Origin of the sequence: Allorhizocola rhizosphaerae (genome assembly GCF_003426775.1) — a bacterium.
Taxonomy (GTDB): domain Bacteria; phylum Actinomycetota; class Actinomycetes; order Mycobacteriales; family Micromonosporaceae; genus Allorhizocola; species Allorhizocola rhizosphaerae.
In genome coordinates, this window is sequence record NZ_QJUG01000015.1 from 1 (window position 1) to 55,439 (window position 55,439).

General features: G+C 66.9%; 62 protein-coding genes and 1 tRNA gene (1 of these 63 running past the window's edge). 30 read left to right on the forward strand and 33 right to left on the reverse strand.

The annotated features are described in order from the left end of the window. Positions 1-395: 395 nt before the first annotated feature. Complete coding sequence (locus DM816_RS04685) at positions 396-1,241, forward strand: helix-turn-helix domain-containing protein (protein ID WP_117208813.1); 846 nt, start codon at positions 396-398, stop codon at positions 1,239-1,241. A gap of 796 nt (positions 1,242-2,037) precedes the next feature. Here DM816_RS04685 and DM816_RS04690 read toward each other — a convergent pair. Continuing rightward, the gene (locus tag DM816_RS04690) at positions 2,038-2,697 is read right to left on the reverse strand and encodes a DUF305 domain-containing protein (RefSeq protein ID WP_162907115.1); all 660 of its coding nucleotides are present in this window, start codon (positions 2,695-2,697) and stop codon (positions 2,038-2,040) included. Between the two features lie 96 nt (positions 2,698-2,793). On the opposite strand from DM816_RS04690, the gene DM816_RS04695 reads away from it, so the two are divergent. The 3 genes from DM816_RS04695 (at position 2,794) to DM816_RS04705 (ending at position 5,627) form a co-directional block, all read left to right on the forward strand. Next, a complete protein-coding gene (locus tag DM816_RS04695; protein WP_117208815.1) occupies positions 2,794-4,308 on the forward strand; it encodes an LVIVD repeat-containing protein in 1,515 nt (504 codons plus the stop codon). Between the two features lie 107 nt (positions 4,309-4,415). Further along, the gene (locus DM816_RS04700) at positions 4,416-4,895 is read left to right on the forward strand and encodes a MarR family winged helix-turn-helix transcriptional regulator (RefSeq protein ID WP_117208816.1); all 480 of its coding nucleotides are present in this window, start codon (positions 4,416-4,418) and stop codon (positions 4,893-4,895) included. Between the two features lie 105 nt (positions 4,896-5,000). Then, complete coding sequence (locus DM816_RS04705; RefSeq protein ID WP_117208817.1) at positions 5,001-5,627, forward strand: GTP cyclohydrolase II; 627 nt, start codon at positions 5,001-5,003, stop codon at positions 5,625-5,627. Here the strand turns inward: DM816_RS04705 and DM816_RS04710 are convergent. Beyond that, positions 5,614-6,384: an SAM-dependent methyltransferase gene (locus tag DM816_RS04710; protein WP_117208818.1), complete on the reverse strand. Its 771-nt coding sequence runs from the start codon at positions 6,382-6,384 to the stop codon at positions 5,614-5,616. The two genes, DM816_RS04705 and DM816_RS04710, sit on opposite strands and share 14 nt — an antisense overlap. 485 nt (positions 6,385-6,869) lie before the next feature. After that, entirely contained in the window at positions 6,870-7,766 is an 897-nt protein-coding gene (locus tag DM816_RS04715; protein ID WP_211588548.1) for a Gfo/Idh/MocA family protein, read from the reverse strand. 15 nt (positions 7,767-7,781) lie between these two features. Here DM816_RS04715 and DM816_RS04720 point away from each other — a divergent pair, with 15 nt between their 5' ends. Together DM816_RS04720 and DM816_RS04725 are read left to right on the forward strand one after the other, a co-directional pair. Continuing rightward, on the forward strand, positions 7,782-8,309 hold the full coding sequence (locus DM816_RS04720; protein WP_117208820.1) for a GNAT family N-acetyltransferase: 528 nt from the start codon (positions 7,782-7,784) through the stop codon (positions 8,307-8,309). 247 nt (positions 8,310-8,556) lie between these two features. Next, positions 8,557-9,225, forward strand: coding sequence for a neutral zinc metallopeptidase (locus DM816_RS04725; RefSeq protein WP_117208821.1), 669 nt, complete (start codon positions 8,557-8,559; stop codon positions 9,223-9,225). On the opposite strand, the gene DM816_RS04730 is transcribed toward DM816_RS04725, so the two are convergent. Then, a complete protein-coding gene (locus DM816_RS04730; RefSeq protein ID WP_117208822.1) occupies positions 9,185-10,072 on the reverse strand; it encodes a helix-turn-helix transcriptional regulator in 888 nt (295 codons plus the stop codon). The genes DM816_RS04725 and DM816_RS04730 overlap by 41 nt on opposite strands. A 76-nt stretch (positions 10,073-10,148) precedes the next feature. On the opposite strand from DM816_RS04730, the gene DM816_RS04735 reads away from it, so the two are divergent. Then, positions 10,149-10,985 (forward strand): SDR family oxidoreductase, encoded by an 837-nt coding sequence (locus tag DM816_RS04735; RefSeq protein WP_117208823.1) that lies wholly within the window; start codon positions 10,149-10,151, stop codon positions 10,983-10,985. A 10-nt stretch (positions 10,986-10,995) separates the two neighbouring features. Continuing rightward, complete coding sequence (locus tag DM816_RS04740) at positions 10,996-11,751, forward strand: class I SAM-dependent DNA methyltransferase (protein WP_162907116.1); 756 nt, start codon at positions 10,996-10,998, stop codon at positions 11,749-11,751. A 6-nt stretch (positions 11,752-11,757) separates the two neighbouring features. Here DM816_RS04740 and DM816_RS04745 read toward each other — a convergent pair whose 3' ends face one another. The 6 genes from DM816_RS04745 to DM816_RS04765 form a co-directional block, all read right to left on the reverse strand. Further along, positions 11,758-12,450: a DUF5825 family protein gene (locus tag DM816_RS04745; RefSeq protein ID WP_117208825.1), complete on the reverse strand. Its 693-nt coding sequence runs from the start codon at positions 12,448-12,450 to the stop codon at positions 11,758-11,760. Then, positions 12,437-14,266 (reverse strand): RiPP maturation radical SAM C-methyltransferase, encoded by a 1,830-nt coding sequence (locus tag DM816_RS04750; RefSeq protein WP_117208826.1) that lies wholly within the window; start codon positions 14,264-14,266, stop codon positions 12,437-12,439. The genes DM816_RS04745 and DM816_RS04750 overlap by 14 nt, the downstream gene beginning before the upstream one ends. Positions 14,267-14,307: 41 nt before the next feature. Continuing rightward, positions 14,308-14,436, reverse strand: coding sequence for a hypothetical protein (locus DM816_RS45135; RefSeq protein WP_281274294.1), 129 nt, complete (start codon positions 14,434-14,436; stop codon positions 14,308-14,310). A gap of 340 nt (positions 14,437-14,776) precedes the next feature. Beyond that, positions 14,777-15,589 (reverse strand): VOC family protein, encoded by an 813-nt coding sequence (locus DM816_RS04755; RefSeq protein ID WP_117208827.1) that lies wholly within the window; start codon positions 15,587-15,589, stop codon positions 14,777-14,779. Further along, positions 15,586-15,918 (reverse strand): ArsR/SmtB family transcription factor, encoded by a 333-nt coding sequence (locus DM816_RS04760; protein WP_117208828.1) that lies wholly within the window; start codon positions 15,916-15,918, stop codon positions 15,586-15,588. Before DM816_RS04760 ends, DM816_RS04755 begins: the two co-directional genes overlap by 4 nt. Before the next feature lie 94 nt (positions 15,919-16,012). Then, the gene (locus tag DM816_RS04765) at positions 16,013-16,831 is read right to left on the reverse strand and encodes an NAD(P)H-binding protein (RefSeq protein ID WP_117208829.1); all 819 of its coding nucleotides are present in this window, start codon (positions 16,829-16,831) and stop codon (positions 16,013-16,015) included. A gap of 57 nt (positions 16,832-16,888) precedes the next feature. Here DM816_RS04765 and DM816_RS04770 point away from each other — a divergent pair, with 57 nt between their 5' ends. After that, entirely contained in the window at positions 16,889-17,371 is a 483-nt protein-coding gene (locus DM816_RS04770) for a MarR family winged helix-turn-helix transcriptional regulator (protein ID WP_246001559.1), read from the forward strand. Between the two features lie 43 nt (positions 17,372-17,414). Further along, complete coding sequence (locus DM816_RS04775; RefSeq protein WP_117208831.1) at positions 17,415-17,795, forward strand: hypothetical protein; 381 nt, start codon at positions 17,415-17,417, stop codon at positions 17,793-17,795. A gap of 198 nt (positions 17,796-17,993) precedes the next feature. Here the strand turns inward: DM816_RS04775 and DM816_RS04780 are convergent, their stop codons facing one another. The 6 genes from DM816_RS04780 to DM816_RS04800 form a co-directional block, all read right to left on the reverse strand. Further along, the gene (locus DM816_RS04780; protein ID WP_117208832.1) at positions 17,994-18,863 is read right to left on the reverse strand and encodes a universal stress protein; all 870 of its coding nucleotides are present in this window, start codon (positions 18,861-18,863) and stop codon (positions 17,994-17,996) included. A 33-nt stretch (positions 18,864-18,896) separates the two neighbouring features. Then, complete coding sequence (locus DM816_RS04785; RefSeq protein WP_117208833.1) at positions 18,897-20,342, reverse strand: alpha/beta fold hydrolase; 1,446 nt, start codon at positions 20,340-20,342, stop codon at positions 18,897-18,899. Between the two features lie 9 nt (positions 20,343-20,351). Beyond that, positions 20,352-22,286 (reverse strand): FAD-dependent oxidoreductase, encoded by a 1,935-nt coding sequence (locus DM816_RS04790; protein ID WP_117208834.1) that lies wholly within the window; start codon positions 22,284-22,286, stop codon positions 20,352-20,354. Between the two features lie 244 nt (positions 22,287-22,530). Next, on the reverse strand, positions 22,531-22,764 hold the full coding sequence (locus DM816_RS04795) for a hypothetical protein (protein ID WP_162907117.1): 234 nt from the start codon (positions 22,762-22,764) through the stop codon (positions 22,531-22,533). A 20-nt stretch (positions 22,765-22,784) separates the two neighbouring features. After that, positions 22,785-22,943: a hypothetical protein gene (locus DM816_RS42205; protein ID WP_162907118.1), complete on the reverse strand. Its 159-nt coding sequence runs from the start codon at positions 22,941-22,943 to the stop codon at positions 22,785-22,787. Between the two features lie 262 nt (positions 22,944-23,205). Beyond that, entirely contained in the window at positions 23,206-23,916 is a 711-nt protein-coding gene (locus tag DM816_RS04800; protein ID WP_117208836.1) for a hypothetical protein, read from the reverse strand. Between the two features lie 61 nt (positions 23,917-23,977). Between DM816_RS04800 and DM816_RS04805 the strand changes: the two genes are divergently transcribed. Then, a complete protein-coding gene (locus DM816_RS04805; protein ID WP_117208837.1) occupies positions 23,978-24,163 on the forward strand; it encodes a hypothetical protein in 186 nt (61 codons plus the stop codon). A 191-nt stretch (positions 24,164-24,354) separates the two neighbouring features. Here the strand turns inward: DM816_RS04805 and DM816_RS04810 are convergent, their stop codons facing one another. Both DM816_RS04810 and DM816_RS04815 read right to left on the reverse strand, forming a co-directional pair. After that, positions 24,355-24,612: a hypothetical protein gene (locus DM816_RS04810; RefSeq protein ID WP_117208838.1), complete on the reverse strand. Its 258-nt coding sequence runs from the start codon at positions 24,610-24,612 to the stop codon at positions 24,355-24,357. A gap of 124 nt (positions 24,613-24,736) precedes the next feature. Beyond that, positions 24,737-24,970 (reverse strand): hypothetical protein, encoded by a 234-nt coding sequence (locus DM816_RS04815; protein WP_117208839.1) that lies wholly within the window; start codon positions 24,968-24,970, stop codon positions 24,737-24,739. A gap of 570 nt (positions 24,971-25,540) precedes the next feature. On the opposite strand from DM816_RS04815, the gene DM816_RS04820 reads away from it, so the two are divergent. Further along, complete coding sequence (locus DM816_RS04820; RefSeq protein WP_117208840.1) at positions 25,541-26,545, forward strand: LacI family DNA-binding transcriptional regulator; 1,005 nt, start codon at positions 25,541-25,543, stop codon at positions 26,543-26,545. A gap of 142 nt (positions 26,546-26,687) precedes the next feature. Then, the gene (locus DM816_RS04825; RefSeq protein ID WP_162907119.1) at positions 26,688-28,064 is read left to right on the forward strand and encodes an endonuclease/exonuclease/phosphatase family protein; all 1,377 of its coding nucleotides are present in this window, start codon (positions 26,688-26,690) and stop codon (positions 28,062-28,064) included. 152 nt (positions 28,065-28,216) lie between these two features. On the opposite strand, the gene DM816_RS04830 is transcribed toward DM816_RS04825, so the two are convergent. Further along, a complete protein-coding gene (locus tag DM816_RS04830; protein ID WP_162907120.1) occupies positions 28,217-28,951 on the reverse strand; it encodes an AfsR/SARP family transcriptional regulator in 735 nt (244 codons plus the stop codon). A 176-nt stretch (positions 28,952-29,127) separates the two neighbouring features. Then, positions 29,128-30,027, reverse strand: a complete 900-nt coding sequence (locus tag DM816_RS04835; protein WP_117208843.1) for a PhzF family phenazine biosynthesis protein — start codon at positions 30,025-30,027, stop codon at positions 29,128-29,130. Positions 30,028-30,164: 137 nt separating this feature from the next. On the opposite strand from DM816_RS04835, the gene DM816_RS04840 reads away from it, so the two are divergent. From DM816_RS04840 to DM816_RS45145, 9 genes are read left to right on the forward strand one after another with little or no spacing between them, the layout of a single operon-like run. Next, the gene (locus DM816_RS04840; RefSeq protein WP_211588544.1) at positions 30,165-31,523 is read left to right on the forward strand and encodes an AMP-binding protein; all 1,359 of its coding nucleotides are present in this window, start codon (positions 30,165-30,167) and stop codon (positions 31,521-31,523) included. Then, positions 31,513-31,758, forward strand: coding sequence for an acyl carrier protein (locus tag DM816_RS04845; RefSeq protein WP_117208845.1), 246 nt, complete (start codon positions 31,513-31,515; stop codon positions 31,756-31,758). The genes DM816_RS04840 and DM816_RS04845 overlap by 11 nt, the downstream gene beginning before the upstream one ends. Next, positions 31,755-32,129, forward strand: a complete 375-nt coding sequence (locus DM816_RS04850) for an ectoine synthase (RefSeq protein WP_117208846.1) — start codon at positions 31,755-31,757, stop codon at positions 32,127-32,129. The genes DM816_RS04845 and DM816_RS04850 overlap by 4 nt, the downstream gene beginning before the upstream one ends. Position 32,130: 1 nt before the next feature. Further along, positions 32,131-33,273: an acyl-CoA dehydrogenase family protein gene (locus DM816_RS04855; protein ID WP_117208847.1), complete on the forward strand. Its 1,143-nt coding sequence runs from the start codon at positions 32,131-32,133 to the stop codon at positions 33,271-33,273. Next, positions 33,270-33,974 carry a transglutaminase-like domain-containing protein gene (locus DM816_RS04860; protein WP_211588545.1) on the forward strand — a complete coding sequence of 235 codons (705 nt, stop codon included), beginning with the start codon at positions 33,270-33,272 and terminating at the stop codon, positions 33,972-33,974. The genes DM816_RS04855 and DM816_RS04860 overlap by 4 nt, the downstream gene beginning before the upstream one ends. After that, positions 33,967-35,346: a TrpB-like pyridoxal phosphate-dependent enzyme gene (locus DM816_RS04865; protein ID WP_117208848.1), complete on the forward strand. Its 1,380-nt coding sequence runs from the start codon at positions 33,967-33,969 to the stop codon at positions 35,344-35,346. The genes DM816_RS04860 and DM816_RS04865 overlap by 8 nt, the downstream gene beginning before the upstream one ends. A 5-nt stretch (positions 35,347-35,351) precedes the next feature. Further along, on the forward strand, positions 35,352-35,993 hold the full coding sequence (locus DM816_RS04870) for a LysE family translocator (RefSeq protein WP_117208849.1): 642 nt from the start codon (positions 35,352-35,354) through the stop codon (positions 35,991-35,993). A 17-nt stretch (positions 35,994-36,010) separates the two neighbouring features. After that, positions 36,011-36,796, forward strand: coding sequence for a maleate cis-trans isomerase family protein (locus DM816_RS04875; protein WP_117208850.1), 786 nt, complete (start codon positions 36,011-36,013; stop codon positions 36,794-36,796). Positions 36,797-36,856: 60 nt separating this feature from the next. Continuing rightward, positions 36,857-37,261, forward strand: a complete 405-nt coding sequence (locus DM816_RS45145; RefSeq protein WP_117208851.1) for a Clp protease N-terminal domain-containing protein — start codon at positions 36,857-36,859, stop codon at positions 37,259-37,261. A gap of 151 nt (positions 37,262-37,412) precedes the next feature. Here DM816_RS45145 and DM816_RS04885 read toward each other — a convergent pair whose 3' ends face one another. Together DM816_RS04885 and DM816_RS04890 are read right to left on the reverse strand one after the other, a co-directional pair. Beyond that, the gene (locus DM816_RS04885; protein WP_117208852.1) at positions 37,413-38,144 is read right to left on the reverse strand and encodes a hypothetical protein; all 732 of its coding nucleotides are present in this window, start codon (positions 38,142-38,144) and stop codon (positions 37,413-37,415) included. Between the two features lie 35 nt (positions 38,145-38,179). After that, entirely contained in the window at positions 38,180-38,974 is a 795-nt protein-coding gene (locus DM816_RS04890) for a phospholipase D-like domain-containing protein (protein ID WP_117208853.1), read from the reverse strand. A gap of 186 nt (positions 38,975-39,160) precedes the next feature. On the opposite strand from DM816_RS04890, the gene DM816_RS04895 reads away from it, so the two are divergent. Further along, positions 39,161-39,943: an aldo/keto reductase gene (locus DM816_RS04895; RefSeq protein ID WP_246001563.1), complete on the forward strand. Its 783-nt coding sequence runs from the start codon at positions 39,161-39,163 to the stop codon at positions 39,941-39,943. Between the two features lie 578 nt (positions 39,944-40,521). Here the strand turns inward: DM816_RS04895 and DM816_RS04900 are convergent. From DM816_RS04900 to DM816_RS04935, 8 genes are all read right to left on the reverse strand, one after another. Beyond that, positions 40,522-41,484, reverse strand: a complete 963-nt coding sequence (locus DM816_RS04900) for a restriction endonuclease (protein WP_211588546.1) — start codon at positions 41,482-41,484, stop codon at positions 40,522-40,524. Between the two features lie 193 nt (positions 41,485-41,677). Continuing rightward, the gene (locus DM816_RS04905) at positions 41,678-42,445 is read right to left on the reverse strand and encodes a hypothetical protein (protein WP_162907121.1); all 768 of its coding nucleotides are present in this window, start codon (positions 42,443-42,445) and stop codon (positions 41,678-41,680) included. Continuing rightward, positions 42,442-42,951: a hypothetical protein gene (locus DM816_RS04910; RefSeq protein WP_117208856.1), complete on the reverse strand. Its 510-nt coding sequence runs from the start codon at positions 42,949-42,951 to the stop codon at positions 42,442-42,444. Before DM816_RS04910 ends, DM816_RS04905 begins: the two co-directional genes overlap by 4 nt. Next, on the reverse strand, positions 42,945-43,292 hold the full coding sequence (locus tag DM816_RS04915; RefSeq protein ID WP_117208857.1) for a hypothetical protein: 348 nt from the start codon (positions 43,290-43,292) through the stop codon (positions 42,945-42,947). The genes DM816_RS04910 and DM816_RS04915 overlap by 7 nt, the downstream gene beginning before the upstream one ends. 51 nt (positions 43,293-43,343) lie before the next feature. Then, a complete protein-coding gene (locus DM816_RS04920; protein WP_117208858.1) occupies positions 43,344-44,741 on the reverse strand; it encodes a S8 family peptidase in 1,398 nt (465 codons plus the stop codon). A gap of 25 nt (positions 44,742-44,766) precedes the next feature. Further along, the gene (locus tag DM816_RS04925) at positions 44,767-45,828 is read right to left on the reverse strand and encodes a CU044_5270 family protein (protein ID WP_162907122.1); all 1,062 of its coding nucleotides are present in this window, start codon (positions 45,826-45,828) and stop codon (positions 44,767-44,769) included. Then, positions 45,800-46,510 carry an RNA polymerase sigma factor gene (locus DM816_RS04930; protein ID WP_117208860.1) on the reverse strand — a complete coding sequence of 237 codons (711 nt, stop codon included), beginning with the start codon at positions 46,508-46,510 and terminating at the stop codon, positions 45,800-45,802. Before DM816_RS04930 ends, DM816_RS04925 begins: the two co-directional genes overlap by 29 nt. Before the next feature lie 495 nt (positions 46,511-47,005). Then, positions 47,006-47,078 (reverse strand) — tRNA-Lys (locus DM816_RS04935). 611 nt (positions 47,079-47,689) lie between these two features. Here DM816_RS04935 and DM816_RS04940 point away from each other — a divergent pair. Together DM816_RS04940 and DM816_RS04945 are read left to right on the forward strand one after the other, a co-directional pair. Beyond that, on the forward strand, positions 47,690-48,202 hold the full coding sequence (locus DM816_RS04940; protein ID WP_211588547.1) for an NUDIX domain-containing protein: 513 nt from the start codon (positions 47,690-47,692) through the stop codon (positions 48,200-48,202). A 93-nt stretch (positions 48,203-48,295) separates the two neighbouring features. Then, positions 48,296-48,940: a YdcF family protein gene (locus tag DM816_RS04945; protein WP_117208872.1), complete on the forward strand. Its 645-nt coding sequence runs from the start codon at positions 48,296-48,298 to the stop codon at positions 48,938-48,940. A gap of 1 nt (position 48,941) precedes the next feature. Here the strand turns inward: DM816_RS04945 and DM816_RS04950 are convergent, their stop codons facing one another. The 3 genes from DM816_RS04950 to DM816_RS04960 form a co-directional block, all read right to left on the reverse strand. After that, positions 48,942-50,165 (reverse strand): helix-turn-helix domain-containing protein, encoded by a 1,224-nt coding sequence (locus DM816_RS04950; RefSeq protein ID WP_170318782.1) that lies wholly within the window; start codon positions 50,163-50,165, stop codon positions 48,942-48,944. Positions 50,166-50,320: 155 nt separating this feature from the next. Continuing rightward, the gene (locus tag DM816_RS04955) at positions 50,321-50,812 is read right to left on the reverse strand and encodes an SAM-dependent methyltransferase (protein WP_117208861.1); all 492 of its coding nucleotides are present in this window, start codon (positions 50,810-50,812) and stop codon (positions 50,321-50,323) included. A gap of 39 nt (positions 50,813-50,851) precedes the next feature. Continuing rightward, positions 50,852-52,243 (reverse strand): NsdA family TPR-like regulatory protein, encoded by a 1,392-nt coding sequence (locus tag DM816_RS04960; protein WP_117208862.1) that lies wholly within the window; start codon positions 52,241-52,243, stop codon positions 50,852-50,854. 741 nt (positions 52,244-52,984) lie between these two features. Here DM816_RS04960 and DM816_RS04965 point away from each other — a divergent pair. From DM816_RS04965 to DM816_RS04985, 5 genes are all read left to right on the forward strand, one after another. Next, positions 52,985-53,188 carry a hypothetical protein gene (locus tag DM816_RS04965; RefSeq protein WP_117208874.1) on the forward strand — a complete coding sequence of 68 codons (204 nt, stop codon included), beginning with the start codon at positions 52,985-52,987 and terminating at the stop codon, positions 53,186-53,188. After that, positions 53,185-53,517, forward strand: a complete 333-nt coding sequence (locus tag DM816_RS04970; RefSeq protein WP_117208863.1) for a hypothetical protein — start codon at positions 53,185-53,187, stop codon at positions 53,515-53,517. Before DM816_RS04965 ends, DM816_RS04970 begins: the two co-directional genes overlap by 4 nt. Then, a complete protein-coding gene (locus DM816_RS04975; protein ID WP_162907123.1) occupies positions 53,514-53,774 on the forward strand; it encodes a hypothetical protein in 261 nt (86 codons plus the stop codon). The genes DM816_RS04970 and DM816_RS04975 overlap by 4 nt, the downstream gene beginning before the upstream one ends. A gap of 133 nt (positions 53,775-53,907) precedes the next feature. Then, the gene (locus DM816_RS04980; RefSeq protein ID WP_162907124.1) at positions 53,908-54,693 is read left to right on the forward strand and encodes a P-loop nucleotide/nucleoside kinase family protein; all 786 of its coding nucleotides are present in this window, start codon (positions 53,908-53,910) and stop codon (positions 54,691-54,693) included. After that, positions 54,653-55,439, forward strand: partial view of a radical SAM/SPASM domain-containing protein gene (locus DM816_RS04985; RefSeq protein ID WP_117208866.1) — the 5' portion only. The gene runs 380 nt beyond the window's last position; the window shows 787 of its 1,167 coding nt (coding positions 1-787); its start codon is at positions 54,653-54,655; the stop codon falls past the right edge of the window. The genes DM816_RS04980 and DM816_RS04985 overlap by 41 nt, the downstream gene beginning before the upstream one ends.

Here is a 55,439-nt window from a genome sequence, read left to right on the forward strand (position 1 = left end):
ATCCGACCGGTACCGGCAAGACCCGATGGGCGGTGCGTTGGAAGCCAGTCCTCAACGCTTTCGCCATCACGTTCGGTGACCGGTTCCCGGCCGCCGAGAACTACTGAAGATCCGCCGGAAACACCGTTACTGAAACAGACCCCTCTCTCTCGGGAGCAAAGATGTAACGTGCCGCGGCACGCGTCGGGAGTGTCAGAGGATCTTCGTGTTCGCGTTTCACCCGAGCGCCGGAAGCTGCGGGAACGCTTGGCAGGGCGCGGCGCTTACACCAGTGCGCCGATGGGCCCCACGTGTGCTGGCGGGGTATGCAAGTCGGGATGTCGCTCGAACGTGTGTAACGTTGCTCGCTTCGCCGACCGCTAGCGTGTCGGCGATTGGGTTGGTGTGATTGAGCAATGGACGCCATGGGGGACGTGCTTGACGCATCTGCTGCGCCTGAGGTGGTTGACGTCCCGGAGGCGATCGACGACTACCTGCGTGAGTTGCGGATGCTGGCCGACGCGAGCCAGCGGGAGATGGCGGTCAGGGCTAGGGTGCCGCTGTCGACGATCGCCGGGATCGAGTCGGGCGTCGTGCGCAACGTGCGGCTGGATACGTTGAGCCGGCTGGTGTCGGCGGCTGGTTGCACGCTCGCGATCCTCGATTGGCGTGGGCAAGTGGTGGCGCCGCGTGTCGAAGTGTTCCGGGATTTGGGTGGGCGGCGGTTACCGGCGCATCTCGATGTGCGGCCGTTCGAGCCGCTGTGGGATTGGCCGCCATACAACCGGCATGGGCCGCATACGTTTGACCGCAATCGTGACATGCGTGACTGGCTGCGGGCTGGCATGTCGCGGTCGTCGTATGTGGGTCCGGAGATGCGGGCGGTGCTGGTCGGCGAGCTGTGGGAGCAGATCGATTCCTGGGAGCGGGAGCAGGCGGAGCAGGCTGGCCGTGCCGTGGCGGGTGGGGAGGAAGCTGAGAGCGGCGCTGCCGAGCAGGAGCACTACGGCGTCGATGATCGCGGTGGTGACCTGACAGGCCCTGGTGAGCAGGCCGGGGGTGAGCACGAAGGCGATGGCGCGGGTGCTGGGCGCTCAGGTGATGACGGGGCGGATGACGACCAGGCCCGCCACGGACACACAGCGGGCAACAGGGCAGATGACAACCAGGCCCGCCACGGACACACAGCGGGCAACAGGGCAGATGACAACCCGGCCGACCACGGACACACAGCGGGCAACAGGGCAGGTCATGACGGGTGAAGGGCGAACGCGGTGACGTGGGCGTGGGGGTTCCCGTGCCCGTGGGCCACGCGACGGTGGTTTTGGCACCGAGCGCGAACCAGCCGAATGGCGGGCACGTTAAGGACGGTGAATACGGCAGGACCACGGGTCCGCCATCAAGAAGCGGCGACTTGTGAGAGAGCTTCCGCGGCTGCAGCGGCAGCTGGTGTGGGGTCAGCGATTCGGCGCTGGTTATTGGCATGGCTTGTGAGGGCTGAGGCGATCGCGGTTGTCGGTCATTGAGGTCAATCGGCGTGGTCGATCGGTGAGGTCGCTTCATACGATGGTTGCCCGAAACAGTTCGCGGGCCTCGTAGTGGGTTGGTTGCTGGCAGCGAATTCAGGCCAGTGGCACCGAGTGCGATTGGCGCGAAAATGAGCATGCCGGGCCGTTGTGGACACGCTGTAGACGCGGCGGTGTTGAAGCCCGACATCGCGACGGCGACCGCACTGGTGAGCACGATGTCGCGCAAACGCTTGTGTGTGAGCAGGAAACGTACCGGCGCGGCGAGCTTCTCGCGTACTGGTGGCGGCACCGACTTGACGCGCACAAGCGGGGCGAAAAGGCTTGGTAGGTAAATGAAAGCCTCGCGAGCGTGGCTAGGCTGCTCGGCGCGGTCATGTCGAGGATCCAGTCCGGCGACCATCATGGCATTGCTGCCGGAAACCGGAAAACAGCGAGATCAGGTGCGGCAGTCTTGAGTTGGGGGCGCATGTTCGACGTGCTGCCCGAAACCTGAGTCACCCCGGCATCAACTTTTTGTTGACGTGCGGTGTCAGGAGCCGAGGATCTCGCGCAGCCGTCCGATCTCGACGCTCTGCTCGAACGCCACCGCGTTGGCCATCTTCTCGACCATGTTTTCACCGTCGGAGCGCAGCCGCAGCTCTGCCATTGCTATCGCGCCCTCGTGGTGGGCGGACATCATGTCCACGAACATGCGGTCGAACTGCTCACCGCGAGCGTTGGCCAGGGCGCGCATCGCCTCGGGTGACTGCATGCCCGGCATGGACGCGTGGTCGTGATCGCCTGCGTCGGGTGCGCGCTCCGTCAGCCCGCGCGCCTGGAGCCACGCCCTGAACTGCAGGATTTCCGGCACCTGCGCGGCCTTGATGCGCTCGGCGATCGCCGCGATCTGCGGATTGCGGGCGCGTTGCGGCGCCAGCGCGGCCATCTCCAGGGCTTGCGTGTGGTGCGGGATCATCATGCGCACGAACCACACATCGGCCGCAGTGTATGCCGTGTCTGCGGGCGCCTTGACGGTGTCGGACGTCCCGACGGTCGCCGGTTCACCGGGCCGGCCGGGGATGATCACCCTTGTGCCTGGCGCCGGTTTTGGGCCGGCCGTGGGCGCACCGGCCGATGCGGTGAGGCCGAAGGCGGCCAGCACGCAGAGGGCAGGGATGAGGCTCGGCCGCAGCCGCCTCGGGTACCTCATAAAGGCCACCATAATGTCACATTGATCGCAGTGATAGTGACGTACATTTTATCGATACGCTTCATCATATGCCGTCACTCAGCTAAGGGGCCCGCTATGATCGCAAACACCCCACAAGGGTCGCGGCGCATCGGTTTCCTCGGGCTGGCAGCGGCCGTCGCGGTAGTCACCGCCATCGCCTCGGCCACGCCCGGCTACGCCCGCGCCCGCCCCCTCGACGACGACTGCACGCAACAGCCCGACGACATCATCGCCGAGCTGTGCCTGACGGAGGAGCAGGTGCGGGCGATGGACGACGCCGGCGCGTCGCTGGCTGTCGACGAGGTCAGCAGCAGCCGCAACATGCGCCAGGTCGCCAACCTCCCGAAGCAGGCACCGCTCGACACGGGCGTCGGATCCGACCTCGCCTTCCAGGACCACTACGCCTTTGTGGGCAACTACAACGGCTTTGTCGTGTACGACATCCGCAACCCGCGCCGTCCGTCGATCGTGACGCAGGTGCTGTGCCCCGGCTCGCAGAACGACATCTCGGTGTTCGGCGATCTGCTGTTCCTGTCCACCGACTCCTCGCGCAGCGACGACTCGTGCAACAGCATCAGCCAGCCCGCGTCGATGGAGGAATCGTGGGAGGGCATCAAGATTTTCGACATCAGCGACGTGCGCAACCCGCGCTACGTCAAGTCCGTGGAGACCGACTGCGGCTCACACACCCACACGCTCCTGCCATCGGCCGACCGCAGGACGGTCTACCTCTACATCTCGTCCTACTCCCCGAGGGCCAATTTCCCCGACTGCCAGCCGCCGCACGACCTGATTTCCATTGTGCGGGTACCGGTTGCGAACCCCACGGCCGCGGCCGTGGTCGCCAAGCCCAACCTGTTCCCGGACGGCGGCAACCCGCCCGGCGCGGGCGGCAGCAGCACATCCGGATGCCATGACATCACCGTGTACCCGGCGAAGCGACTGGCGGCGGGCGCGTGCATGGGCGACGGGATCCTGATGGACATCACCGACCCCGAAGCACCGCGCGTCATCACCCGGGTGCGCGACAACGTGAACTTCGCGTTCTGGCACTCCGCCACGTTCAACCAGACCGGCACGAAGGTCGTGTTCACCGATGAGCTGGGCGGCGGCACAGGCCCGACCTGCAACCCGACCGTGGGACCCAACCGCGGCGCGGACGCCATCTATGACATCGTCGGCGAGGGCGACGGCCGCACACTGGTGTTCCGCAGCTACTTCAAGATCCCGCGGACCAACACCAACACCGAGAACTGCGTGGCGCACAACGGCTCCATCGTCCCGACCATCATCGGCGACGTGATGGTGCAGGCGTGGTACCAGGGTGGCATCTCGGTGTGGGACTTCACGGATTCGGCGCACCCGTTCGAGATCGGCTTCTGGGAGCGCGGGCCGCTGTCGGAGAACGAGCTGGTCTTCGGCGGTTCGTGGTCGGCGTACTACTACAACGGCCACATCTACTCCAGCGACATCCAGAAGGGGCTGGACGTCCTGGAGCTGTGGGATCTGCGCACGATCACGGCCAACTTCCATCGCACGCATCAGCTCAACGTCCAGACCCAGCCGGTGTACTGGCCGTTCCGGCGCTGAGCGAGCGAGCACGGACAGGGACCGGCTCGCACACGTGGGCCGGTCCCCGCTGTATGGGTTGGCTACCCGCACCACACTTGCTTGAAGCGTCAAGTATCCTGGACCGCATGGGGACCGCGGAGCAGGAGCCGCGCTGGCTGGACGCCGACGAGATGCAGGCCTGGCTGGCCCTGGCCGGCGTGCTGGTCAGGCTGCCCGCGGCGCTCGACGCGCAGCTGCAGCGGGATGCCGGGGTGAGCCATTTCGAGTACCAGGTGATGGCCATGCTTTCCGAGGCACCACACCGCACGCTGCGCATGAGCGACCTCGCCCAGCTGGCCAACGGTTCCCTGTCGCGCCTGTCACACGTGGTCAACCGGCTGCAGAAGCGCGGCTGGGTAACGCGGCAGCCGTGCGCGTCGGACGGCCGGATCACCCTTGCCACACTGACCGAGGACGGCTGGGCCAAGATCGTGCAGACCGCACCCGGACACGTGGAGGCCGTGCGCGGCCTGGTTTTCGACCCCCTGACCGGCGCGCAGGTGCGCCAGCTCAACGAGATCGGCCGCCGCATCCTGCGCACGATCGACGCCGAGGAGCGCGATTGATTCCCGGTTGCCGCCGGTGTGTCGGATCTCTCGCTCAGTTGACGCTTCAACCAATACGGGCCTAGGCTCAGCCCTGAACTTGAAGCTTCAAGTAAGGGGTCGGACATGACGATCGTGGCAGACGCCCCCGCGTCGCAGATCCGCACGAGCGTGCGCGTGCCGCTGCGCTTCGGAGACGGATACACCACCGAGGCCGACGTGTACACGTTCACTAACCTCGCCGACGGCAAGGAGCACCTGGCGCTCGGGCTCGGGGACCATCGCGGTGCCATCGTGCCACTGGTGCGGGCGCACTCCGAGTGCCTCACGGGAGACGTGTTCGGCTCGGCCCGCTGCGACTGCGGCGCGCAATTGCGCGAGGCCGTGGAGCGGATCGCGGCGACCGGTGGCTATCTGCTCTACCTGCGCCAGGAGGGCCGTGGCATCGGGCTCTATGCCAAGCTGGACGCCTATAGCCTGCAAGACCTGGGCATGGACGCCTACGCCGCCAACCGCGCCCTCGGCCACGCCGACGACGAGCGGGATTACACCGTCGCCGCGCAGATGCTCGACGCGCTCGGTGTGGGCACGGTCGACCTGCTGACGAACAACCCCGACAAGCCGGCCCAACTGCGCGCGCTCGGTGTCGATGTGCGCGAGGTGCACCCGACAGGCGTGCACGCCTCGCCCGAAAACCTGCGCTACCTGGCGGCGAAGGTCGCCCACACCGCTCACACCATCAGGCTGCCATGAAGGCCGTCGTGCCGCGTCGCTTGAGCGCGAACACCCCCCACCCCAGATAGGTGCGCAGATAGCGCACATATTGGAGTGGCGCGGTGTCGAGCTCGGCGCGCATCCGCGATGCCAGCTCATCGCCGGGGTTGGCGTCCAGCCACGCCCGCACGGAGAACCACTGCGCCGCAAAGTATCTGTCCCAGCCGTCCTCGTTGGCGAGCACCATCTCGACGAGATCCCAGCCCCGCTGCCGGAACAGCTCGACGAGCCCGGGCAGGTCGCGATAGTCGTCTTTGGACGACGCGTGGCAGGCTTCGACCGTCGCCTGGTCGGGTGGGTCGGCCCGCCAGTACGGCTCGCCGATCAGCACCAGCCCGCCCGGCCGCAAACTGCGCTCAAGCAGGTCGAGCGTGCCCGCGACGCCGGCGCCGATCCAGGTCGCGCCGATGCACGCGGCCACGTCAACAGGAGTGTCCGCGGCGTAGCCCGACGCGTCGCCGTGCACGAGCGTCACCCGGTCGGCGACGCCCAGCTCGACGGCGCGCTCACGCGCCGACTGGGTGAACGCCGTGCTGATGTCGACGCCAGTGCCCGTGATGCCGTGCTCCCGAGCCCACAGGCACAGCATCTCGCCGCTGCCGCTGGCCAGGTCGAGCATCGTCATCCCGGGCCGCAGGCCGATGGCCCGCCCGAGCACGGCGAACTTCTCCTCGGTGAACGGGTTGTGTATGCGGTGGCCGCTCTCGCGGATGACAAACTCACGTGATAGATCCACTGGTGGAAGTCCTTACGTCCGAACGGATTGTGGGGGGTCTGCGGGGTTGATGACAACGGCCACGGCGACGACCCACATGAAACGCACCTCCGGAAGACGTAGGGCTGCCAACCTAACCCTCCCGGGAAGCCGGCGTCGAGCGGTTTTCACGGCCGTCGGGCGTCGGCGTGGGGCACGGCAAGCGGCGGGCGCCCAGCACAGACCATGTGCGTTCAGCGCTACGTCTCTGCTCCGAGTAGCCGGAGCAAAGACGTAGCGCGCAACAGCACACCCCGGCCGGCCTCCGCGACGGGTGGGACGATCCGGCACCACTGGTTCTCGTGCCACGACGGCACGAGCGCGGTCGGGCGCCTGACCGGGGTGATGGACGAGCCGAGCGCGATCCGGCTCTCGGTGACCGCGCGCGGCCGACGAGACGGCGAGACCGCGAGACCGCGAGACCGCGAGACCGCGAGACCGCGAGACCGCGAGACGGCGAGACGGCTCTATCGGCGCGAGGGCTTTACCGCGCGCTCGCTCGTGCTTGAGGCCTCAGCGGCGGCGAGGATCGCGGTCACCTCGCGTCCGAAGTGGACGTCGAGTGGGTGGGAGCCATCGGACGCCAGGAGCTCGGAGATGGCCCGCTCGTACGACCCGAGGGTGTTGCCGTCGAAGCTGGGCAGGGTCAGCCAGCCATGCTCGCCGTGCAGCACGGTCTCGATGCGCGCCGCCTCCAAAGCCGAGTCGAGGGTCAGCTCCATCGTGCTCACGGCACCGCTTTCGTGGCGCAGGGTCGCATATGTTGTCTGCCTTGGCCCTGCGGTGGCCGTCACCGACTCGACCGGGCCCAAGACCGGGAGCAGGAGGGACAGCGTGTGCGGCCCGAGGTCCCACAGGCCGCCGTGCTGCTGCCGCCAGACCGAGTCCGCATAGGGACTTCCGGGCGCGAAGATGGAACCGAAGAACGTCGCCCGGCCGCCGAGCCAGCCGCCGGTACTAGAAGCATTTTCAAGCGCCGCAACGGTCGTCGGCTGGAAGCGGTTGGTGAAGAATATGACCGAGGACAGCCCGCGCGCTTCGACCTCGGCCACCACCGCGTCGGCCGCCTCGACCGACAGCGCGAGCGGCTTGTCCAGCAGCAGGTGGCGGCCCGCCTCGGCCGCGCGCAGAGCCAGCTCCGCCTGGATGTCGGGCGGCAGGGCGACCGCCACCGCGTCGACATCGGCCAGCAGCTTATCGATTGATTCATATGGATGTATCGCGAGAGCGCCCGCGAGATCGGCCGCCTTCGACGGATCCCTGCCCCACACGCCCACCAGTTCGACATCGGCATGCGCGGCCAGCGCGGCCCCGTGCACGGTGCGCGCCCAATAACCGGTGCCCAAAAGCCCGAATCTCATCACGCTAAAGTCAATCACATGGCGCTCACGTTCCGCCCGGCTACAGCCGCCGACGTCCCGGCGGTGGTCGCGCTCGTCGAGTCGGCCTATCGCGGTGACTCCAGCCGTGTGGGATGGACCACCGAGGCCGACCTCTTGCAAGGCCAGCGCACCGACGCGGAGGCCGTCACCGGCATCGTGGCCGACCCGGGCAGCGTGCTGCTGCTGGCCCAGCGTGACGGCGAGCTCGTGGCGTGCTGCCAACTGGAGCGGCGCGAGGGCTACGCGTATTTCGGGATGTTCTCGGTGCGGCCCGAGTCGCAGGCGGGCGGCATCGGCAAGGCCGTGCTCGCGGAGGCCGAGCGGGTGGCGCGCGACGAGTGGGGCGTCGGCGAAATGCACATGACCGTCATCTCCCTGCGCGAGGACCTCATCGGGTGGTACGTGCGGCGTGGCTACGCCCGCACCGGCAAGATGAGCCCATTCCCTTACGGCGACGAGCGTTTCGGGCTCCCACAGCGCGACGATCTGGAGTTCGAGCTGCTCGTAAAATCGCTTGAGGGATAGCGCGGGAGTTCCTATCGTTTCAGGCGTGCTTCGTTTCGCCAGTGCCTCAGGTTGATTCGCACACTACGCGCGCCCGGGATCGTGCCCACACGCCATGGCTGCCCGCCGCGCCGGTCCGCGAGCCCTTGGCGCTGAAGGACCGGCGGGCCTGCTACCCCCGCCGGTCCGATCTTCCTACCGCGCATCTCGCACACTCCCAACCAATCGAGGGGTGTCGAATTGAGATGACACGGGTAGTAGGGAAGGTATGTTTTCGCGCCTACTGGTCACAGCGGTCGCCACGGTCGCGGTCCTGGCGTGCTTCGTCGGCCCCCAGGAGCGGGATCAAGGAGGCGACGGCGGGGGCGGCAGCGGCTCCCGGATGACCGCCGAGGAGTTCCAGCGCGACCTGGAAGGCGCGGTCGCGACCGCCGAGCGCTATTGGCGTGCCCGCGTGGACGGGTTCGACCCGGTCAACGACGTCGTGCCGTACCTGCGCGGCGGCGAGGTGAGCTGTGGCGGCCAGGGCCTGCCCGACAACAACGCGGCCTACTGCCCGGCCGGTGACTTCATCGCCTACGACGCCGACTGGGCGGTCGCGGCGTTCCGGCAGCTCGGCGACGCGTTCCTGTTCTACCTGCTCGGACACGAGTATGCGCACGCCATCCAGGTCCAGCTCGGCGTGCGGCATCAGTTCACCATCCAGGCCGAGCTTCAGGCCGACTGCATGGCGGGGGCCTACATCGGCGATTCCGTGCGCGCCAACCAGCTCACGCTGGAGGAGGGTGACCTCGATGAGCTGCGCACCGGGCTGATCGCGGTGGGCGACGACCCGGATCAGCCATGGTTCGAGCAGGGCGCCCACGGCTCGCCCGAGCAGCGCACGCAGGCGTTCTTCAACGGCTACGAGCAGTCGCTCGACCCATGCGGGCTGTGAGCTTGTGTAGATAGGACCGGAATGAAGCGGGCTCGACGACCTCGAATTCGGCCTCGATGGCGGTCAGGATCAGCACGGGCCAGTCGAACTCGTCGACGTCGAGCACCAGCCGGCACGACCCGTCATCGATGGCAAACACGCGGCCACCCGTCTGCGCGGTGACCTTCTCCACCGCCTCCGCACCCGCGTGCACCACCACCTCTATGCGGTGCCGCGTCGGCCGCTCGCGCAGCACATAACCCGCCGCGTCAAACTCGCGCTGCCGGAACCGCGCGCCGGTGGTGACCGGATCCCTGAGCCGGTCGACCCGGAAACTGCGCCAGTCGCCCCGGTCCAGATCCCACGCCACCAGATACCACCTGTGCCGCACCGAGACCAGCCGGTGCGGCTCCACATGACGCGGCCCGCTCGGATAGGCGAAGCGGAGCCGCTCACCGTCGCGGCAGGCGAGCGCGAGCACCCCGAGCGCGGCCGCGTCCACCGACTGTCCACTCGCGACAGCAGGCACGCTGTAGTCGCGCACCGCGTCGACCCGCCGCTGCAGCCGCGCCGGCATCACCTGCACCACCTTCGCCAGGGCCTGGGCTGCTGTCTCGTGGGCCGAGCCGCGCAGCGCGACGGCGATCGCCACCGCCTCGTCGTCGTCGAGCAGCAGCGGTGGCATGGCCGCGCCTGAGCGCAGTTGATAGCCGCCCGCAACACCGCGCCCGGCCTCAACCGGGTAGCCCAGCTCGCGCAGCCGGTCGATGTCGCGCCGCAGCGTGCGTTCGCTGACCGCGAGCCGCCGCGCCAACTCGCCGCCGGGCCAGTAGCGGTGCGTCTGCAGCAGCGAGAGCAGCCGCAGCATGCGTTCGCTCGTGCTCGCCAACCCACCGCCGCCTTTCAGGTCAAAAACTGGCCGGAATCCATTCTAGCCTCGGCTTATGAAGATTCTCGTGACAGGTGCGACGGGCTTCGTCGGCCGCAACGTCGTGTCCCAGCTGCTCGCGTCCGGCCACCAGGTGCGCGCGCTCACCCGTACCCCGGCCAAGGCGCGCTTCGCACCGGAGGTCGAGGTCGTGGACTCCGCCGACTTCACCGGCGTCGACGCGGTGTACCTCTTCCCCATCGAAGAGCAGGCACAGGAGTGGGTGGACTGCGCCAAGGCCGCGGGCGTCACGCGCATCGTCGACCTGTCTGCCGCCTCCGTGACCGTGGGCCTGCACACCAACCCGGTCGAGCGGATCGTCGAGGCGTCGGGGCTGGCGTGGACGCACGTGCGACCGGGCGGTTTCATGGCCAACATGCTGCAGATCTGGGCTCCCGCGATCCGCGCCGAACGCGTCGTGCGCTACCCGTTCGCCGACGAGCCCATGAACCTTATCCACGAGGCCGACATCGCGGCGGTCGCGGTGGCCTCGCTCACTGCGGACGGCCACCACGGCAAGGCCTACACGCTTACCGGCCCGGGTGGCGTCACCGTGCGCGAGCAGGTGCGGGCCATCGCCGACGCGCTCGGCGAAGACGTCCGCTACGAGGAGGTGACCCGCGAGCGGGCACGTGAACTGATGAAGGCGCAGGGCGGGTTCGCCGCCGACTCCGCCGATCTCATGCTCGGCTTCGCGGATTACGACGGTGCTGCGGCCGCCGGCGAGGACGGCTACTCCGACCAGGACTGGTCGGCGCTGGAGCGCACGTGGCCGGACGTGGAAATGGTGACCGGGCGCCCGCCCCGCACGTTCGCCGAGTGGGCACGCGACCACGCATCGGACTTCCGCTAGAGTGCCCCGTGTGGAGGGCTTCTCGGCCTCGCTGTATGGGGACGCCATAGCGGATTACTACGACGAGTTTTTCGTACCGGAGGCGCACTCCGTCTATGGTCGCAGCGAAACGCTTGACAGCGCTGACTTTTTGGCCAAGCATGCGCTGGGCGGCTCGGCGTTCGAGGTCGGCGTCGGGACCGGCCGGGTCGCGCTGGCCCTCGCCGAGCGCGGTGTCGACGTCATGGGCATCGAGGTTTCGGCTCGGATGATCGCGCGCCTGCGGACCAAGCCCGGCGGCAAGCGGTTGCGCGTGATCCAGGGCGACTTCCTCATCGAGCCGGTCGAGGAGCGGTTCGGCCTGGTGTTCGCGGTGTTCAACCTGCTGGTCGCGTTCACCACGCAGGAGGACCAGGTGACGTTCTTCCGCAAGGCCGCGCGGTGCCTGGCCCCCGACGGTGTGCTCATCGTGGAAAACGCCATGCCGCAGCGGGGCCGGTCCGAGCCGTCCGGGTTGCTGCTGCGCCGCATGGCACAAGACCACGTGCTCGCGAGCGCCTACACGTTCGACGTCGCCACGCAGCGGGTGGAGATGCAACATATCCTGGTGCAGCAGGACGGGCTGAAGTTGTTCCCAGTGCACGGCAGGCACGTCTGGCCGTCCGAAATGGACTTGATGGCGCGCCTGGCCGGGCTGCGACTTGACTACCGTTCGGGCGGATGGCGCGGAGAGCCGTTCACGGCCGATTCCATGCGCCACATCTCGGTCTACCGACTGGACGGATAGGCGCGGCTACAGGGGATTGACCGGCCACGCGCGCAGCCGGTAGGGCAGCCACACCGCCCGGCCCGCGAACACCGCGACCAGACCGGCCTCGCGCAGCGCGGCATCCGCACCCTCCAAACCGGACGGCCGGTTCAGCTCGCGACCGAACAGCGGTGTCAAGGTGTCGGAGACGATCGTCAGCTGCTGCAGGCCGTCGCGGCAGTCGAGCACCTCGACGAAGCCGGGCCCGCGGCGCCAACCCAGCATGCCGAACTTCCAATCACGGCACCACATCTCGTCGTTGCCCGGCGGTGGAAGGTGCCGCGCGTGCGGGCGGGCGGGCGGCGGCATGGTGCCGTTCCAGCGCAGCGGCAGTCCAAACGCGACGGTCGCCTTGCTCATCTCGAACCACTCGGGCAGCTCGGCCTCGGCCAGCTCGCGGTGGCCGTCGATCTGCAGCCGCGCCACCCCGGCCAGCGCCAGGTCGCGCACCGCACGGACCGGTACGCTCCCGTTGGTGCGCACCACGACGCGCAGCCCCGCCACGCCGGTGTCGCGCAACAGCCAGGCCAGCTCACCGACCACCGACACATCACATTGGACAGTGAGCTCGTGCATCCGCGGGCCGGCGACGAATTTGCCGAACGTCCGTGCCACCGCACGGACCGCGGACGACTCGGTGAACGGTGCCCGCAGTGCCTGCAGCCTACGCTGCGGCATCGCGCACTCCCGGCACGGCGAGGGCCACCCACGTGCCCGCGTCCTCATACACCAGCCCGTCGGCCTTCCACTCGCCGAGCCACTCGCGCAGGTCCGGCTGATCCCCGAGCACGGCAAGCAATCCGGGCATCGTCAGGTGCCGCGCGAGCGCGAGATAGGCGCTGGCCCGCGCGCCCCGCAGCACGTGATCGCGGGCCGGCCAACCGATCCGGCGGTCCTCGATGACCACGACATCGTCGACGGCACGGCAGGTCATCGAAGAACGCGCAGAGCGCTCCCGCCACTGCTCGACCACGATGGCCAGCTTGGCGGCGTCGTTGTCATCGATGCCCTTGGGTGGATACTCGAACGTGTATGCGAGCTCCAACAGCTCCTCGCCGTCGAGGTCGTAGACGAGGGGGTACCACGCAGCGGGCAGCAGCGGTTCGTCGACCCCGAGCGTCGGGTCGTCGAACAGGGGCGAGAACCGGTCGAGCGTCACCCGCGTGATCCCGTTGGGCGGGGGCAGATGCACCAGCGCGGGGATCTGTTCCGCCACGTGCGCGTAGTCGGTGAGCCACCGTTCGCCCGGGAAGCCGTACAAGTAATTCCACATCGGATGAATGCCGTGCTCGCGGAACAGCCGCAGCGCCCGCACCTGGGCCGCGCCCGTCGCGCCCTTGTTCATCAGCGCGAGCACGCGCGAGGACAGGCTCTCGATGCCCGGCTGCACCGTGGTGACGCCGGCCGCGGCCAGGGAGGCCATCTGTTCCGGCTTGAGGTTGGACTTCACCTCGTAGAAGATGTTCAGATCCCAGTCCAGCGCGGCCAGCCACGGCAGCAGCGTATCGAAATAGGACGGATCCAAAATGTTGTCGCTCAGCATCACGTCGAGCACACCGAACTTGGCCACCGCGCTGCTGATCTCGTCGAAGGCCCGCTTGGCGGGCTTGGACCGGAAGCCGATCCCGCCGCCGTTGAGCCCGCAGAACGTGCACTGCCGCTTCTCGCCCCACCAGCAGCCGCGCGAGGTCTCCAGGCGCAGCGCGAGCCCGTTGATCCAGGGGCGCGCGGGCGAGGCGTGCACCGCCTCGAAGAACGGGTCGACCTTCGCCACCGGCAGCAGGTGACCCGGCGTGGGCCTTGCCACATAAGGGTTTTCGTGTGCGCGGCCGTCGGCGTCACGCCAGCACAGCCCGGTCACGTCCGCCATCGCGCGTTGTCCCGCGAACGCCTCCAGCAGTTCGCGCACGGGCCGCTCGCCCTCGCCGCGCACGACGTAGTCCAGCTGTGGGAAGTTGCGGTGCAGCGCGGCTCCCATCGGACCGTCGCAGTTGGCCCCGCCCATCACGATGGGCAGGTCGGGGCGGCGGCGTTTGAGCGCGGCGGCGAGCGCGAGCGAGGGCACGTTCTGCTCGAACGCCGAGCTGATCCCGACGAGATCGGGCCGGGTCGCGAGCACGCGATCGGCGGTCAGCTCGACAAAGCGCGGGGCGAGCCGGTGCATCCGCTCGGCGGCGTCGGCGTGCGCGTATCCCTTGTGCTCCAGATGTTCCCGGAACCGGGTCAGCCGCCAGCCCGGCTCGTACAGCGCCGAGCTGAACACCCACTCCCCCACGCCGTAGGCGAAGCCCGTGTCGCACACGATGTGGTAGTCGTCCGGGGAAAGCTCGCCGCCCGTTTGGTGGTTGCCCGCAAGGTACTCGGCAAATTGCAAATTGCCATAGATCTGGGTAACCTCACAACCGAGGTCGGTCAGGACCGTGTCCAATACGGACAGTGCAAGGGAGGGCCAGTGAAGCGCCTGCCAAGGCATGCTGACCAGGCTCACGCGCATACACCGGCACCTCTCTCGCGCCACTTGTAGCCGAGCAAGCGTCAGTGGACGGTCGGGACGAAGACGTCGATGCGCGGGCGACGGCCGGACACTATCTTCACCGTCCGGACGATCGCCCGCTCACCCTGGGGTTGCGGCTCGATCTTCACCGATCTAGCCGACACGGACATCTGTTGCACATCAACCTCCGGTGGTTACGGACGGTATGAGTATCAAGTGGGATGTCACTCAGAGTCAACCTGAACCGGGAGCGCTTCCAAACTTCGGCAAGAACGTCCTGCTCGCCGCCGGTAGCGACCAGATCGCTTGGGCACAAATAAAATCGCCGACGACGGGCCATGGCGCCCGCAGCCGGCGATCTGTGGACCTATGCTTGACGATTCGCTTGGCACATCACGGGTGCCGAGCCGGACCGGTGGAGGCATCGGCAAAACCGTGCTCCATCGTCCGATGTGGTCACTCAGGGTTGATGTTCACGTTCACTGTGTGCGACTGTGAAGTGGGCCGATGTCACGCGCCGGCGCGCATCGAGGGCGACGCCTGAACGAACGTCCAGCGGTGCCCGCCGATGTCCTCGGCCACGTAGGCACGGTAACCGTGCTGGCGGATGCCCTCGACGATGATCGCGCCCGCCGCCACCGCGTGGGCGTGGTGCGCGTCCAGGTCATCGACGTACACCCAAACCGTGTGCGAGACCGGCTCCGGCGCCCGCTTTCCGTCCAATGGGGACAGTATGATGGCCACGTCGCCCATGTGCAGCTCGACCCACGATCGCTGCTCGCCCTCGGTGGGGATGCCGTCCCACGAGCCGAACCCGAACGCGCGTGCGAGCCAGCGCGCCGCAGCGGGCGGGTCCTCGTAGTGCAGGCCGACGCTGACGCGCGCCAGCCGGTGCGGTGGGCGGGACGGGTCGTGGTTTTCGCACCACGGCACGAGCCAGCGGATGACGTTGGGCCAGAACAGCGCGGCGCGTGTCTCGTCGGCGCCCGGCAGCAGGTAATGCTCGACGCTGACCCGCGTGCCCGACCCGGTGGCCTCGAACTGGATGTCGACCTCGCTCTCGTCGACGCTGCTGCGGTAGACGAGGCGGCTGCCCGGCTCCCACACGGTGATCCGGCCGAGCTCAAGGGCGTCGTCCTGGTACACCTCCACAATCCGTCCGCCGACGCCGGGCTCGATCCGCTTGCCGAGCGACCCGGACGTGTCCCAGTTGTTGATGGGTCCGGGCACCCACCAGCGGTCTATCTCCTCGGTGAACGCCCGGAACGCAGTGGCCGGGTCGACACTTACCTCCACGGCCGCGAAGGCCGACTTGCGGGTCATTTGCGGGTCCTCTCCACATGCTTGGCGAACGCGCCCAGCTGCTCGTCCCACTGCGCCTGCATCTGATCCAGCCAGGCCTGCAGCGCCACGATCGGCTCTCGCCGCAGCCGGAACACGCGCAGCCGCGCGTCGCCCGGCACCCGCTCGTCGCTGACCACGCCCGCGTTGAGCAGGATTCGTAGGTGGCGACTGATCACGGGCGGGGAGGCGCCGATCGCCTGGGCAAGCTCGCCGGCCCGCAATGGGCGCTCCCCGAGCAGCTGCACCAGCCGGCGCCGGGTCGGATCGGCCAGCGTGTCGAGGAACGACTCCACCTCACTGGTAATCACCCGCTAATAGTTAATGACTTCTCTAATTATTGTCAAGTACCGTATGCGCTGCAACGTCACGGTGCCGTTGGCGGGATTGGCGGGCGGGATTGGGCTACGCCGCGCCCGCCGGCACCTGTTCGCGGGCCAACTCGGCCAGCGTGCGGGCTGGACGGCCGGTGACGGCCGTGAAATCGGGCGTGGTGTAGTCGCCCCAACCGCTCGCGTAGGCCGCGCCATATTCGTGCCCGCTGACCTCGGCCACCCAGCGCGGGAAGCCCGCACCCAGCATGGCGTCGACCGCGTCCTGCCGCGAGATCTCGTGGACTCCTACGCCCAGGACCGTCGCCGCCTCGGCCATGGACAGGCTTTGCGGCCCGGTGATGGTGTAGACCTTGCCGGCGTGCGCCTGTGGCGGCGCGCTCATGACGGCCACGGCGAAGTCGGCGATGTCACGGACGTCGATCATGCCGATCCGGGCTGAACCCACGGCGTGGAACAGGGTATCCCCTGAGATGGCTCCCAGAAGGTTTTGCATGAAGAACGCGGGCCGCACAATCGTTGTGGGGATGCCCGAGGCCAGAGCCTCCACATCGGACAGTGCGTGCAGCCTGCCGTTGCGGGTCGGGGCGTCGTGCGCCGCGCCGATGGCCGACAGGCGGACGACGTGCTTCACGCCCGCCCGGCGGGCCGCCCACACCGCGTTGGAGCTGGCATGCGGCGCCTGCGGGCCCATCGCGTTGAGCAGCCACAACGTGTCTATGCCCGAGAAGTCGAGGGAATCGGGCTCTTCGAGGTCGCCGACGATGGTCTGGACGCCGGGGATGGTCACGGGCTTGCGCACGAGGGCGGCGAGGTCGAGCCCGGCCGCGAGGCCGGAACGGATCACTGCGCTGGAGACGTTGCCGTTGGCGCCGGTCACGAGGATTGTCATACGATCACGCTAAGGTCAGCGTTCAGTGATAGTCAAGATTAGTGACGATAATGTTTGGTGACTAAACTCATGCCCGAGAAACAGAAGCGCAGCGCGCGCAAGCAGGCCGAACCGGATCTGGGCATCCTGTCCAGCTGGCTGCTGTTCGCGGTGCAGCGGGAGCTGTTCGAGACCATGGAGCGGGAGGGCTTCGAGAAGCTGGGCCCGCGCCACGGCGCCGTGCTGGCCTACCTCGACGAGGAGGGCACACGGGCCACCGACCTGGCGGCCCTGTCCGGTCAGCACAAGCAGGTCATCGGCACGCTCATCGACGAGCTGGTCGAGGCCGGCTGCGTCGAGCGGCGCCCCGACCCGCAGGACCGCCGCGCCAAGCTGATCGTGCCCACCGAGGCCGGCCTGGAGCGAATGCGGCGCTCGGACGCCATCATGGCCGCCATCGAGCGCCGCTACGCCAAGGAGCTGGGCGAAGAGGATTATGCCCAGTTCAAGCGGGCGTTCACGCGGATAGCGCAGGCCGCGCGCTCGCGAGAGCGGGCATAGCGCGTTCAGCGTGCGCACAGGTCGCGCTCCTACGGTGGATCACATGCAGGAGTCGAGGGCACGGCGCGTGGTGGACGCGCTACGTGAGCTGGGCGTGCCGGCGCATCTGGCGCAGCCGCGCGCCGGCGTCTCCCAGTTCGGGATCAGGGTCGCGCTGCCGGACGGGCGCGAGGCTATCTGGGACACCGACGGCACGGCCGGGCTGGAGGCGCAGGTGCTGCGCGACGGTGTGCTCGTGGGTTTCGTGCCGCACATCACCGGCTCGGAAAACTTCACCGAGCAGCAGACCATCGACGCCATCGCGCGCACCGACTACGACCGTCCGATCGCCACGCAGCGCCGCACGGCCCCGCCGCCCGCGCCGCCACTGCCCCGCGAGGGCGGCTTCTTCCGCCGCTTCATGGACGGCTTCCGCGAAAACTAGCCGGGCTCGGCTCCCATCCCAGGCCGCCGCGCACGCCCTTTGCGTCTGCCCGGCTACTCCGTTTCTCGCCTGCCGCAGATGCCTTTGCGAGCGCTACAGCTCTGCTCCGACTACCCGGAGCAGACACAAAGCGGCGCTACAGCTCTGCTCCGGATACCCGGGGCAGAGCTGTAGCGCCGCGCGAAGTGGTCCTTGCCGTCACTTGCCGGGGACCATCAGCACCGGGCAGTGGGCGTGGTGCAGGACCTGCTGGCTTACCGAGCCCAGCAGCAGGCCGGTGAAGCCGCCACGCCCGCGCGAGCCGACCACGACCAGCTGTGCCTGTTCGCTGAAGCCGACCAGCGTCCGGCCCGGACGGTCCCGGACCGACTCACGCCGCACGGTCACATCCGGGAAGCGATCCGAGTGCCCGGACAACGCCTCGGCCAGCAGGCGCTCCTCCTCGGCCGCCACCTCGTCGGTGTCGTACACCAGCGGGAGCATGTCGCCCGGCCCGGTGGACACCGGCCTGGTCCAGCAGTGCACGGCCAACAGCTCGGCACCGCGCACCGAGGCCTCCTCGAACGCGAGCCCCACCGCACGCTCCGAAGTGGACGATCCATCGACGCCCACCACGATGGGGCCCTCGAAGTCCATGCGGCCCTTGGCCACGAGCACCGGGGTCGACGAGTGCGCGGACACCTGCACCGCGACCGACCCGACCAGCAGCCCGCTGAAGCCGCCCAGCCCGCGGTCGCCGAGCACGACCAGTTCGGCCTCGTGCGCCTGCCCGAGGATCACGGGCGCGGGCGCACCCGTGATCAGCTCGGTCCAGATCTGCACGGCCGGTTCGGCCTCCAGCGCGACGGCCGCGGCCTGCTTGAGCAGTGCTTCGGCCTGCTCCCGCAGCCCACCCCCGGCCTGCCCGGGGGGCACACGCAGCGTGGGCCACACGAACGCGTGCACCAACTTCAGCGGACGGTCACGCCACCGGGCCTCGCGCGCCGCGAGCCGCACCGCGGCCAGGCCCGACTCCGACCCATCCACGCCAACGACGATCGTCACCGTTGCCACCCCCAACCTCTTCATACAGTAGCAATTGGGACGACTCGGGCGCGGCTTCTAGCAGGCGATGTCGGTCGCTGGGAGCTCCCCGGTGACGAGGTAGTCGACGACGGCCCCGTTGAGGCAGGCGTTGCCGAAGTGCGGGAAGGGCGCGTGAGTCTGCGCGTCGATCGTGACCAGCCGCGAACCGCGGATGGCCGAGGCGACCGCACGCGATTGGGCAACCGGCACCGACACGTCCCGCAGCGCGGCCGTCACCAGCACACCCGGCGCGCGGTTGCCTGACAGCGGCACCCGATTGTCCACACTGGACGGCCAGAACGCACACGGGGTGATGTTCGCGTTGGGCGGGCCGAAATTCGGATACGGTACCGAATACCGGTACACGTCGATGAGATAGCTGTGGATGCCGCGGGGCCAAGCGTTGTCACCACACCGGTAGGCCATGTTCACCGCGGTGTGGTTGTCCGCGGGCACACCGGGCACGCCCGGCCGTGCCGACGGGTAGAGCGGGAACGGCACCGGCGGTGGCGCACCGTCCCGGATCGCCGCCAGATCGGCCGCGACGTAGGGGAAGTACTGCTCGAAGAAGATCGCGATGACGACCAGGTTGCCCAGTTCGCCCGCTGTCCACGCGTGCCCGCCGGCCTCGATCGGCGCGGCGGTCGCCCGGTCGAGCAGCGCGTTGATGTTCGCCTCGACGTCGGTCGCGGTGGCGCCGAAGCCGTATCCACCGTTGGCGGCGATCCAGGCGGCGAACGCGTCGAACCCGGTCTCGAAGCTCGGCGTGCGCGAGAGTTCGAACTGGCGCCAGATCAGGTCACCGTTGACCGGACTGTCCAAAATGAACCGGTCCACGCGGTGCGGGAACAGCGTGGAGTAGGTCGCACCGAGCATGCCCGCATACGAGCCGCCGAGATACGAGATCTTCCGCTCGCCGAGTGCCTTGCGGATCTGGTCGATGTCGCGTGCGGCGTTTGCGGTGCTGGCGTGCGGCAGGGCCCAACCCGCGGCGCGGGCGCAGTCCTGCGCATACCGGCGCGCCTCGGTCACCTGCGCGGCAAACGCGTTCAGGTCGCCCGGGACGCGTACCCAAAACCCGCCCGCCTCCTCGCCGACCTGGCCGCAGCCGATCGGGGTGCTCTGCTCGACAAAGCGGATATCAAAACCGATCAGGTCGTACCGGGCGCGCACACCCGACGGCAGCGCGCCCGCCAGGTCCTCCGGCAGGTGCACGCCCGGACCACCCGGACCGCCGCCCGTGGTCAGCAGGACGCCGTCGCGCAGTGCGGGATCTGTTGCGGGCAAGCGGGATATGGCTATCTCGATGGTGCGGCCGTGCGGCTGGCGATAGTCCAACGGCACCTTCACCTTCGCGCAGCGAAGGTCGGGATTGGACGCACCGGGGCACGCCGCCCAAACCAGTTCAGGTTGTGCCGCGACGGCAGGAGCGCCCGCGCCGATCGCGATGGCCGCGACGACGAGCCGTATCAAGATTTTCATGTGCGTAGATTAGTGCTCTATCAATGAATCCGGGAAGCCGCGCTGTGCACCCGAGACCGCTGTCGGGCCCAGCACACTTTCCAGCTGCTCCCAACGCGTGACGAGATCCGCCATCATGAGCATCATGACGTCGGGGAACGCGTACAGGAACGTCTTGTAGCGGTAGTGGTCCAGGTAGTAGAGCTCGACGTCGCTCACCGCAGTGGCCGTGGTGGTGCGGGCGTTGAAGAACAGGTCGTGCGTCCCGAGGATGGTGCCCCTGCCCATGACAACCCGCTCGTAGATCCCACCGAAGTCGACCTCCACCTGCCCGCTTGCGATCAGGTACACCCCGTTGGCGACGTCGTCCTCGCGGCAGATGGACTCGCCCGGCACGTACGTCAGTTCGTCGAACATCGACGCGAGCGTCTCCAGCTCGTTGTCGACCAGCGGCGCGAACATGCGGACCCCGTACGGGTCAACGCTTTCGCGCAGGCATTCCACCCGCTCCTTGAGGTCGGTCTCGCTGATGTGGCTCATGCGCAGGCGCGCGAAGCGCTTCATCCGGTCGATGTCACGCCGTTGGCGGCGCGAGGTTTCGGCGCTGGGCGGGGTGTAGAGCGTGGTGTCGCCGCTGATCCGCGCGGCCTCACGCAAGCCCGATTCATACGCGCTGTGAACGCAGCCCCAGTGGTAGGTGTTGGTGCCCTCGCCCGCGAAGTAGAGCCGCTCCCCCACCGGCTCCGCGAGCATGCCGATGTCCCTTGGGGTGGCGTTGACCCCTATGCAGGTGTACGACCCACGAGCGAACGGATCCGCCGTCCACGCCGTGCGCGAGACACGGTCGGGTGCGGGCGCGTCGGCCCCGAAGAGGTCCCGGACCACGGTGGTCGCGTAGCGGTGAACCTCCTCGTCGGACCAGCCCTCCATGGCGCGCCCAAGCGTTGCCCCGAGCAGCATCACCAGAATCGCCTTGCCGTGCGACTTCCACATGCTGATGACCACCGTGGGATGGCGGTCGGTGTCGCGGCACAGGTAACCGAAGACATACTGCTCCTGCGGCCAGAACGGTTCGTCGTAGTGCAGGGCGATCTTGTTCAGCGTGCCGAAGCCCAGCCGGGCGATCGCCGACCGCTTGTCCTCGGGCAGCGGCGGATCGAACGTCACCGCCCCACCCTTGAGCACACCGAGCGGCAGGGTCACGAGCACCTTGTCGGCCTCGAAGTCGCCCTTGTCCGTGACGACCCGCACCGGACCGGCACCCTCGCCCGTCTCGACCCGCTGCACGACGTGGCCCAGCTTGACGTCCAGCCCGTCGGCGAGCGCGTCGACGACGCACCGATAGCCGCGGTGCAGGATGCTGTCGCCGTAGCCGTAGACCAGGTATCCGTCCTCCCAGAACTTGAGTGAAAGCTTGTCCGCGTCCTCGGCGACGTCATCGCGCAGAATCACGTTCAGGTGATAGCGGACGGCTTCCTGGTCTTCTTGGGAGTACCCTCGCGAGGCCAGAATCTCGTGGATGGCCTCGGCGAGCGCGACATCCGGCAGTTCCCGCTTGCGGGCGAGCTCGGCGCGCTGTTCCAGCTCGTGCAGCACGGCATCGGCCAGCTCCAGCGTGCGGTTCTTCGTGGCCTGATTGGTCATCCGCCGGTCCGGCCCGAACAGGTCGAGATTGTCGAACCCGCCCGTGTAGGAACTGTCACCGCCCACGTAGCTGTAGGGAATCTCCAGTCTCTCCACCAGCTCCGTGATCGGGTTGCCATCCGTGCCGTGAATCCAGTGCGCCCCAAGATCCACGCCGTCCTCGTCGGTCCAGATGCGCCCGCCGATGCGGTCGCGCGCCTCCAGGATCGTGACGGGATGCCCGAGCCCGCGCAGGGCCTGCGCCGCCGCCAGCCCGGCGATCCCGGCCCCGATCACGAGCACACTGGAGGGGTCCCGATTCGGGACTTGATGCAGAGACATGCGTGCATTTTGCGGGGTGCGTCGGCGGCAACCAACCCCGCTCACCCGAAGCGGTGACGACACCACTCGAATAGGTGTCTGTACCGGCACCAGGCCGTGCTGGTCCAGCATCGGGTGGTGTGTGGATGCTTTTCGCCCGGGCGCCGGTCTGAGCTGGTGTTGTTCAGCATTACATCTCTGCTCCGGCTACTCGGAGCAGAGATGTAGCGCTGATGCGATGCTGGTCGGCGCGCGCAGCGCGGTGCTACGCTTCGGCCTCAGTGATGCGGGCGGTGAGCGCCGCGGCCAGCATGGTCGCCTCCGCGTCGGTCAGCTCCTCGCCGAACTCGTGCAACAGCTCGGCCTGGGTGTAGATCACCCTGCTGCCACGGGACTCGTCGTATGCCTCGTCCGCGCTCTCGACCTTCACCACGTCACCGGTGAGCGCCAGCACCTGCTCCTCGCCGGCCTTCCCGCGGGCCTGGGCGAGCGCTCGCACGTCATCAGGCGTAACTGTCGTCACGACAACGGCATTTCCCACCCGGTACCAAATTCAAACACCGGCGTTCTGGCCGCAGCCGTCAGCGGATCACCGGGGACGGTCTCGAAGGAGCCGACGATCTGGCCGCGATCGTTGACGTCATAGAGCTGGGTGTTGACGCCGTCCGGCACGTCCACGGTAGCGGCCCGGCCATCCCGGTAAAGGTGGCCTGCACGCCCGGTACACCTCAATCGGAGTCAACCGCGACCCGGTCATCAAGAAACCGTGGACGAGGACGTCTACCGCGGCCGCTTCGGCCCGGAGAGTACTTGTCGTGGCTTGCGCCGGGCTGCCGGCCAGCACGGTGAGCGCCGTGCTGGCCACGGCCGCGACGGGCAGCAAAACTCTCTTTCTGATGCGCACGGTTTTGTCTTCCTTAACCTCGAAGGTTCGACAAACCTAGTGCGCGACCCTTCCGGGTTTCTTACTGAGAACCTTCCGGCCGCAAGCCCATTCTGTGAGGGCCACCGCCACGAGGGCACAGGTCGCTCCCACGAGGGCGACGATGCGGAACGGCTCCCAATAGAGCATGGCCCACGGTGCTCCATCACCGCGGACGAGTTGGAGCGCCGAGAAGAACGCCGACGGGAGCAGTGTCCACATGGCAATGACCGCGATGACGGCGACCGCGGCTTTGATCGCCACCGACTGGCGCGCCAGCAGCCGTCCCATGCGCGCGGTGAGCATCCAACCACCATATGCGCCAAGCAATGCGCCGATTGCCGTCAGCCAGGCAAGACCGCTGGGCTCGGCCCGCTCGATCCGTAGCCGGTCGCCGCGGATCGTCAAGCGGTAGTCCCCCTTGACTGCTTCGCTTCGGTCCGCGGCGACACTCCAGCCGCCGGCGCGCAACGCCTCCAGTGCGGGCCCAAGCGCGATGGACCGCCCATAGCGGTAATCGACGCGACCGGGCGCACCATCGTCGTAACCGTCGTCGCCGAAGGCGAAGTCAAAGCGTTGCTGCCACACGGGTTTCATGCCCACCACGGCATGCGCGATGGCGTCGGCCGCCGGCTGGCTCGGCAACGGAGCGCCATCGGCGGCCCACGCCACCCACGATCCGAGCGTCGCGCCAAAGATAGCGCCACCAAGCGCCGTCGGGAGCACCATAGCCACACATCCGGACGATCACGTAGGAAGCGTATGATTGCGCCGTGGGAGGTTGATTGACATGACTGAATCCGCGACCGGCCCGGACGGCCCTCCACCCCTGCCCGACGTGGCGGCCGAGATCATTGAGTTCAACCAGTTGCAGCAACAGGTGCACGAGCTGGTCGCACAACTGGCGATCACCATCTCCAAGCTTGAGCATCTGCGCCAGCACATCGAGCAATACATCCTGCCGGCGCAACAATGATCGTCCGCAGGCCGTCCAGGGCATCGCAGCGCCTGCGAGTCACCCCCTTTCGGCCCGCGCGTGGCGGCTCTCGTCCGGGCATGGCGCTCACTCCGGAATGGCGTCAAGCAGGGCGCGCAACGATTGCTCATATCTGGCTGCGTCGAAACCGAAGTTCGACATCGCGAGCATGTAGCCGCCCTTGCTGCTGATCAGCACGGCCTCGCCCTTGAGCTCCTCGGCCGCGATATGGGCCTTGTCGCCCTTCTTGATGTCGAAACCCTGTCGTAGGGCTTCCCGGCCTGCTCACGCTGATAGTCGTAAGTGGACGATCCGGCCAGCCGGGACGGCATCGTGGCGCCGAAGCCGGCCACGCCCTTGCCGTCGCCGAACAGGCAGGCACCCTGGTCGGTCATCGGCTGCCCGAGGATCTCCGAGACCTGCGACGCGGTGTACGGGCAGGCGGGCACGGCGGCGGTGAGCGTGCTGAGGTCGCCGAGGCCGGCACCGTTGGGGTCGCCGCCGCCGGTTGTGCCGTTGGAGCCGCCGCAGCCTGCGGCAGCGAGCTGGCCCGCACAGTCGTTCCTTCCTGGGTCAAGAGAGCCATTGCGCGGGGTTCAGGCGATCGACTCGCCAGCCGGCGGCCGTGGCGGCGGCGGCGGATACGGCTTCGGCATCCGGCCCTTCGACCAGAGCGAGCACGACTTCGTCGGCCGGCAGATACACCACCGCGACCAGGCAGGCGTCCACAGTGGACAGCAGGGCCGGCGGCTCGGGTGAGCCGCTGGTGTCGTCGTAGCGCTCCAGCGCAAACAACCGCCATGTCATGCTTTGAAGGTAGGTCGGCGGGGGCGCGATGAATCCGGCGCTTCCCTATGTTTCGGCGCTTCCCTATGTTCGGCCCCAACGCGCTTGGCCGCCGCCCAGCGCCTCACCGGCATCGCGCTTGATCGACCGGTTGAGCGTCCGCCGACATGCCCTGCGTGAACGGCGGGAGTCGATTACCAGAAACCAGGCCACGGTCGGCCGTCTGTCAACGGGGGCGTCACGGTCGTCGGTCGGTCGAAGGGAGGCACCCCGTCGGTGGGCTCATCGCAGCGCTACATCTCTGCACCGGCTACTCGGAGCAGAGACGTAGCGCGCGAAAGTGCCTGATGGCAGGGTCGATGGGGCCAAGGCGGGCCCCGTGGGCGCTGGGCCGATGAGGCAGGGCCAGGCCTCGTGGGTGCCGGGCCGATGAGGCAGGGCCAACCCCTGTAGGCGGCGCCGATGAGGCAAGGGTCGGCCCCGTGAGCAGGGGGCGATTGCGGTGCGGGCGAGCGGGCAGGTCGGTGGTTGCGGGCGTACGGCGTCTGAGAGGATCGGAGGCTCCAGCCGCCGAGCCAGGACAGGGAGTCGATGGCGACCATCTACGATGTCGCGCAGCGGGCCAATGTCTCCGCCGCGACGGTGTCCCGCGTGGTCAACGGGCAGGCCAGCGTCGACGGCGCCCTGGCCGAGCGCGTGCGCCAGGCGATGCGAGAACTCGATTACCGGCCCAACGCCGTGGCGCGAAACCCGCGCCGGAGCCGCACAACGCTGTGGGCAGTGATCATTTCCGACATCGGCAACCCGTTCTTCACGTCGATGGTGCGCGGTGTCGAGGATGTGGCGCAGCGCAACGGCTATTCCGTGGTGCTGTGCAACAGCGACGAGGATCCCGCCAAGGAGGCCCGCTATGTGACCGCCGCGCTGGCCGAGCAGATGGCCGGGGTCATCATCTCCCCCACCGGCGCACCGACTCACGTCAAGCGGCTCATGGAGTCCAACACGCCGGTGGTCGCAATCGACCGTGAGCTGAAGGGGACGACGGTCGACACGGTGCTGGTCGACAACGAGCACGGCGCGGAGATCGCCACCGGTCATCTGCTGGATTCCGGCTACCGGAGCATCGCCTGCATCACCGGACCGCGCGAGGTTTCCACGGCCGTGCGCCGGCTCAAGGGGTACCAGAAAGCGTTAAAAGGTTTTGGAATCAAGGGTGACGAGGCGCTCATCCGCTACGCGGACTATCGCGAGGAGGGTGGTTATCGGGCCATGGCGAGCCTGCTCGACCGCGGGCCGATGCCCGACGCCGTGTTCGCGGCCAACAACCTGATGACCGTCGGCGCGGTGGAATGCTTGGTGGACCGGGGCATCGAGATCCCGGCGGGGATGGGTGTGGTGGGCTTCGACGACATCCCGTGGGCGCATCTGGTGCGGCCCTCGCTGACCACCGTGGCTCAGCCGACCTATGAACTCGGCCGCACCGCCGCTCTCCTGCTCACGGAACGCATCTGCAAGCCGAGCCGTCCACCCTCGACGGTCACCTTGCCCACTCAACTGCACATCCGGGAAAGCTCGACGCGCCAAGGACTGCCGTGACGGTGTCACGTGCACAACCTCGTGCGCGGCCGTGAGTTGAGGCGCCGCTACTGAGGACTCGTGCCCCGTCCAGCACTCCGGTGAACAAGTTCAATGATCAATTGGTGATCGAACAATGATGCGCGCCGTAAGCATGCTCTTTGTGCGCCGTTTCCTCATCACCTCCGTCGTGGCATGTGTCGTTGCCGGTGTGCTCGGCGGTCCGGCAAAGGCCGCGGCACCGCCGTCGACCACAGGCCAGCAGTGGGCCCTGTTGTCCGTGGCCAACGGGCTTTACGTGGCAGCGGAAATCAATGATGGCGGCAGCCACAACGGGATGCTGCGAGCCCGGTCGGCGTCGGTGGGCTCATGGGAGTCGTTTACCCTGCACACCGCCGACAAGGGTCAGACAGCCACGCTGCGGTCCGTCGCGAATGGACTGTACGTCGCCGCGGAGATCAACGATGCCGGTGCGGACAAGGGCATGCTGCGCGCCCGTTCCGGCAACGCCGGCGGCTGGGAGCAGCTCACGCTGGTGCCGCAGGGATCGGGCCTATACGCGTTGCGGTCCAAGGCCAATGGACTCTACGTCACCACCGAGGTGAACCACACCGGCTCTTCCCAGGCAATGCTGCGGGCTCGTGCCTCCAGCGTCGGAACCTGGGAAAGATACCGGTTGGTGCCGCTTGGTGGCGCTTCGAATCCCCCGGGCGCTTCGCCGCCGGGCGCGAGGACCGTCTCGGTGATGTCGTGGAACGTCTGCTCCAACAACGGAGCCTGCCCGCTGTACCGGGCGACGGCCGCGACGATCGCGAGCCGGATCACCTCGTGGGCGACCCGGTCGTTCGCTCCCGATGCCCTCTTCCTTCAGGAGTTTTGCGAGAAGGACGCCAAACCGCTGGAGTATGCGCTGGAGTCGGCGACCGGCCGCGGCTGGGACGTGCGGTTCGCACCGATCCAGCACCTGCTCGCGGGCACGTCCGTCAAAGCCCAGAAGATCTGCGTTGCCGACGTCAACGGGGTCGACCGCGGCTCGTATGGCGTGGCTCTCGCGGTGCCCGACGCGAACGTCTGGTACACCTCACATCAGCTGACCTCGACTCCGGCCTACGAGCAGCGCACGGTGTTGTGCGCGACCGTCGAGTCATGGGCGGTGAACTTCTGCTCGACCCACTTCAGCGCGGGCGTGTCCTATGACGACCCCGACGGCACGTACCGGGTCCGGCAGGTGTCGGAGTTGTTGAGCGCCGTCGCCAAGCCGGGCTATCGGGCGGTCTTCGGTGGCGATCTCAACCTCACGCCGCCCGACAGCCCGTCCGGCCCGGTGCCCGACGCGCTGGCACCCGTGTATGCCGCGCACGAGGAGTGCGACCAGTCCGCCAACGGCGGCCTGCGCAAGGGCACGGCCACCGCGGGCAGCTTGAAGCTCGACTACATTTTCGGGCCGACGTCGGCGACCCACGTGTGCCGCGTGGCGACGGAAAACGGCGACTCCGACCACAAGCCGGTCTACGCCGCGATCACGCTCCCCGCTTCGTGAGGTGGTAGCGGCGACAGCCTTCCGGCAATCGCCGCCGGCTCGTTCGAGGTCGGCAGCGCGGACGGGCGAGTGCTGCCGCCTGGCCGCCGCGAGTGCCGCAGTGGTGTCCGGCGCCGCCGCATTCACGCCTTTGACAGTTCGCAAAACACCCCTCATTCAGGCAGCTGGCAAGCCCGATAGCCGCCGGCGGGTGCTCCCGCGAGCGCAGCATCCTCATTCAGGATCTGGTAATACAGCCGGCGAAGTGCCGGGCTCGGCTCCAGGCCCATGTCCTCCATAAGGATCTTTTTCATGTCGATATAGACGGAGACCGCCTCCGCCCGGCGGCCGGCGCGATACAAGGCGGTCATAAGTTGCCCGCACAGCGTCTCGCGCAGGGGATGGGCGCTGGCCAGGGCGAGCAGTTCGGGCAGTAACTCGGCATGCCTGCCACGACGCAACTCGATGTCGATGAGCTCCTCCAACGCACGCAGGCGGCGTTCCTCCAGGCAGATCGCCTCGCCGGTCAAGGCGGTCGTGTGCCCCACGACGTCCGCCAGCGCCGGACCACGCCACACATCAAGGGCGCGTTGATAGAACTTGACCGCCTCAAGCGGATCGACCTCGGCTCGCTGTCGCGCCGAGGCGAGCAGCTGATCGAAGCGGTCCACGTCGCGTTCCCCGGGAAGGGTCTTGAGCAGGTAGCCGCCGGGGCGGGTCTGCAGCAGATCATCGGGCACATCCGCGTCGAGCCGCCGCAGCCATTGGCGGAGCTGATAAATGTGCACGTGAAGGTTGTTGCTGGCGGCCGGTGGCCGGTCGGGCCAGATCGCCTCGACGAGGCGGTCGCTGAGCACGGTTTGGTTGGCGAAAACCACCAGTGTCGCCAAGGCGATCCGTTGCCGCACCGACGTTACTGGAATCCGATTTTCATTTACCGCTATCTCCATCGGTCCAAGGACACAGAACAGCATGCTGTTTCCCCCGTGGAAACTGGTCGAGATCCCGCGGCAAGTTTCGGGCGTGAGCGGATAAGCTCATCACCATTCAATCATACCTATCAATTCATGATTTCCATACCCCTCTATTGTTCGGCGTTTTCGCCTGAAATAAAGAGCTTGCCGGACGCGAAGACGGTGGCCGTGCCGGTGATGATTGGCGCGGTGTCCACCTCGACCCTGATTCGCGAGGGCCGTGCCATCGCGTGGCCCTGACCGACGACGACGAGCCGCCCGGCGGCTCCATGCCGATGCAGCAGGCAGGCCAACGGCCCGGCCGCGCTTCCTGTAGCCGGGTCCTCCGCGATGCCGGCTGTCGGGTTGAAAAACCGGGCATAGGCGTCGACGTCATTCCCGGCGGGATCGGTCGCGTACAGGTAAACCCCTTCGCCTTCGACCTCGCGCACCAGGCCGCGCAGCACGCCGGCATCGGGGCGGGCCTTGTCGACCGCCGCCCGGTCCCGGCATCCGACCAGTAGATGCGGCGCACCGGTATCCACGACCTGCGCCACGGGAAGCGCCGGCGCCGCCCCGAGCTCTTCGGCTCGCAACCCCAAAGCGCGAGCGAGCCGATCCGTGTCGGCCACCGTCTCACCGTACCGGACCTCCGCCTGCCGCATGGCGACCGTGACGCCGCCGTCCGCGCTCGTCACCGTCACCGGCAGGACCCGGTCTCCGAGTTGCTGATACCACGTGCTGCCGCTGGCCGGCGCGCCGAGGCGATCGGTCGCGGCCAGCCACCACCAGGCCCCCAGCGCGTTGTGCCCGGCACCGAAGACCTCGACCCCGGCGGCGGTGAAGGAACGCAGCCGCCACGCGGCACCGGCCACGGTCGGGCGCATCAAGAAAGTGGTCTCCGACTGGTTGAACTCCCCCGCGACCCGAGCCAGCACGCTGTCCGGTAAGGCGTCGGCGTCGGCGACAACCGCCAGCGGATTCCCCGTCAGCGGCCGGTCGGCAAAAACATCCACAAGAGCAAATTCCATCGCTCCACAGTAGACACACTCGCCACCGCAGCCCCGAATGACCGGGCGTTTCATCGACCTTTCATCGATCCTTCATGCCCCGTGGGAATGCTGTGACGGGTTGAAACCGACTCAGTTGGATGGGAGGTCGTCACGCCGTGACTGCCCGGTCGCTTGCCGAGTGCATCCAGGAGCATGCAGTACGCGACCCGAGCGCGCCGGCCCTGGCCTGGCGCGAGCGCTACATCAGCTACGGTGAACTGACCGCGATGGCCCGCACCGAAGCAGCGGCATATGCCGACTCCGCGGTGTTCGTGCGGGCCGAGAAGGCGCCTCGAACCATCGCGCGGATCCTCGGCTGCCTGCTGCGGCGGCGCGCGGCGCTGCTCGCCCCGGATGACCAGAGCGCACCCGCACTCGGCGATCTCGTGACCGAGCTCGCCGCCCCGGAAACCGCGGGCATCGCCTTCATGCTGACCACCTCGGGATCGACCGGGAAACCGAAGGTCGTGCCGCTGCCCGCGGCCGCGGTGGATCGCTTCACCGACTGGGCGATCGCCACGTTCCAGATCGGCCCGCAGACGAGCGTGCTCAACTACGCACCGCTCAACTTCGACCTGTGCCTGCTGGATGTCTGGGCGACGCTGAAGGCGGGCGGGTGCGTCGTGCTGGTGGACCCGCAACATGCCACACAACCGGAGTACGTCGCCCGGCTGATCAACACACATCGGGTGGACGTCGTTCAGTCCGTGCCGATGCTCTACACCCTGCTCAACGACGCGGGATGCCACGGCAACTCCTCCGTGCGGCACGTCATGTTCACCGGTGACGTCATGCCCGGCCGGGTCCTCACCGCACTGCCGCGCATGTTCGACAACGCACGCTTTTACAACATCTACGGCTGTACGGAAACCAACGACAGCTTCATGTACGAATTGGACGGTACCGAGTCCGGCCCCGTGCCCATCGGTTCGCCGCTGCCCGGTGTGCTCGCCCTCATCGCGGACGACCATGGGGATCTCACGTCCGGCGCCTCCCACGGCGAGCTGTGGGTGTCCACACCGTTCCAGGCCAACGGATACCTGCGCGGCGGCGAGCGGGACGACAGGTTCGTCCGCCACGACGGCCGGATCTTCTTCCGCAGCGGTGATCGGGTGACCCGGCGCGCCGACGGGATCTTCGCCCTCGACGGGCGCATCGACTTCCAGGTGAAGGTGCGCGGGGTACGGGTCAACCCGCAGGAGATCGAGGCCGTGATGGCCGCACACCCCGCCGTGGCCGAGGTCGCCGTGGTCGCCGTCCCCGATGACCTGGCGGGACACCGGTTGCTGGCCACCGTCCGACGCTACTCCGGCGCCGAGTTGACCGGTCTGAGCCTGCGCGAGCACTGCGCGATGCGACTATCCCGGCCCGCCATTCCCAGTGTGGTCGTCGTCGCCGACGAGCCGTTGCCCCGGACCGCGACGGGCAAGATCGACCGCCAACTCCTCATCTCTAGGGGACGCAGTGAGTCCTGAACGCCAAGTCACCGAATACATCGTGCATCAGTTCCAGCCGGGCGTCACCGCCGACGAACTGGACGCCGATTACGACCTGCTGGCCAACGGCATCATCGACAGCCTCGGGCTGTTGCGCCTTGTCGACTGGCTGGACCGGACATTCGACATCGCGGTCGGGGAGGCCGACCTGGCCCCGTCGGACTTTCGCACGGTGGGCACCATCTGCAAGTTCATCAAAGAGAGGTCACGATGATTGTTCGCCGACTTTCCGAGGTCAAAACCGTCGAGTGGGGCAACGGCCTGAGCCGGCGATTCCTGCTTGAGGCTGACGGTATGGGATACACCATCACCGACACGATCGTGCGGGCCGGCACGAAGTCGGCTCTGCAATACCGGGCACACCTGGAAGCGTGCTATTGCATCGAGGGTCGTGGCGAGGTGATCGACTCCGAGAACAATTCCTATGTCATCGAGCCCGGGACGATGTATGCCCTCGATCAGCGCGACGCGCACTATCTGATCGCCGATCCGGATCAGGACCTGCGCCTGGTCTGCGTCTTCGCACCGGCCCTGCGCGGCGATGAACGCCACAACTTCGACAACGACGAGCACTCGCAATATTGATATGCCCATCGAGTGGACCGAGGAGCAGCAGCGATGGCGGCGTGACATCGGTCGATGGTGCGACCAGTGGAACGCCGGCCGGGAACTGCGGGAGCGCAACGGCACGTTCGGGGTGCCCGACTGGGATCTGGTCCGCCGCTCCAACGTGTTGCGCATGCCGTTCGACGCGGCCTGGGGCGGGCTCGGCCTGGACCTCTTGACCACGATGTTCGTGCTGGAGGGGCTCGGTACCGGATGCCACGACACCGGGCTGCTGTTCAGCGCGGTCACCCATGTGGTCAGCACGGGCATTCCGCTGCAGCGCTTCGGCTCCGCGGAACTGCGGCAGACACATTTGAAGAAGGTCTGTGAAGGCTCGGTCATCGGCGCGCATGCGATCACCGAACCGACCGGTGGCTCGGACGCGACCAACATGCGGACCACCGCCGTACGCGAAAACGACTCATATGTCCTCAATGGACAGAAGTCGTTCATCACCAACGGTCCGGTCGCCGACCTGTTCGTGGTGTATGCGCGCACCGATACCGGGCCCGGACCGTTCGGCCTCAGCGCGTTCCTCGTGGAGCGGGACACGCCCGGGTTCACCGTCGGGCCCGCGCTGCCGAAGATGGGTCTGCTCAGCTCGCCCCTGTGCGAGCTGGAACTGCGCGATTGCCGCGTGCCGGCGGCAAACCTGATCGGCCGGCCCGGTACGGGATTCCTGATCATTGACCACGTCATGACGTGGGAGATTCTGTGTTCCTTCATCGTCACCGTGGGACGGATGCAGCAACGCTTGGACCGCTGCATCGCCCACGCGCGGGAACGAGTCCAGTTCGGACAGCCGATCGCGAGTTTTCAGTCGATCTCCCATCGCATCGTCGAGATGAAGATCGGATTGGAGAATTCACGCCGCTGGCTCTACGAGACCGCCTATCGCTTCGGCCGGCACCACCGGGTGACCGAGGAGCTCGCCATCGCCAAGCTCATCGCCAGCGAAAGCAATCTGGCCTCGGCGCTTGCCGCGGTCCAGATCTTCGGTGGGCGAGGTTACCTGACGGAGTCGGGAGTGGAGGGTGAACTGCGGGACGCGGTGGCCGGCACCATCTATTCCGGAACCTCCGAGATACAGCGGGAACGCATAGCCAGAATGCTTGGATTGTGAGGGACCAGGACGTGCACCAAGCAGATCTCGACAAGCTTCGACAGCCAACGGAATTCCTCGACCACGACTCACCGGTCGTTCGCCGGTTCGTCCACGACGCGCTGCGAGACGAGGACACCACCGACGTCCAGCGCGCCGTGCGGCTGTACTACGCGGTGCGCGACGGACTGTTGTATGAGGTGTACGGGGCCGATCTGTCCCGCTCCGGGTTGCGCGCCAGCGCCATCATCTCCGCCGGGACCGGGTTCTGCGTGCACAAGTCGCTGGTCTATGCCGCCGCGTTGCGTGCGGTCGGCATTCCCAGCCGGCTCATCTTCGGAGACGTGCGCAACCATCTGGCCTCGGACCGGCTCAGGCGCCTGGTCGGCGGCGACGTGTTCTGTTTTCACAGCCTCACCTCCGTCTTTCTGGAGGGCCGGTGGCTGAAGGCGACGCCGGTCTTCAACAAGCTGCTGTGCCGGCTGTACCGCATCGCGCCCCTCGACTTCGACGGAGCCGCCGACAGCATGTATCACCCGTTCGACCAGGACGGCCGCCGGCACATGGAATTCCTGCACATGCACGGCGAATTCGACGACTTCCCCTACTCCACTGTCATCAACGGCCTGCGCACCGCGCACCCACGCCTGTTCGAGCAGGAAGACACCCTGACGCAGGGCAGTTTGGTGCGCGAGGTCCACACCGGAGGTTCCCATGATTGACCCAGTCAAGATCACGCTCACCGAGGCCGAGATCCCTCGCACGTGGTACAACCTGGCCGCGGACCTGCCCCCGATGGCTCCCGTGCTGAATCCGCAGACCGGCCTGCCGCTCGAACCCGACGAGCTCCTCGCCACCATGCCGGCCCCCATCGCGGCCCAGGAGACGAGCACCGAGCGCTACTTCGAGATCCCTGAGCCGGTGCGCCAGATCTACGCCCAATGGCGGCCCGCTCCGCTGTATCGCGCGAGACGGCTGGAGAAGGCGCTCGGTACCACAGCAAAGATTTATTACAAGTACGAGGGTGTGGCACCCACAGGCAGCCACAAGCCCAACACCGCCATCCCACAGGCATTCTTCCACCGCGAGGCGGGCAAGAAGCTGCTGGTCACCGAGACCGGGGCGGGTCAGTGGGGCAGTGCGTTGGCGTTCGCGGCCGCGTTGTTCGACATGAGCGCAAAAGTGTTCATGGTCAGGGTCAGCGCGGAACAGAAGCCGTACCGAAAAATTCTCATGGAGACTTTCGGCACCGTCTGCGTGCCGAGCCCCAGCACCGAGACCGAGGCGGGAAGGGCCGTGCTGGCCCAGGACCCCGACTGTCCGGGCAGCCTCGGCATCGCCACCTCCGAGGCGCTCGAGTACGCCATGAAGAACCCCAACGTGGGATACACGATGGGCAGCGCCCTGAATCACGTGCTGGCCCATCAGACGGTGATCGGCCAGGAGGCCATGCTGCAGTTGGAAAAGGCCGGAGACTATCCTGACATCATCATCGGCTGCGCAGGAGGAGGCAGTAATCTGGCCGGATTGTCATTCCCGTTCCTCGGCAGCCGGCTGCGCGGTGGACCGCGGGTGGAAATCATCGCGGTCGAGCCGGCCGCCTGCCCCACGCTGACCCGCGGGCGCATCGCCTACGACTTCGGCGACACCAGCGGGCTCACCCCACTGTTCCGCATGCACACACTGGGCCACACCTTCATGCCGCCCCCGGTGCACGCGGGCGGCCTGCGCGCGCACGGCATCGCACCCCTGATCTCGCGTGCCGTGGAGGACGGGCTGATGAAGCCCATTGCCATGGCGCAGACGAAATGCTTCGACGCCGCCGTCACCTTCGCCCGCGCCGAGGGCATTCTGCCGGCTCCCGAGTCGTCCCACGCCATCGCCGCGACGATCGACGAGGCGATCCGCTGCCGGGAGGAGGGCACGTCACAGACCATCCTGTTCGGACTGTCAGGACACGGCCACTTCGATCTGTCGGCCTACCAGCAGTACTTCGCCGGCGCGCTGACCGACGACGCGCTCGACGAGGAGATGCTGCAGCGGTCCCTGGCCGACATCCCCACACCGGTCGGCGCGACCCAGGGCATAGAGTAGAGTCCATGCCTGATATTTCGACGCTTCTTCTGTTCGCGGCGGCAACCATGGCACTGCTCATCGTGCCGGGGCCGGCGGTGGTCTATATCGTCAGTCGCAGCGTCGCACACGGTCACGTCGCCGGGCTGGTGTCGGTGCTGGGCATCCATGTCGGATCGCTGGTTCATGTGATCGCCGCGGTGCTGGGCATCACCGCCATCATCGCGGCTTCGACCACGCTGTTCATGATTGTGAAATACGCCGGAGTCGCCTACCTGATCTATCTCGGCGTCATGCAGATTCGCCGCCGCGGCGGCACCGAGGAAGTCTTCGACGCACCACCGGAATCGGCGGGGAGGCTGTTCCGCCAGGGGATCGTGGTCAATGTGCTCAATCCCAAAACCGCGATCTTCTTCCTGGCCTTCCTGCCGCAATTCGCACAACCTGGCAACGGTCCGATGTGGCTGCAGATCCTGATCTTCGGTCTGGGGTTCATCGTGCTGGGTGTCATCAGCGACGGCACCTATGCGCTGCTGGCCGGCAAGCTGTCCGGGCGGCTGCGGCGGACTCCCAAAGGACGCCGCCGCCTCGATGTGGCAAGCGGCATCGTCCTCATTGGACTCGGCGTCCTGGCGGCCCTTGTCGGCAACGTTCAGCGCGATGGCTAGGAGGAGGTTCCACGGCGATGGACGGTTTGGGGTGGCGGGCCAGATTCGGGATCCTGGTCATCCACAACGATCCGGTTCCCGAGACCGAGCTTTGGGCGATGGCACCGCCGGGCGTCACCTTTCACACCGCGCGCTTTGAGAGCCCGCGCAAGCCGGGAGCCGATTACGCCGGCGACGCGGCCGCCGCGCTGGAAGGCTCGCCCGACGTGGCCAGAGGGCTGCAACAGCTCGGTTCGATGCCGCTGGATGCCATCTGCGTGTGCTGGACCTCTGGGAGCTTTTTTGGTGGTACGTCATTCGACGACAGCTTCTCTCGCCAGGCCACCGTGGCAGCGGGCGGAATCCCCGTGCTGCTCGCTGCCACGGCAATGACCGGCGCCATGGCGGCACTCGGCGTCACCAGGCCCATGGTCGTGATGCCGCCATGGTTCCCGCCGGCGGTGGTCGAAGCGGCGGTGGACTACCTTCGCGCATCCGGCGTCGACCCGCTCGGGCCGGCCCGGTTCGACCTGGGCGAGGGCTGGCGCCACATGCCCACATACGAGACCTACGATCGCGGCGCACATTGGACGGTGCGTCCCGAAGACCTCTATCGCCAGGTCCGGCAGTCGTTCCCCGGCGAGGCCGACGGGGTCCTCATCCCGGGCAGTGCGATGCGCACCCTGGCGGCAATCGAATCCCTTGAGCACGATTTGGGAGTCCCCGTCATCACGGCCAATCAGGCGTCCCTGTGGTCCTGCCTGCGCGCGGCCCGCACCAGAGTCTCCGTCCCGGGGTTTGGTCAGCTGCTACGCGCACTGTGAAACCGCCGCGTTCCACCGCACCGGGGGCGACGCGAGGCGCGCGAGGAGGGGTCGGCCACGGTGGAGGCACAGCACCTGCTGCTGGCCATCGCCGGCGATGCGGAACCGTCCACACGCGACATCCTGGCCGAGGCCGGGCTGGACCATCGCGCGATCCGCGCGGCGCTGGACCGCGAGTTCGAACAGAGCCTGGCCGCGGCGGGCGTGTCCCTGGCAGCCTTCGACCTGCCCCGCACGGGCCCCGTGGGGACGCGCGACCCGCAGCCCGGGGAGTCGGTCCGGCTCGCGATCGAGCGCGGGCTCGCATCCGTTGCGCGCCAGGCGGAGGTGCGGCCGGCGCATCTCCTGCTGGGCATCCTGTCCGCCCAGGTCGGCACGGTGCCGCGGGCGCTCGCCCTGGCGGGGGTCGACCGGGCCGCGCTCACCACACGTGTGGAGCAGACCCTCGCCGGCGGGCGGGCCTGACATGGACGCGCTGACCGGCACGCGGCCGACCCGCTCGCTTTTGGACGGCCGGCATTCGCTATCGCTTTCGGTTGGGCTGCACCTGTTTCCCGGGTGTGTTGATCGTCGGGGCCTACCTGCTGATCGGCTCGCCCCTGGTCGAGGCGATCGGCTATCCGCCGTTCCTCGAATTTGCCGGCAGTTGTGTCCGAATGCTGGGTTTGCGGGCGAGGTGCAATATTGCCGCGACGGTGACAAAGGCCAGCCAGGCGCTGCCCAGGGCAAGTAGCCGGTCACGATCCTGCAGTGCCCAGTATGCGATGAAGAAGGCGACCAGGGCGATGCTGTTGGTGGCGAACTGCCGGGCGAACGCGCCCAGGTGCTGGCGTGTTTCAATGACGACCAGGACGCCCGCGTAAGGAAATGTGACCGCAAGCCCATTGATCAGGCGGCCGACCGCCACGACGAGCAGTGATGACCCGGCCACGGTAGCGATCTTGGCGAGAACGTCGGGCGACGCTGCCGTTGGCGCTGCCATGCCATGGCCATCAGCGCGGTCGCAGCGACGCAGGATCGCCTGCCCAAGCAGCCACAGCAGAAGCACAGCGGTCAGGGTGGGTACGAACGGGACAGGCGCAAGAGCCGCGATTGGCCAGGCAAGACCCGCATACACCGCGACCCCGGCGGCGTCGGCCAGCAGGATGTGCCAGCCGGCGCGGGCATGCAGCAGTGCCACGACCGCGACGAACACGTTGAGCAGCAGCACGCCGAGCAGTTGACTGCCATCCACGCGGGTGGCGGTGGTGACAAGGACCAGCGTGATGGGTAGTGGAATAGCGTAAATCAGTGCGCGCCACCGGATCGAGCGGATAGCGCCGATCGCGAGGACGGTTGCCGCCACCACGGCAGCCGACAATAGAGTCATCCGGCCTGCCGCTTTCAGATTTTGGGCAGCCGGTTGGCGGCCGCACAGGTTCGATAGACGCCGCGGATGCGCTCGACTTCTGCCTGGTTGACCACGAACACGTTGGCGACGATTTCGCCTCGGGCGTTCATCCTTCCCTCCCACGCGCGGTGCCGGTCCCACACGACGATGTTGAGGTGCAGCGCTGGGTCGATGTCGCTACGGTCAACGACGGCGACGGTGACCCCGGCCTTGCGTTGCAGCTCCACCAGGGCGGTCAGGTCCGCGGTGGCGCGGTCGCACACGAACACACGGGTCACGGTGACCCCGCGGGCGATCGCGGCGAGATTGGCCTGCCAGTACTGCTGCCCGACCGGGCTGTACCACCAGGCCGGCTCGTCGGTAATGTTGGTGACCGCCTCGATGCGTTCCTGGCATGACTCAGTGGCCATGATGAGATCGGCATAGTCGGTGCGCGATCGTAGGATCCGTCCACGGCCTAGCTCGTCCAGTTCGTCGCAGATCCGCTCCAGACGTCGACGCGCATCGGCCTCGATTTCGCCGCCCGGATACCTGTGCATGATCTCGCGCGTCGAGTGCGCTATCGAGGTCAACGTCTGGCCCAGCCATGGCATGTCCTGTACCAAGCCACGCAGCTCAAACCGCCGTTCGGCGCGGGCTGACGAGTCGAGCACCAACGACAATGTCGTTCCCATCAGTCCGGCCAGCAACGATTCGCCGGGACTGGCAACATTGGTGACATCCAGCGCAATGGCCAAGCCGATGGACACGACGATGCCGGCGAGCGTCAACGGTTCGAAATACCTCACAAGGTCGGCGATGCCCGCGCCTCGCCGTCGACGTTCCTGAGACCTGCCCGTTGATGCCGTCATACCTACGGAGCGTATCGACCCTCGTCCAGTCGGTCAGCCTCCACTACCCACCCATGCGAGCATGCCCATTTAGGAGTAACTAAAATGTTGTCCACCCGTCGGCGGGCTAGCACGCTGTACCGTATGATCAAGATTGATTTTCGCATTGGCTATGGCGCCTTGCCGCTTACCGGGCAAGACGCTTGGGGCCCACCGTCCGATCGGGAGGGTGCCATCAAGGTGCTGCGGCGGGCCGTGGACCTCGGAGTGGCGCTAATCGATACCGCGGACTCGTACGGGCTCGGCGCCAACGAGGAGCTCATAGCCGAGGCGCTGCATCCCTACCCGGATGGGCTGCTGATAGCGACCAAGACCGGCAGGACGCGTCCCAGCCCAGGCGAGTGGGGCGTGCTCGGTCGGCCCGATTACGTCAAACAGCAGGCGGAATTGTCTCGGCGACGGCTGCGGGTCGACCGCATCGACCTGTTTCAGCTGCACCGTGTGGATCCCAGCGTACCGTTCGAGGACCAGATCGGTTGCCTGCGCGAACTGCGCGACGCCGGTGTCATAAACCACATTGGACTGTCCGAAGTCGACGTGGAGCAGCTCGAGCGGGCGCGTTCCATCGTCGAGATAGCCAGCGTGCAGAATCGTTACAACTACTTGGATCGCCGCCACGACAACGTCATCGACTACTGCGAGCGGCACGGCATCGCCTTCCTGCCTTGGCGCCCCATCGATGAGACCTTCCGCGACTACCGGATCAAGCAGGCAGCCAAGGACCTCTCCGCGACACCGGCTCAGGTTGCCCTGGCGTGGCTCCTGCAGCGCTCGCCCGTCGTGACTCCCATTCCGGGCACGTCGAGCGTGGAGCACTTGGTGGAAAACTGTGCCGCAGCCCTGCTCGAACCGCCACTGCTCGACTGACTCGACCGGCCGGTGCCCGGTCATCCCGAAGCTCTGGCAAAGGAACCTTGCACCGCCTCCTCCGCCTCGGGCGCCGAGCCACGGCCCAGCCGCCACCAGCCGACGATAGCTGCCGGCGTAGACCGCTTCCCACCGCCGTGCCAGGCACGTCTGCCAATAACGGTTCCATTGCGGGGAGACGGTCAGGCGGGTGTCTGATTGGGGCGTCCAGCTGAGACACCTGCCGTAATCGCAACACATCGACCACTTTAAGATCCGGCCGGTCGTCGTCCTACCCGTTGTGCACAACCGGCTTCGATAGATCAACAGTCGTGACTGGATCCTATTCTGGCCCTCAGCTTGTGAGACTGTTTGCCCAGCCTAGATAGAGTAAAAGTGCGCCGTGGTCAGCGAAACGCGAACCGGTTTTTGCTGGTCACAGGTAATCCGCTGCCAGTGACCCCGGTTCGGCGGGGCCGCAGTAGTGCCTCGTGACCATGCGGATCGGTCCTCCGGGCGTACGTCGGCGCGGTGCTCGGCTGGGCGCTCACTGACCGCGAAGGCTGCTGACCAACACTCCAAGAATGAACTCGATGGGGTTACGGCTGAGCGTCTCGTTCCATTACGGCGGTCGCCGCCTCGATGCCGTTGACGACTTCGTACTCGAGGTTATTAACCCCGATGCCACGCTTGACCGTGTCGAAGTGGATGCGGGCGGAGGCGATCTTGCCCTGCTCCACGGGGCGGAGCAGTCCGATCTCGTTGACGTGCTTGGTCTCGAAGACGATGTAGCGGCTGCCATCGGTGCGTTCAACTGTCAGTGCCCAGTCAGGGTTGTAGCGTCCCAGGGGCGTCGGGATCGTGAATGAGGATGGGAGCTTCACGAAGGTCTTGACCTCGGGGCGTTGCAGCAGCGCAAGCGCGAAGTCCTTCTCAGGACCGGAGTCGACGACGAGGTACTTATAGACGGACTTCTTCTCGAACGAGATCGCGTTGCCCTCCGCGTCGGAAACGATGTTTCCGGCGGGGCCGGTGTACCCGGCAACTTCGGCTTCGCGAAGCAGGCTGAGCGCATATCGGCGGTCTGCTTCGGGGCGGGAGGGGTCCACCAATTCGTAGCGCAGTCCCTTAACCAGGAAGTCAGCCTTGGTGATGTTGAGTTGGCGGGCTACCTGGGCGATGTAGGCCTGCGGGTTGTGGCGGAACTGTCCAAGCGTTCCGGACTCGGTGAGGATGTGAGCGAGCGTGGCACGGGTCAGTTGGGTTCGGTCCGCCAGGACAGACAGAATGTCGGGCAGGTCCTCGCTGTCGGCGTAGGTGACGTCCGCACGGCGCGTTGCGGCGGCTTCCGCGGTCAGCCCACCCTGGTCGATGCGCTCCACACGGTGTGTGACCCACTCGCCCCGACGCTTGGGCACTGGAAGCATGCCGCGCAGCGCCTTGACCATCGCGGCACGCAGGTCGGCTTCATCGACCTCGACGCGGTACTCGGTGCGGTGCTGGATGCGGTCCCACAGTTCCTGGAATTCATCACCGACGTGTCGGGCGGCGCCCGCCTTCATCACCTACCACGTTGCCGCGAAAGCCGAGCGCCACGCCATCCGACCCCAATCGCGGCCCCACCGGGAAGCTGACCGCCGCTGCCGGATGCCCTGCCATCCCGGACTCGCTACAGCGACGTCTGACCGGCAGCGTTTCACGACGCCGAGCGGGCAACGGGCCCGCTGGTGCGCGGCGGGCCCGTTGGCCATGAGATCAGGCGTAACGGTAGGCGCGGATTATGGTCTGGTCCACGGTGTTGCCGTCATTGTCGGAGGCGGTCGCGCGCAGCGAGACGAATCCGGTGCCGGGTGGGTGGCGCACGATCAGTGTGGTGGCCCAGACGACGGCGCGAGTCCAAGTTGCGCCGTCGTCGAAGGACACTTCGATTCGGTTGACCCGTGCCGGACCCGTCACGCTGAGCGGAATCGGCAGGGTGCTCCCGGCCGGTGCGCTGTTGTGCGTGTCGAGTGGTGGCGAGAACCGCACCAGCGGCAGGGGCAAAGGCCGGCTCCCTGCCACGTGAGCCGACCGGAAGGTCCAGTCGACCGTCGTCCTCGTCGAGAGCCGGTGTGGTTCTCCCCGTTGGCTTTCGATTTTCATCGTGTACCGCGCGTCAGCCCCGGTCACACGGAAGTCACCCGATCCGGGAGTGGCCGACGACCCCACCCGTATGCCATTGCGCCACAGGGTCGTGCTGCCCGTGCCCTCCATCGGGTCGAGCCGGCCGGCGCCATCCGCGTAGAGTGCGGCATCCACCGAGATCGTATCGCCGGTGCGGGTGGCGGCACGCAAAGCCACGGTTCCATGTGTCGTGATAGGACTGCCCGGCCCGGTAGGAGACCCATTCGCCGTGTATCGGCCCGAACCGATAATGGTCCCCGTGTCCGGATCGGTCCACGCTCGCCGCAACGTCGTGCGCCATTGCATGCCCGGCTCCACGTTGACGTGGTGAACGGCCCGGCCGGGCAGGCGGTAGGTCACCCAGGCGTCGTGTCGGATCGGTCGGGCAGGCTGCTGCTGGCCGCCTCCCACAGGGCGAGCATCCCGTCAGCGTCGCCGCCGGAGTAGCTCGTGTGGATGGCGGCGAACTCCTGCTCGGCGAACGCTCGTTGGTACCCGCTGATGAACCTGGGCTCGCGATGCCCGACCGTATAGGTCCATGGGCTGTCCGCATTGGACGTCCCGAACACCGCGCTGATGTATGAGATGAACCCCGGCACGGCCGCGCCACCGCTCAGGTCCGCCGTGTAGAAGTCGGCGAACGACCGCCCGCCCTGCCCCGCGCTGATGGGCCCGTCGGGCGTGCTCAGCGTGAACGCGATGTCGGTGAACAGCGTCTTGGCCGAAACCCGTGGCACGGTAAGCGAACTCGTCCGGCCGAGCCGCGCGTCGAGCCGGACCGTCGCGTCACCGGTCACGTCCAACGCCGGGTGCACCAGCAGCGTAATCTCCGGCACCACACGGCTGGCGACCCAGGAGGTCAGCACATATCGGCCTTGGCCACGCGCGCAGTCGCCGTGCCGTCCTCGCTGTGCAGGTTGAGACCGCGAAAACTGTCGTGCGAGAACATGTCCGCCGCGAACACGGACGCCTGCCCGCCACGGTCGAGGCCCTCCAGCGTGAGGGTGTAGCTTTCGACCTCCTTGTGCACCGCCAGCGCCGTGCGCGCGGCCGTCCCGTCCGGCGCGGTCGCCGTCACCGACCCCGTGATCAGCCCGTCCGGCACGTCGGCCCGTGTGTCCGCGGTGACGTGCACGCTTGCCGTGCTCCCCGCCGGAACCGTCACCCGGGCCGGGCTCACCGCGAACACTCCGCCCGTGGCCGACACGTCGAGCGTGACCGCCTCTGTCGTGGTGTTGTTATAGGTGACCTGGCGGGTCTATGGCTCGTCATCGCCGTGCGGCCACAACTGCATGCCGAAGCCGATGCTCGCCGGATCCGCATACACCCGCTGGGTAAGTGCCGCTGCCACATCCACACGCCCGGCCCCCTGCGTGAACACCGATGCCGTGGCATGCGGCCGGGCCGAGGCCATCAGCGTCGCCTTGAGCTGTCCGCCCGTCCACTGTGGATGCCGTTGCGCGAGCAAGGCCGCTGCTCCCGCAACATGTGGCGTGGCCATCGACGTGCCCGACAGCGCCACGTGGCTGCTGGCTCCGGGCGAGTCCTTGCTGCGGGCCGCCGTGATGTCGACGCCGGGCGCGGTGATGTCGGGCTTGAGGCCGTCGTCGCCGAGCCGTGGACCGCGGCTGGAGAACGAGGCCGGCTCGCCCGCATCGTCGATCGCACCGACGGTCAGCGCGGCATCCGCGCTGCCTGGCGTACCGACCGAGGACGGAAAGGGGCCCTCGTTGCCGGCCGCTATCACGACCAGGGTGCCGAACTGCGCGCTCAGAGTGTCGACCGCTTCTTCGAGCGGGTCGATGCCTGGAGTGTCCCAGCCGCTCAGGCTCAGGTTGACCACCTTCGCGCGCTGCTGCGCCACTGCCCAGTGCATCGCGGCGAGCACCCACGACTCCGGGCAGCCCCACTCGACACAGACCTTGGCGTCCAGCAGGTTCGCTCCCGGTGCGACGCCCTTCGCCCCCGCCATGATGGAAGCCACATGCGTGCCATGGCCGTTGGTATCGCGATCGTCCTCGGTGCCCTCGGTGAAGTTCATCCGCCCGGCGACCCTTCCCGCCAGATGCGGGTGCGTGTCGTCGATGCTTGTATCGAGCACGGCCATGGTCACGCCCGCGCCGGTCAGGCCCGCCTGCCACGCTGCCGGGGCACCGATCTGCGGCACGCTCGTGTCGAGCACCGGCCGCAGCACGCCGTCCAGCCACACCTTGGTCTTCGACGTGAGCACGTCCGCCCACAGGGCCTGCCTGTCGTGCGGCTGCACGGAAACCAGGCCCAGATGTGGCAGGCTGCGCGTGAGCTTCGCACCACGCAACTGCCTGCCGCCGGCCGGACGGACGATCAGCGACAGGTCCCGGCCCGCCTGGGCCGTCACGTCGAACAGCCGCGGATCAAGCCTGCCCTCGGCCAGCGGGATGAGCGCATCACTCGGGATGACGTGCAGGTGCCCACGGACGCGCTTGGTCGTGAAAGTGACGCGGTCACGTCCTTTGCCCGGCTCGATGCTGAAGCTGTTGCCCCGCGCCATGACCCGGTCACCGGTGACCAGGATGGTCGCCTCGCCCGGAGGATGGAGGCGGGACGGCGTGGCCGCCGCCGTCGTCGTGGGCAGCAGCAGAATCAGGGCAGCGAGCAGCCCGGTAGCCTTCCTCATGAGACAGTCCTTTGCAGACAAGTGGTCAGGTGGCGGGCGCCTGGTCGGAATAGGTGGACTCGGTCACGGCCGTGCAGGAGATGAGCGCGCCGCTTTGGCCGTCGCGGATTTCGCTCGCCATTGTTTGCCCAGTGACCACGTCGATGACAAGCCGATGGCGCTGCGAAGAACCGTCGGCGCTGCGAAAGGTGTGCTCGACAGCGCTTCCCCTGCGCCCCAACGGATCTGTGACCTCGCCCAGGTAGGTGATGCCGGGCAGATCGGCCAGCATGAGGTAGGCCGCGGACCGCACCGCCCCGCTGGATGGCAGACGCAGCAGCAGGTCGGTGGCCGCGATGAACAGCATCTCGGTCTGGTGCTCGGCAAGGTCGTCCGGCTGCCATGTGCCGCGCGCATCGGTCTCGTTGCGCAGCAGGAGCTCCGCCAGCTGGTCCGGATCGGTAGGCAGGGCGCGCAGCTGGTCGAGCGTGAGCGTCGTGCCGCCGACGTTCACGCCGGGCCCACGGTCGGGGAGGCGCTTGCAGCCCTTCTCACCGGGTTGCGCGGTCAGCGTGCGCCCGGGCGTCGGCTCACCCCCGGGACCGGACGCGGCCCAGGTGGCCGGCGAACCCGCGCGCTGCCAAGCCTCCCGGTCGGCGTCGGTAACGGGTGCCGCGCCGAGCCATTGGACACAATAGGCATTGCCTCCTTCTGCCGTCAGCGGCATCCAGCTGTGCTGATCGGTGCGGCCGAACACGTTGTAGCCGCCGGTGACGGCGTAGCGCGTGCCTTGCTCGCTCCGGGACACCCAATAGGCGCCCATCGGCTCGCTTTGGGCGGAGGCGAGTTGCGCGGCCACGAGCAACGACTGCCTCCCGGCGATCGGCGATTGTCTGCCATCGCCGGGGACCAGGTTGCCGACCGCGATCATCGACGCGACCGCAGTGAAGGCGGTGGCCGCGAGCGCCACGCGGCGCCGGGCCGGGCTCGGCCGGCGTGCGCTCTCCATCGGCACAACGGTGATGGTGTCTAGATCCAACGGTTTCGGCGCAGGCTGGTCAAGCTGTGCCGGGCGTGCCTCAGCGAGCCGTCGCAACACACGACTCATCGGTGACCCTCCTCTGGTCGGATTGATGTGCGGGTGTGACGGCGTCCTGCGCGGAAAGGGCCTGCTCGAATCGCTTGCGGGCACGATGCAACCGGACGAAGAACGTGGCGCGCGAACAACCGAGCACCTTCGCCGAATCTCCGGTCGACAGCCCGTGCCACGCCGTCAACGTGAGGATCTCCCGGTCGGCATCGTTGAGCCCGGCCAGCGCGGCCAGCGTGGCCGCTCGCTCGGCGACACCCTCGGCGATATCCAAACCGGCTTCGTCGATCCAGGCCCGCATCTCCGTCGCCAGGCTGGTTTGACGAACCTCCACCCGGTAACGCTCGTGCGTCACGTTTCGGGCCACGCCCAGCAACCACGGCAGCGGATCGGCCAGCACGGCGGCGAGCCGCCGCCAGGCCACCAGGAACGTCTCGCTCACAATGTCGTCGGCGAGCTGGCGCCCGGCGCGGCTCACGGCATAGGCATGGACCTGACGATGATGTCGCCGGTAGATGTCCGTGAACCGGGCGGAGGGGTCGGGTGGTCTCACTGGTTGTGCTCCTTCGTCGCGGAAGGCCTGGATGAACAGTTGCGCAAGCGCCGAGCGCCGAGCGGCGAACGCGACCGTCGGGAGGTACGCCGTCACCAGTAATGTGCGCCCGCCGCGGATTCTTACACCGGGCGTGACGGTCGGCATCGTCTCCGCTCCTCCGCTCGCCGACAAGCGACCCGGCACGGCCTGGTCACCCTGCACCCGGTCTCACCCTGCACGCGGTCACTGCGCCCGGTCACCCTGCACCCGGTTTTCACCCTGCACGCGGTCACTGCACCCGGTCACGCCACAAGCGCTATCAGCACGTCGTTGACGAGCTGCGCCTCGAAGCTGCCCAGCGGCTCAACTCGCTATCTATGGCGAGCCCGCGAGCGCGGCCGACGACAGCGAGGCGTGGCAACGGGTCAGGGAACTTGCGACCAAGATCGAGGAGCTGGCCAGCGAGAACACAGCATTGAAGATTAGCAATGCCGAGTTGGTCACCGAGCTGCGCATACTTAAGAGCCCCTATATGGATTCTGGTAATTTTGCTACCGGCTCTGCTACCACGGCCAAGATCGCCGACGTGATTCCGATCAGGCGATAGAAGCCCGCAAATGAAAATCCCCTCTGACCTGAATCAGGGGGGATTTGATCTTGTGCGCCGCCAGGGACTCGAACCCCGAACCCGCGGATTAAGAGTCCGCTGCTCTGCCAGTTGAGCTAGCGGCGCTCATGGCAACGGCAGAAACCTTAGCATGCACGCCCGGCGGATCACCAATCGGTATCCGCCGACGTTCACAAATGTGACGAACGCTAAGCAAATTTCGGACAACAGCGCACCAATCTGGCATCATCAAGATCGCAATGGTTCCGGCTGCAAATCGGTCCCAGCGAATGCCTATCACCTGTTTTCCCAGTTCAGCGCACTAAAGCGAGCCGGACAAATCGGCCACTGAGGGGTCACCGCGGCACAGGCACCGGCTTTGACCAGGTGAAACTGACCCGTGTTGATGACTGACAGCGGGTGTCGGCCTATGCGGGGACGGCGTGCCGGGTCGTGTCGGCCAGTGTCAGGCGCTACGCGGGGCCGTCGATCACGCGTCGATCACGCAGATCGACCGAAGTCCGCAGCCAAAATCCGCTGGCTTGACGCTCAGCCCCGCGTGGAGTCACCCGCGGACCGCAAGTCCGCTGCTCGACCGACGGCCGGAGCCGGGCGGACCCCGAGTTCGATGCCGCACCCGCCCTCCGGTTGAAGTGTCACCCGGCGGAAGATGAACCCGTCGTGGCGTGAATTTTCGGCCGTGTGCACGCCCCTTCAAGGCTCGTGGTGCCGTCGCTGTGGGTATCTTCGGTGCGGTGACTGGTGCGTCTGATGGCCCGGATCTGGCCTACATTGCGAGCCTTACTCGGGTAAGAGCGGCTGCTGGGGTGCTGTTGTTCGACCAGCAGGGACGGGTGATGGTGGTCTACCCGACTTACAAGGATTCCTGCGAGTTGCCGGGCGGATCGCTGGAACCGGGCGAGTCTCCGCTGCTTGCCTGCGAGCGGGAGCTGAAAGAGGAGCTCGGCTTCGTGCCCCCGATTGGGGGGCTGTTGTGTGTGGACTGGGTACCGCCGAGCCCGCCGTGGGACGGCGGATTGATGTTCTTGTTCGACGGTGGCACGTTGTCAGCCTCTCAGATCGCCGGCATCCGGCTACGTCCTGACGAGTTGGATCGTTTCGAGTTCGTGGCCACCGATGACCTCGAGTCTGTGCTGGTGCCGCGCCTGGCCAGGCGAGTGCTCACGTGTTTGCCGATGCGGGGCCGCGGCGGCATCTACCTGGAGGACGGCGTTTCGCTGGACGCGTAGCGGACCTGCACGGTCGACCTGTGTCTGGCTGAGGTGAGCATGGCTTCGGCGACGGCGCGGCTCGCGTTGGGGCAGTGCAAGTACGCTGTTGTGATGCTGCCCGAAGCGATCAGGTCGGACGTCGAAGTCCTGTGGTCATATCACAACATGGGCCACGCACTCAGGCCGTGCGACGCTGGAATCGGGCTGGGCAGTCACGATCTTGGTGTGGCGATCGTGGCCACGGACCTCTATCACCGTGGGATGTTTCCACATCTCATCTTCACTGGGGCGAACGCGCCGACCACAATCGAGCGCTTCCCGCAAGGCGAGGCTGTGGCCTATCGCGAGTACGCCATCGAGCACGGTGTGCCGGCCGAGGCGATCCTGATCGACACGACAGCCGCGAACACCGAGCAGAACCTCAAGTTCTCCCGTGCCCTGCTGGACGAGCACGGCATAGAGGTCCGCTCCGTGCTGTTGATGTCACGCCCGTACCAGCAGCGCCGCGCTTTCGCCACCTGCCGGAAGGTGTGGCCCGAGGTCGATGTCATCTGCTACTCGCGACCGTTGTCGCTGGACGACTACCTGGCCAGCATTGGAGACACAAAGAAGGTCGTGGACATGCTGGTGGGCGACACGCAACGCATCGACATCTACGCCGAACGCGGATTCGCTATCCCACAAGAGATGCCGGACAAGGTGCGGGCTGCATTCGAGCGGCTGGTCGCGGCCGGATATGTCAGCCGCCTGGTGTAGCTCACAGGGGCGAGGACGATCCGACGCCCATCCGGTAGGCGAGATCGACGGCCAGCCTCGGCGGTCGTGGACGGGTCACGATGTCGCGCACCAGCATGCGCGACAGGGCGTGATAACGCACTTGGTCCGGTGCGATCTGCTCGGCGTTGAGAAGCTCAAAGAGTCCTTCGTCCACCTGGTTGTAGCGGACGAAAGCACGGGCTACTTCGATGGAATGTCGTACGCGCCGCTCGACCGGCAACCGGGTCGTGTCCAGGCCCGGTCCGATCGCTATAGCTCGTTGCACATCGCCGAATTCCAAGGCAACGCATACTTGGTGGATCGTGACGTTGGTCGGCCCGAACGCTGTCCAGACGTGGTTGGCGTCGCTGCCGAGCCGTTTGGCAGAGTCACCGGCCTCGGCCAAATGTGTCCGTGCCGTCTGCCGGTCGTCGTTTCGGGCGGCGGACAGGGCGCACATCAGGTGCAGGCTGCCGTAGACCGACAGCAGCTGCGGCGTCGGGGCCGAGAGCAGCGGTTGGAGGTATTCGGCTGCTGCCGCCCCGATCTGGCGGGCTTGCCGGTATTCACCATTGGAGGTCAAGGCATGCGCAGCGGCGCGACTTAGCGCGCCGATGACGACGTGATCTCCACTGGCGTTGGCGGCGGTCAGTCCGCGGCTGGCGGCGATCCACGCCAGGTCAGTTTCCCCGAGCTTGGTCAAGAACAGCGTGGCCACATGGTGTACGTAGGCGGTCAAGGCGTTGGCGCGTCTGGCTTGTTCGCCGTCGTAGGCCCGCTCGGCGGTGAGGCATTCATCGATGAGCAGGGGCAGCCGTCGCGCCAGATCGCCGTAACGCGATTGCTGGTAGCGAGCCCAGATATCGGAAACGTCCCGTTCGAGGTCGCCGAGGGTCGGAGGGTCGGGTTGCTGGTCGCGGGCTAGGACTGGGCTGAGATGGCGGTAGTCGCGCAACGCCGCACGCAGCGCGGGGATGGTCTGGCGTCCCGAATCTTCGGACCAGTCGAACAGGCTCGGTTCGCCGATGATGTCGCCAAGCGATACGTCGAGCGCGGTGGCCAGGTTCCTGATGACGGACAGGCGGTCAAGCTCGGCGCGGTTGTTTTCGACCTTGCGTAGCCACTCGACGGTCCTACCCACAAGGCCGGCAAGAACCTCCTGAGACAGGCCACGGCGGCGGCGGTAGAACGCCACCCGCTGCCCGATCGTCAACTCGTCCGTCATTCCACGCACGCCACCACCATGCCCGACTCGGCCACCGCTACCCGGTACGGAAATTCCCGGTCCTGTTGGGCGCCACCCTATTGATCGTAGAGCATCGATGAGAGACCGTCCCTACGCACATCCAAGATCGATCATATGGGCGCAGGTGCAATCGACTAGCCTCGCTGATCTTGTGGCGCGAAGTAGTTGCCTAGCATCTCCGTTGTCCAGGCCGCTTGGTGAACTTCGCCGCGAGGACCGAACTCTTCAAACCAGGGTTTGATATCGAGGATTGGCGTTCCATCGACTGCATCGAGGTCTTCGACGTGCAGGTCGAGGCCATCGACTTTGAGCAAGCGGCAGCGGGATACGCCGAGCCAGTTGAGACGTCGCATGTTGCGGTGCCCGAAGATGCCCACCTCGGGCCAGTCCGGGTTGTCGCGTGGCCGCCGTGCGCCGAGGTTGAGGTCGGTGGGGTCGGTGAGATGGAAGCGAAAGATGATCTCTAGGTGGGAGAAGTCGGCTAAGCCTTTGGTTGCCTCTGGCGTGAACCGGGAGGCGTCGAGGCGGATGATTGCCTGAGTGCCGCCCCAGTAGTCGTCCGTTGGTTCTATCCGGCCGCCTACGACGTGAGCGAGCGCTTCAACCTCGAACCTCTGTTTGGTCATTCTTGTTGTCCTCCAACAGCAATCGTGTGCACGACGGCTCTAACGTGTGGTGGCAAGATAGTCAGCCGCTCGCGCATCCAGCTCGTTGGCTTGGGCCAGACCCCGCTTGCGGAACGGTGAGAGGGCAGTGCGCATGTCCTTGAGGACTTTGCGGGTGCGTCCGGAGTTGATGCCGTCCATGGCGTCGAGGGCTTTCGACCAGGTGGCGCAGGCTTGCTCGATGTGGCGGCTCTGCGCTTGAACCGATCCGAGATATCCCAGCGTGACGGCGTGGGTGCGGGTGAACGAGCTTGCTTTGCGGGTGCGGACGCTGCGGCGGAATTCGCGGATTGATCCCGCGAGATCGCCCGTGTCGCGAAGCGTGCAGGCCGTTTCGTGGGCAAGGCTGGCTTCGCCGAAGAAGAAGACCCGGCTGGGCTCGTCATCGCCGGGTGAGGCCGCTGCTAGGTCGTCTTCGGCTCGTAGAAGCGCTGCCGCGGCGCTGGCCTTATGTCCGTTTGCGCCCAGGGCCTTGGCGTAGACGACGCCGAGAAGCGCGCGTTCTCGCGGGCAGGCTCGTTGGTAGCGATGAGCGTCCAGTGACGCGGTGGCCAAGTCCAGGCCGGCCTTGACGTGACCGAGGTCGACGGCTTGGTGCGCCATCGCTCTGAGGACGTGACCGGCCATCGGCGCGTCGTTGGCCTCGGCGGCCAGCTTCACGGCTGCCCTGAAATGATGCTGCGCAATGGCGTGCTCGTCGTTGTCGAACGCGGTCCAGCCAGCCAAGTAGGCGAGTTCGCTTGCGGCACTGAACATCTGCTGGCGAATTCGCTCGGTGGCGAACGTACTCGTGAGATTGCTGGCGACATCCGAGGAGAGGTATTGAATCAGCGCGCTACGGGCGTGTCCGCCGCCGCGCCGCTGATCCAGTTTGGAGAAGATCTGGGTCATCTCGCGGACGGCCTCGACATCACCGGCGCCGATTACACGTGAGTGCTTGGGGTTGCGGTGTCGGCCTCGGATGGGAAGGTCACGCCACCAGTCTCCCTCTGGCAAGATCAGCGCTGCGGCCGAAAAGGTGGCAGCTCCCAGCGCCGTGCGGCGGTTCACGTCGATGTCCATCCTTCCGAGATCGACCAGCTCGATCAGAGTATCGGTACCCCAATCAAACGCCTCGACAGTGGAAGCCGGCTGCGACAGGCCGATCTCGTCTAGGGTGACGACCCTCTTGAGCTGCCGCGATAGCGCTTCGGCAAGGAAGAACGGTGCCTGATCGGACGGGCTGGAGCCTGCCACCCAATGCGACACATGCGAGCGGCCGATCGCCGCGTGCTCACGGGCACCGTTCTCGGCGGCAACCCGGACCACCGCGCGAGCTACCTGGGCATGTGACAGTCCCGCCTCGGCGATAACCGCCGCCAGCTTGGTGTTGACCCCCCTTTTCCTGGTCATGCCACATCTCCCGCCAGTCCGAAACGATCTTTCACCGCTTTCACCGCATAGATGCCCTTGACAGCGTTCCGGTACCCGGTCACGCATGGTTCTCTCAGGGGTAGTCCTGAGTGACCATACCGAACTTCGATGTGTCATGGCACATCGAAGCCCCGCCATCACCACGTGATGGATCTGGCCGGATACAGGGATGGCCGCGAAGAGTTACGACACCCGGACATGATCACCTTTCAGTCCCGGTTGCGTGGCCGACGAAAGTGCCGGAAGGGCCTGGAAGGAGGTGCAGCAGTGAGCATCGCAAGTGTTTTCGCATTCAGCGCCAATCAACGCACCCGAATCGGCCGCGTGCACCCCGGTACAGAATTTCCCGGTCCATCGATCGCAGTGCCCTTACGTTCAGTTTCCGGCATGTCACTTGCGCCGGTCAATGACTCGGACTCGCACGTGGGATGCCGCACAGCCGCCCCGGCTGGGCGAGAGTGGGTCTCCGCCTGGCCGGGTGCTCACCGGGATGCGAGAGGAGGTCGAGGACATGGAGGAACCTGCCGCGTCGGACGTCTCCATGGTCGAGCACCTTGTCCAGACGCATTGCCCGATCGAGTGGCCAGGTGGCAGCCGCAGTCTCAACTGCCACAACGAGTTTCCCTGCCACAGCAACGGGTGGGCGCACGAAGTCTTGATACCGCCTGGGCGGACACAGCAAGAAATCCTGCAACTCGATCTCCGGACAGGACCATGGTCATGACCATCATGATGAAGGATGACCGGCCCGACGAACTGTCCGAGGCCCGCTCGATCTTGCTGGTACATCAACCAGAAGGCGCCGACGGCGGATTGTGCCGAGGTTGTTACGAGTTCGCGTGTCACTTCGCATGGTGGCCATGTCCCCAGGTGCGCTGGGCGCAAGCGCTGATCAGCGCCGAGAACGAAGGTAGGCAGGTATGAAACTCCAGGTCTCGCCAGTGTTGACGACTTATGACATTGCACGGCAACGGGTTTACCAAGCGCTGCTTGCCGAGGCAGGCCGTGACTGGACAGTCGCGATCATGGTCGAACGGCTGCCCGACGTCGCCGTCAACGACGTACGCACAATCCTGCACCTGTTGCTAGGCGACGGCCTCGTAGACATCGAACCTGTTGCCGGGCAATGGTCGCTGACGCTGCGGCTGACTGGTGAGGGCGAGCAAACACTGGGCGCCATCCTGCACGACTGGGCGACTGACAGCACATGCCAGGCCGCGTCGGTGCCAGCGGGAGGACGGAATGCGCAATGACAGCAACAACATTGACAGCCCGCGGGGTGGCTTCGACGGAGGCGCTGCGCAATCCGCGTGCAGCATTGCGGACCATCGAGGCGCACCTGCGTTCGGACTCCGGCGGCAGGTGCGTCACCTGCGGCTCGATGTCGCCGTGCCCGCAGCTCAACCTCTGCTATGCCGGGCTGGTAGGCACCAACGTGTTACCCCGTCGGGAACCGATGGCTCTGCTCGACGAGCGTCCCACGTTCAACGCCTTCGGCGACCCAACCTGAACGACCCTATCGGCCGTCCCGAGCTCTTAACACACACGCGGGGTGGGATGCCGGGTAACTGCCCGCACGGAGCTGCGTACCGCGCGGGCAGCACACACCACCGTAATCGCAAGGGAGGCAATAGATGCCAGGCGTGATCGCTAGCCTCACCCTCAGAGCGCAACGGATGCGCTGTGCAGAAGGGCCGGTACTCGTCGCGGTCATCGGTCCGCCGGGCGCGGGCAAAAGCACGGTCGTCTCCCACCTGACCAAGCCGGGGGGTGTACCCGTGTTCCGGCTACGCGAGATGATCCGTTCTCACCCGCAATTGCTGGCCGACTTCGCCCCGAGCCCTGACCCGCTGGGCTGGGTGGGTCTTCAGGCCGTGTGGCGGGTCTTGCACGCTGCTTTCGTAGACGGTCTCTTTGATGTCGGAAGGGGGCCGGTGGTACTGGACAACTTTCCCGGCACGGCCGGCCAGCTGGAGCTTCTCGCCGAGATCGCTGACGCCGTGGGTGCACAGGTGGCGCTGCTGGAGCTGCGGGCTTCGGCGACAACGCTTGTCCTGCGTGTGGCGCAGCGGCGGGTGTGCCTGGCATGTAGCCCCGACTCGCATGCTCCAGCGGTCGCCAGCGAAACCGACAGCAAGCGGTGTGCCTCTTGCGGCGCAACGCTTTCCCGCCGGTTCAGCGATGTCCCCCGGCTGCACGGGCTGCGCCTGGCCCGATACAGCGCCAACCTGCCTGAGATCACCGAGCTTGCCGCCGAACGCGGCATCCCGCACCAGCGGGTGGACGCCGACCTTGCCATGCCCGACGTGCTCGCCGCCGCCAAACGTGCCTTCAGCCTGCTATCTGCTTGTGCCTCAACCGATTCCACCGATCCCTTTGGAGCCGACCGTGACCGCCGTCGCCTTGCCGATGCCGACGCTGCGCCGTGACCGCCAAGCGCTCACCGACGCGTACGGCAACGCCCGCCTGCCCGCCTCCGCCCACGACGCCGCTCCCGAACGAGTGGACAAGATCCCGTATGGACGGTTCCGCAACGTCTACCTCTACATCACCGAAGCCTGCCAACTGCGCTGCGAGCACTGCTACATGGGCGAACGCCTGGAACGCGCTTTGAAGATGCCCTACGAGGCAGTGATGAACACGCTGACCACGTGGCGGCAGATGGGCGGCTCGAAGCTGACCATCCTCGGCGGCGAACCCACCCTGCACCCGGACTACATCCCGATCATCCGCAACGCCAAAGCGCTGGGCTACGAGCACGTCATCACCACCAGCAACGGGCTCGGCCCGGCGGCCAAGAAGTTCGCGCAAATGCAGCCTGAGGACTTCTCCTATGTGCAGATCAGCCTCGACGGTGGCAGCCCGGCCAGCCACGACCAAGTGCGCGGCGAAGGCACCTTCGAGCAAGCGCTCGACACAGTCGCCGCGTTGTGCCGGCGCGGATTCGACACCCGCATCATCTGCACTGTGAACAAAGCCAACCTCGGCGATTGCTTGAACCTGCTCGATATCGCCGACGAGCTCGGTGTGTCGCTGGTCAAGTTCCACGTGTTCTCGGTCATCGGCTCCGGGCACGGCGCGGCAGAGTGGGGCATCCAACCGGCTGAATGGATCGGCTTCTACGAGCACCTGGAACAGGTCGGGCCGGGCCACAAGACGCGGATCTGGTACCAGC

What these genes read in the sequence shown, in the direction of transcription:
- DM816_RS04870 (WP_117208849.1), top strand. Translation starts at nt 35,352, where the DNA reads ATGCCTGATATTTCGACGCTTCTTCTGTTCGCGGCGGCAACCATGGCA.
- DM816_RS04735 (WP_117208823.1), top strand. Translation starts at nt 10,149, where the DNA reads ATGAAGATTCTCGTGACAGGTGCGACGGGCTTCGTCGGCCGCAACGTC.
- DM816_RS04820 (WP_117208840.1), top strand. Translation starts at nt 25,541, where the DNA reads ATGGCGACCATCTACGATGTCGCGCAGCGGGCCAATGTCTCCGCCGCG.
- DM816_RS04895 (WP_246001563.1), top strand. Translation starts at nt 39,161, where the DNA reads ATGATCAAGATTGATTTTCGCATTGGCTATGGCGCCTTGCCGCTTACC.
- DM816_RS04900 (WP_211588546.1), bottom strand. Translation starts at nt 41,484, where the DNA reads ATGAAGGCGGGCGCCGCCCGACACGTCGGTGATGAATTCCAGGAACTG.
- DM816_RS04685 (WP_117208813.1), top strand. Translation starts at nt 396, where the DNA reads ATGGACGCCATGGGGGACGTGCTTGACGCATCTGCTGCGCCTGAGGTG.
- DM816_RS04720 (WP_117208820.1), top strand. Translation starts at nt 7,782, where the DNA reads ATGGCGCTCACGTTCCGCCCGGCTACAGCCGCCGACGTCCCGGCGGTG.
- DM816_RS04950 (WP_170318782.1), bottom strand. Translation starts at nt 50,165, where the DNA reads ATGACGGACGAGTTGACGATCGGGCAGCGGGTGGCGTTCTACCGCCGC.
- DM816_RS04705 (WP_117208817.1), top strand. Translation starts at nt 5,001, where the DNA reads ATGACGATCGTGGCAGACGCCCCCGCGTCGCAGATCCGCACGAGCGTG.
- DM816_RS04920 (WP_117208858.1), bottom strand. Translation starts at nt 44,741, where the DNA reads ATGAGGAAGGCTACCGGGCTGCTCGCTGCCCTGATTCTGCTGCTGCCC.
- DM816_RS04800 (WP_117208836.1), bottom strand. Translation starts at nt 23,916, where the DNA reads ATGGTGCTCCCGACGGCGCTTGGTGGCGCTATCTTTGGCGCGACGCTC.
- DM816_RS04745 (WP_117208825.1), bottom strand. Translation starts at nt 12,450, where the DNA reads ATGCCGCAGCGTAGGCTGCAGGCACTGCGGGCACCGTTCACCGAGTCG.
- DM816_RS04725 (WP_117208821.1), top strand. Translation starts at nt 8,557, where the DNA reads ATGTTTTCGCGCCTACTGGTCACAGCGGTCGCCACGGTCGCGGTCCTG.
- DM816_RS04790 (WP_117208834.1), bottom strand. Translation starts at nt 22,286, where the DNA reads ATGTCTCTGCATCAAGTCCCGAATCGGGACCCCTCCAGTGTGCTCGTG.
- DM816_RS04875 (WP_117208850.1), top strand. Translation starts at nt 36,011, where the DNA reads ATGGACGGTTTGGGGTGGCGGGCCAGATTCGGGATCCTGGTCATCCAC.
- DM816_RS04750 (WP_117208826.1), bottom strand. Translation starts at nt 14,266, where the DNA reads ATGCGCGTGAGCCTGGTCAGCATGCCTTGGCAGGCGCTTCACTGGCCC.
- DM816_RS04975 (WP_162907123.1), top strand. Translation starts at nt 53,514, where the DNA reads ATGACAGCAACAACATTGACAGCCCGCGGGGTGGCTTCGACGGAGGCG.
- DM816_RS04930 (WP_117208860.1), bottom strand. Translation starts at nt 46,510, where the DNA reads ATGCCGACCGTCACGCCCGGTGTAAGAATCCGCGGCGGGCGCACATTA.
- DM816_RS04785 (WP_117208833.1), bottom strand. Translation starts at nt 20,342, where the DNA reads ATGAAAATCTTGATACGGCTCGTCGTCGCGGCCATCGCGATCGGCGCG.
- DM816_RS04730 (WP_117208822.1), bottom strand. Translation starts at nt 10,072, where the DNA reads ATGCTGCGGCTGCTCTCGCTGCTGCAGACGCACCGCTACTGGCCCGGC.
- DM816_RS04700 (WP_117208816.1), top strand. Translation starts at nt 4,416, where the DNA reads ATGGGGACCGCGGAGCAGGAGCCGCGCTGGCTGGACGCCGACGAGATG.
- DM816_RS04960 (WP_117208862.1), bottom strand. Translation starts at nt 52,243, where the DNA reads ATGACCAGGAAAAGGGGGGTCAACACCAAGCTGGCGGCGGTTATCGCC.
- DM816_RS04775 (WP_117208831.1), top strand. Translation starts at nt 17,415, where the DNA reads ATGCAGGAGTCGAGGGCACGGCGCGTGGTGGACGCGCTACGTGAGCTG.
- DM816_RS04955 (WP_117208861.1), bottom strand. Translation starts at nt 50,812, where the DNA reads ATGACCAAACAGAGGTTCGAGGTTGAAGCGCTCGCTCACGTCGTAGGC.
- DM816_RS04925 (WP_162907122.1), bottom strand. Translation starts at nt 45,828, where the DNA reads ATGAGTCGTGTGTTGCGACGGCTCGCTGAGGCACGCCCGGCACAGCTT.
- DM816_RS04780 (WP_117208832.1), bottom strand. Translation starts at nt 18,863, where the DNA reads ATGAAGAGGTTGGGGGTGGCAACGGTGACGATCGTCGTTGGCGTGGAT.
- DM816_RS04850 (WP_117208846.1), top strand. Translation starts at nt 31,755, where the DNA reads ATGATTGTTCGCCGACTTTCCGAGGTCAAAACCGTCGAGTGGGGCAAC.
- DM816_RS45135 (WP_281274294.1), bottom strand. Translation starts at nt 14,436, where the DNA reads ATGTCCGTGTCGGCTAGATCGGTGAAGATCGAGCCGCAACCCCAGGGT.
- DM816_RS04970 (WP_117208863.1), top strand. Translation starts at nt 53,185, where the DNA reads ATGAAACTCCAGGTCTCGCCAGTGTTGACGACTTATGACATTGCACGG.
- DM816_RS04765 (WP_117208829.1), bottom strand. Translation starts at nt 16,831, where the DNA reads ATGACAATCCTCGTGACCGGCGCCAACGGCAACGTCTCCAGCGCAGTG.
- DM816_RS04965 (WP_117208874.1), top strand. Translation starts at nt 52,985, where the DNA reads ATGACCATCATGATGAAGGATGACCGGCCCGACGAACTGTCCGAGGCC.
- DM816_RS04815 (WP_117208839.1), bottom strand. Translation starts at nt 24,970, where the DNA reads ATGACATGGCGGTTGTTTGCGCTGGAGCGCTACGACGACACCAGCGGC.
- DM816_RS04805 (WP_117208837.1), top strand. Translation starts at nt 23,978, where the DNA reads ATGACTGAATCCGCGACCGGCCCGGACGGCCCTCCACCCCTGCCCGAC.
- DM816_RS04855 (WP_117208847.1), top strand. Translation starts at nt 32,131, where the DNA reads ATGCCCATCGAGTGGACCGAGGAGCAGCAGCGATGGCGGCGTGACATC.
- DM816_RS04755 (WP_117208827.1), bottom strand. Translation starts at nt 15,589, where the DNA reads ATGACCCGCAAGTCGGCCTTCGCGGCCGTGGAGGTAAGTGTCGACCCG.
- DM816_RS04690 (WP_162907115.1), bottom strand. Translation starts at nt 2,697, where the DNA reads ATGAGGTACCCGAGGCGGCTGCGGCCGAGCCTCATCCCTGCCCTCTGC.
- DM816_RS04695 (WP_117208815.1), top strand. Translation starts at nt 2,794, where the DNA reads ATGATCGCAAACACCCCACAAGGGTCGCGGCGCATCGGTTTCCTCGGG.
- DM816_RS04945 (WP_117208872.1), top strand. Translation starts at nt 48,296, where the DNA reads ATGCTGCCCGAAGCGATCAGGTCGGACGTCGAAGTCCTGTGGTCATAT.
- DM816_RS04865 (WP_117208848.1), top strand. Translation starts at nt 33,967, where the DNA reads ATGATTGACCCAGTCAAGATCACGCTCACCGAGGCCGAGATCCCTCGC.
- DM816_RS04835 (WP_117208843.1), bottom strand. Translation starts at nt 30,027, where the DNA reads ATGGAATTTGCTCTTGTGGATGTTTTTGCCGACCGGCCGCTGACGGGG.